Annotated in this window: 50 protein-coding genes and 5 tRNA genes (2 of these 55 only partly in view); 15 read left to right on the top strand and 40 right to left on the bottom strand. The window is 68.2% G+C overall.

What is annotated here, in order from left to right; genetic code table 11:
* Positions 1 to 305, top strand: partial view of a PP2C family protein-serine/threonine phosphatase gene (locus EOE66_RS15150; RefSeq protein WP_128229547.1) — the final stretch only. It extends 463 nt beyond the left edge of the window; the window shows 305 of its 768 coding nt (coding positions 464–768); its start codon lies off the left edge, out of view; the stop codon is at positions 303 to 305.
* 63 nt (positions 306 to 368) lie between these two features.
* On the opposite strand, the gene EOE66_RS15145 is transcribed toward EOE66_RS15150, so the two are convergent.
* The 6 genes from EOE66_RS15145 to EOE66_RS15120 are packed head-to-tail and all read right to left on the bottom strand — an operon-like array spanning position 369 to position 9,358.
* Complete coding sequence (locus EOE66_RS15145; protein ID WP_128229546.1) at positions 369 to 986, bottom strand: hypothetical protein; 618 nt, start codon at positions 984 to 986, stop codon at positions 369 to 371.
* Positions 983 to 2,083: a cell division protein ZapE gene (zapE, locus tag EOE66_RS15140; RefSeq protein WP_128229545.1), complete on the bottom strand. Its 1,101-nt coding sequence runs from the start codon at positions 2,081 to 2,083 to the stop codon at positions 983 to 985. The genes EOE66_RS15145 and zapE overlap by 4 nt, the downstream gene beginning before the upstream one ends.
* Entirely contained in the window at positions 2,080 to 3,738 is a 1,659-nt protein-coding gene (locus tag EOE66_RS15135) for a GGDEF domain-containing protein (RefSeq protein ID WP_128229544.1), read from the bottom strand. Before EOE66_RS15135 ends, zapE begins: the two co-directional genes overlap by 4 nt.
* Positions 3,739 to 3,741: 3 nt before the next feature.
* Positions 3,742 to 5,175 (bottom strand): dihydrolipoyl dehydrogenase, encoded by a 1,434-nt coding sequence (gene lpdA, locus EOE66_RS15130; RefSeq protein ID WP_128229543.1) that lies wholly within the window; start codon positions 5,173 to 5,175, stop codon positions 3,742 to 3,744.
* A 10-nt stretch (positions 5,176 to 5,185) separates the two neighbouring features.
* Positions 5,186 to 6,448 (bottom strand): 2-oxoglutarate dehydrogenase complex dihydrolipoyllysine-residue succinyltransferase, encoded by a 1,263-nt coding sequence (odhB, locus tag EOE66_RS15125; protein ID WP_128229542.1) that lies wholly within the window; start codon positions 6,446 to 6,448, stop codon positions 5,186 to 5,188.
* 42 nt (positions 6,449 to 6,490) lie between these two features.
* On the bottom strand, positions 6,491 to 9,358 hold the full coding sequence (locus EOE66_RS15120; RefSeq protein ID WP_128229541.1) for a 2-oxoglutarate dehydrogenase E1 component: 2,868 nt from the start codon (positions 9,356 to 9,358) through the stop codon (positions 6,491 to 6,493).
* Between the two features lie 258 nt (positions 9,359 to 9,616).
* Here EOE66_RS15120 and EOE66_RS15115 point away from each other — a divergent pair, with 258 nt between their 5' ends.
* From EOE66_RS15115 to EOE66_RS15105, 3 genes are all read left to right on the top strand, one after another.
* The gene (locus EOE66_RS15115) at positions 9,617 to 9,922 is read left to right on the top strand and encodes a hypothetical protein (protein WP_128229540.1); all 306 of its coding nucleotides are present in this window, start codon (positions 9,617 to 9,619) and stop codon (positions 9,920 to 9,922) included.
* Positions 9,923 to 9,950: 28 nt separating this feature from the next.
* Positions 9,951 to 10,664, top strand: coding sequence for a PA4824 family protein (locus tag EOE66_RS15110; RefSeq protein ID WP_128229539.1), 714 nt, complete (start codon positions 9,951 to 9,953; stop codon positions 10,662 to 10,664).
* Positions 10,665 to 10,741: 77 nt separating this feature from the next.
* Positions 10,742 to 12,313 (top strand): ABC transporter substrate-binding protein, encoded by a 1,572-nt coding sequence (locus EOE66_RS15105; RefSeq protein WP_128229538.1) that lies wholly within the window; start codon positions 10,742 to 10,744, stop codon positions 12,311 to 12,313.
* An 89-nt stretch (positions 12,314 to 12,402) separates the two neighbouring features.
* Here the strand turns inward: EOE66_RS15105 and EOE66_RS15100 are convergent, their stop codons facing one another.
* The 15 genes from EOE66_RS15100 to EOE66_RS15030 form a co-directional block, all read right to left on the bottom strand.
* Positions 12,403 to 13,644 carry a metal-dependent hydrolase family protein gene (locus EOE66_RS15100; protein WP_128229537.1) on the bottom strand — a complete coding sequence of 414 codons (1,242 nt, stop codon included), beginning with the start codon at positions 13,642 to 13,644 and terminating at the stop codon, positions 12,403 to 12,405.
* A gap of 8 nt (positions 13,645 to 13,652) precedes the next feature.
* Entirely contained in the window at positions 13,653 to 14,630 is a 978-nt protein-coding gene (locus tag EOE66_RS15095) for an NAD(P)H-dependent flavin oxidoreductase (protein ID WP_128229536.1), read from the bottom strand.
* Positions 14,630 to 16,429 carry an acyl-CoA dehydrogenase gene (locus EOE66_RS15090; RefSeq protein WP_128229535.1) on the bottom strand — a complete coding sequence of 600 codons (1,800 nt, stop codon included), beginning with the start codon at positions 16,427 to 16,429 and terminating at the stop codon, positions 14,630 to 14,632. The genes EOE66_RS15095 and EOE66_RS15090 overlap by 1 nt, the downstream gene beginning before the upstream one ends.
* A 72-nt stretch (positions 16,430 to 16,501) precedes the next feature.
* Entirely contained in the window at positions 16,502 to 17,434 is a 933-nt protein-coding gene (locus EOE66_RS15085) for an electron transfer flavoprotein subunit alpha/FixB family protein (protein WP_128229534.1), read from the bottom strand.
* A gap of 2 nt (positions 17,435 to 17,436) precedes the next feature.
* The gene (locus EOE66_RS15080) at positions 17,437 to 18,186 is read right to left on the bottom strand and encodes an electron transfer flavoprotein subunit beta/FixA family protein (RefSeq protein WP_128229533.1); all 750 of its coding nucleotides are present in this window, start codon (positions 18,184 to 18,186) and stop codon (positions 17,437 to 17,439) included.
* Positions 18,187 to 18,398: 212 nt separating this feature from the next.
* Positions 18,399 to 18,487, bottom strand: a tRNA-Leu gene (locus EOE66_RS15075).
* A gap of 73 nt (positions 18,488 to 18,560) precedes the next feature.
* Positions 18,561 to 18,634 (bottom strand) — tRNA-Cys (locus EOE66_RS15070).
* Between the two features lie 87 nt (positions 18,635 to 18,721).
* Positions 18,722 to 18,797 (bottom strand) — tRNA-Gly (locus EOE66_RS15065).
* Positions 18,798 to 18,908: 111 nt separating this feature from the next.
* Positions 18,909 to 21,335 (bottom strand): endopeptidase La, encoded by a 2,427-nt coding sequence (gene lon / locus EOE66_RS15060; protein ID WP_128229532.1) that lies wholly within the window; start codon positions 21,333 to 21,335, stop codon positions 18,909 to 18,911.
* A 95-nt stretch (positions 21,336 to 21,430) separates the two neighbouring features.
* Positions 21,431 to 22,702, bottom strand: coding sequence for an ATP-dependent Clp protease ATP-binding subunit ClpX (gene clpX / locus EOE66_RS15055; RefSeq protein WP_128229531.1), 1,272 nt, complete (start codon positions 22,700 to 22,702; stop codon positions 21,431 to 21,433).
* A gap of 178 nt (positions 22,703 to 22,880) precedes the next feature.
* Complete coding sequence (clpP, locus tag EOE66_RS15050; RefSeq protein ID WP_054137422.1) at positions 22,881 to 23,489, bottom strand: ATP-dependent Clp endopeptidase proteolytic subunit ClpP; 609 nt, start codon at positions 23,487 to 23,489, stop codon at positions 22,881 to 22,883.
* A gap of 31 nt (positions 23,490 to 23,520) precedes the next feature.
* Positions 23,521 to 24,834 carry a trigger factor gene (gene tig / locus EOE66_RS15045; protein WP_128229530.1) on the bottom strand — a complete coding sequence of 438 codons (1,314 nt, stop codon included), beginning with the start codon at positions 24,832 to 24,834 and terminating at the stop codon, positions 23,521 to 23,523.
* 35 nt (positions 24,835 to 24,869) lie between these two features.
* Positions 24,870 to 24,956, bottom strand: a tRNA-Leu gene (locus tag EOE66_RS15040).
* A gap of 32 nt (positions 24,957 to 24,988) precedes the next feature.
* A complete protein-coding gene (locus EOE66_RS15035; protein ID WP_128229529.1) occupies positions 24,989 to 28,156 on the bottom strand; it encodes an efflux RND transporter permease subunit in 3,168 nt (1,055 codons plus the stop codon).
* Between the two features lie 18 nt (positions 28,157 to 28,174).
* On the bottom strand, positions 28,175 to 29,296 hold the full coding sequence (locus EOE66_RS15030) for an efflux RND transporter periplasmic adaptor subunit (RefSeq protein ID WP_128229528.1): 1,122 nt from the start codon (positions 29,294 to 29,296) through the stop codon (positions 28,175 to 28,177).
* 182 nt (positions 29,297 to 29,478) lie between these two features.
* Between EOE66_RS15030 and hpnC the strand changes: the two genes are divergently transcribed.
* From hpnC to hpnE, 3 genes are read left to right on the top strand one after another with little or no spacing between them, the layout of a single operon-like run.
* Entirely contained in the window at positions 29,479 to 30,312 is an 834-nt protein-coding gene (gene hpnC, locus EOE66_RS15025; protein ID WP_128229527.1) for a squalene synthase HpnC, read from the top strand.
* Between the two features lie 10 nt (positions 30,313 to 30,322).
* The gene (gene hpnD, locus EOE66_RS15020; RefSeq protein WP_128229526.1) at positions 30,323 to 31,171 is read left to right on the top strand and encodes a presqualene diphosphate synthase HpnD; all 849 of its coding nucleotides are present in this window, start codon (positions 30,323 to 30,325) and stop codon (positions 31,169 to 31,171) included.
* A gap of 16 nt (positions 31,172 to 31,187) precedes the next feature.
* Positions 31,188 to 32,483, top strand: a complete 1,296-nt coding sequence (gene hpnE, locus EOE66_RS15015) for a hydroxysqualene dehydroxylase HpnE (protein ID WP_128229525.1) — start codon at positions 31,188 to 31,190, stop codon at positions 32,481 to 32,483.
* Here the strand turns inward: hpnE and EOE66_RS15010 are convergent.
* Positions 32,393 to 33,523 (bottom strand): TIGR03790 family protein, encoded by a 1,131-nt coding sequence (locus tag EOE66_RS15010; RefSeq protein ID WP_245479051.1) that lies wholly within the window; start codon positions 33,521 to 33,523, stop codon positions 32,393 to 32,395. The genes hpnE and EOE66_RS15010 overlap by 91 nt on opposite strands.
* A gap of 189 nt (positions 33,524 to 33,712) precedes the next feature.
* On the opposite strand from EOE66_RS15010, the gene EOE66_RS15005 reads away from it, so the two are divergent.
* Positions 33,713 to 34,480, top strand: coding sequence for an IclR family transcriptional regulator (locus EOE66_RS15005; protein ID WP_054137429.1), 768 nt, complete (start codon positions 33,713 to 33,715; stop codon positions 34,478 to 34,480).
* Here the strand turns inward: EOE66_RS15005 and pbpG are convergent.
* From pbpG to EOE66_RS14975, 6 genes are all read right to left on the bottom strand, one after another.
* Positions 34,468 to 35,619 carry a D-alanyl-D-alanine endopeptidase gene (pbpG, locus tag EOE66_RS15000; protein ID WP_128229523.1) on the bottom strand — a complete coding sequence of 384 codons (1,152 nt, stop codon included), beginning with the start codon at positions 35,617 to 35,619 and terminating at the stop codon, positions 34,468 to 34,470. The genes EOE66_RS15005 and pbpG overlap by 13 nt on opposite strands.
* A 153-nt stretch (positions 35,620 to 35,772) precedes the next feature.
* On the bottom strand, positions 35,773 to 37,314 hold the full coding sequence (locus tag EOE66_RS14995) for a 2-isopropylmalate synthase (protein WP_128229522.1): 1,542 nt from the start codon (positions 37,312 to 37,314) through the stop codon (positions 35,773 to 35,775).
* 216 nt (positions 37,315 to 37,530) lie between these two features.
* A complete protein-coding gene (locus tag EOE66_RS14990) occupies positions 37,531 to 38,352 on the bottom strand; it encodes a CDP-alcohol phosphatidyltransferase family protein (protein WP_128229521.1) in 822 nt (273 codons plus the stop codon).
* A 76-nt stretch (positions 38,353 to 38,428) separates the two neighbouring features.
* The gene (gene ilvC, locus EOE66_RS14985) at positions 38,429 to 39,445 is read right to left on the bottom strand and encodes a ketol-acid reductoisomerase (RefSeq protein WP_128229520.1); all 1,017 of its coding nucleotides are present in this window, start codon (positions 39,443 to 39,445) and stop codon (positions 38,429 to 38,431) included.
* Between the two features lie 41 nt (positions 39,446 to 39,486).
* On the bottom strand, positions 39,487 to 39,978 hold the full coding sequence (gene ilvN, locus EOE66_RS14980; protein WP_054137433.1) for an acetolactate synthase small subunit: 492 nt from the start codon (positions 39,976 to 39,978) through the stop codon (positions 39,487 to 39,489).
* A gap of 168 nt (positions 39,979 to 40,146) precedes the next feature.
* Entirely contained in the window at positions 40,147 to 41,940 is a 1,794-nt protein-coding gene (locus tag EOE66_RS14975; RefSeq protein WP_128229519.1) for an acetolactate synthase 3 catalytic subunit, read from the bottom strand.
* A 263-nt stretch (positions 41,941 to 42,203) separates the two neighbouring features.
* Here EOE66_RS14975 and EOE66_RS14970 point away from each other — a divergent pair, with 263 nt between their 5' ends.
* The 5 genes from EOE66_RS14970 to EOE66_RS14950 are packed head-to-tail and all read left to right on the top strand — an operon-like array spanning position 42,204 to position 45,115.
* Positions 42,204 to 42,773: an RNA polymerase sigma factor gene (locus EOE66_RS14970; protein WP_128229518.1), complete on the top strand. Its 570-nt coding sequence runs from the start codon at positions 42,204 to 42,206 to the stop codon at positions 42,771 to 42,773.
* The gene (locus tag EOE66_RS14965; protein ID WP_128229517.1) at positions 42,770 to 43,204 is read left to right on the top strand and encodes a DUF3619 family protein; all 435 of its coding nucleotides are present in this window, start codon (positions 42,770 to 42,772) and stop codon (positions 43,202 to 43,204) included. The genes EOE66_RS14970 and EOE66_RS14965 overlap by 4 nt, the downstream gene beginning before the upstream one ends.
* 2 nt (positions 43,205 to 43,206) lie before the next feature.
* Complete coding sequence (locus EOE66_RS14960) at positions 43,207 to 43,932, top strand: DUF3106 domain-containing protein (protein WP_164885120.1); 726 nt, start codon at positions 43,207 to 43,209, stop codon at positions 43,930 to 43,932.
* On the top strand, positions 43,929 to 44,480 hold the full coding sequence (locus tag EOE66_RS14955) for an RDD family protein (RefSeq protein ID WP_128229515.1): 552 nt from the start codon (positions 43,929 to 43,931) through the stop codon (positions 44,478 to 44,480). The genes EOE66_RS14960 and EOE66_RS14955 overlap by 4 nt, the downstream gene beginning before the upstream one ends.
* A 29-nt stretch (positions 44,481 to 44,509) precedes the next feature.
* Positions 44,510 to 45,115, top strand: coding sequence for an LOG family protein (locus EOE66_RS14950; RefSeq protein WP_375137480.1), 606 nt, complete (start codon positions 44,510 to 44,512; stop codon positions 45,113 to 45,115).
* Between the two features lie 22 nt (positions 45,116 to 45,137).
* Here the strand turns inward: EOE66_RS14950 and EOE66_RS14945 are convergent, their stop codons facing one another.
* Complete coding sequence (locus EOE66_RS14945; RefSeq protein WP_054137440.1) at positions 45,138 to 45,476, bottom strand: P-II family nitrogen regulator; 339 nt, start codon at positions 45,474 to 45,476, stop codon at positions 45,138 to 45,140.
* 36 nt (positions 45,477 to 45,512) lie between these two features.
* A complete protein-coding gene (locus EOE66_RS14940; protein ID WP_128229513.1) occupies positions 45,513 to 47,198 on the bottom strand; it encodes an NAD+ synthase in 1,686 nt (561 codons plus the stop codon).
* A 51-nt stretch (positions 47,199 to 47,249) separates the two neighbouring features.
* Here EOE66_RS14940 and EOE66_RS14935 point away from each other — a divergent pair, with 51 nt between their 5' ends.
* Positions 47,250 to 48,440 carry a GNAT family N-acetyltransferase gene (locus tag EOE66_RS14935; RefSeq protein WP_128229512.1) on the top strand — a complete coding sequence of 397 codons (1,191 nt, stop codon included), beginning with the start codon at positions 47,250 to 47,252 and terminating at the stop codon, positions 48,438 to 48,440.
* Between the two features lie 40 nt (positions 48,441 to 48,480).
* Here EOE66_RS14935 and ppa read toward each other — a convergent pair whose 3' ends face one another.
* The 6 genes from ppa to EOE66_RS14905 form a co-directional block, all read right to left on the bottom strand.
* Positions 48,481 to 49,020 (bottom strand): inorganic diphosphatase, encoded by a 540-nt coding sequence (gene ppa / locus EOE66_RS14930; RefSeq protein ID WP_128229511.1) that lies wholly within the window; start codon positions 49,018 to 49,020, stop codon positions 48,481 to 48,483.
* A gap of 104 nt (positions 49,021 to 49,124) precedes the next feature.
* Positions 49,125 to 49,424, bottom strand: coding sequence for a flagellar basal body rod C-terminal domain-containing protein (locus EOE66_RS14925; RefSeq protein WP_128229510.1), 300 nt, complete (start codon positions 49,422 to 49,424; stop codon positions 49,125 to 49,127).
* A 76-nt stretch (positions 49,425 to 49,500) separates the two neighbouring features.
* Positions 49,501 to 51,252 carry a SulP family inorganic anion transporter gene (locus EOE66_RS14920; RefSeq protein ID WP_128229509.1) on the bottom strand — a complete coding sequence of 584 codons (1,752 nt, stop codon included), beginning with the start codon at positions 51,250 to 51,252 and terminating at the stop codon, positions 49,501 to 49,503.
* A gap of 7 nt (positions 51,253 to 51,259) precedes the next feature.
* The gene (locus tag EOE66_RS14915) at positions 51,260 to 51,694 is read right to left on the bottom strand and encodes a DUF6691 family protein (RefSeq protein ID WP_128229508.1); all 435 of its coding nucleotides are present in this window, start codon (positions 51,692 to 51,694) and stop codon (positions 51,260 to 51,262) included.
* An 11-nt stretch (positions 51,695 to 51,705) separates the two neighbouring features.
* Complete coding sequence (locus EOE66_RS14910; protein ID WP_128229507.1) at positions 51,706 to 52,143, bottom strand: YeeE/YedE family protein; 438 nt, start codon at positions 52,141 to 52,143, stop codon at positions 51,706 to 51,708.
* Positions 52,144 to 52,156: 13 nt separating this feature from the next.
* Positions 52,157 to 52,495 carry an ArsR/SmtB family transcription factor gene (locus EOE66_RS14905; RefSeq protein WP_128229506.1) on the bottom strand — a complete coding sequence of 113 codons (339 nt, stop codon included), beginning with the start codon at positions 52,493 to 52,495 and terminating at the stop codon, positions 52,157 to 52,159.
* 133 nt (positions 52,496 to 52,628) lie between these two features.
* On the opposite strand from EOE66_RS14905, the gene EOE66_RS14900 reads away from it, so the two are divergent.
* Positions 52,629 to 53,507: an MBL fold metallo-hydrolase gene (locus EOE66_RS14900; RefSeq protein WP_128229505.1), complete on the top strand. Its 879-nt coding sequence runs from the start codon at positions 52,629 to 52,631 to the stop codon at positions 53,505 to 53,507.
* Positions 53,508 to 53,576: 69 nt separating this feature from the next.
* Here the strand turns inward: EOE66_RS14900 and EOE66_RS14895 are convergent.
* From EOE66_RS14895 to pheT, 4 genes are all read right to left on the bottom strand, one after another.
* Positions 53,577 to 53,653 (bottom strand) — tRNA-Pro (locus tag EOE66_RS14895).
* Positions 53,654 to 53,688: 35 nt separating this feature from the next.
* Entirely contained in the window at positions 53,689 to 54,117 is a 429-nt protein-coding gene (locus tag EOE66_RS14890) for a MerR family transcriptional regulator (protein ID WP_128229504.1), read from the bottom strand.
* Positions 54,118 to 54,151: 34 nt separating this feature from the next.
* The gene (locus EOE66_RS14885) at positions 54,152 to 54,517 is read right to left on the bottom strand and encodes an integration host factor subunit alpha (RefSeq protein WP_054137450.1); all 366 of its coding nucleotides are present in this window, start codon (positions 54,515 to 54,517) and stop codon (positions 54,152 to 54,154) included.
* A 23-nt stretch (positions 54,518 to 54,540) separates the two neighbouring features.
* On the bottom strand, positions 54,541 to 55,944 hold the 3' portion of the coding sequence (gene pheT, locus EOE66_RS14880; protein WP_128229503.1) for a phenylalanine--tRNA ligase subunit beta. Its footprint extends 1,041 nt past the window's final position; the window shows 1,404 of its 2,445 coding nt (coding positions 1,042–2,445); the start codon falls outside the window, past its right edge — the gene reads right to left on this strand; it ends in the stop codon at positions 54,541 to 54,543.

Raw genomic sequence — 55,944 nt, 5'->3', positions numbered from 1 at the left:
GCAAGATCAGCGAAGAGGCCGCCAACACGCACCCGCAGAGCAACCTGCTCACGGGCTGCCTGGGCACGCACTCCGATCCGCCCGTGGCGCTGTGGCATATCGAGCGCCTGGAATTCGGCGACACCATGCTGGCCTGCAGTGACGGCCTGTGGCACTACTTCACCCCGAAGGAGATCGGTGCCATCCTGCACGCCCTGCCTCCGCGCGAGGCCAGCGAGATGCTGATCAGCAAGGCACGCCAGCGCGCCCGGGGCGGCGGCGACAACCTTTCTCTGGCGCTGGCGCGCGTCGACCCGCTGCGCTGACGCGCAAAGGCCGGCGGACGCGTGCCCGCCGGGCCTGCCGGAGCGGCGCCAACCCACCCGATCTCAACGCGAGGCTGCCGGCACCGGCAGCGGGGCCGCCACGCGGCCCCTGCGTTCACGTTCGGCCTGGCGCTGCTGGATGCGGGCCTGCGTGGCCTCGGCCTGCGCCCGGCGCTCACGCGCGGCCTCGGCGCGCTGCTGCGCGGTGGCGGCAGCCGCAGAGGCGGCCCGGGCCTTGTCGGCCTGGCGTTCTGCCGCGGTGGGCCCGGGCGGCCGGGGTGGCGGCGGCGGCTGGCGCGGCGCAGAAGCCGGCGCGGCCGCGGCCAGCGCGGCCGACGCGGCTGGGGCGACGCGCTGCGCCGCCTCGCGCTGCTTGGCCTGCACCGCGGCACGGCGTGCAGCCGCGCGTTCACGCCGCTCCAGGTCGTCCAAGGCCAGGCCTTCGGCGCGCGGCGCGCTCAAGGCCTGCCGGCGCCGCTCACGCGCTTCGTCGGCACAGGCGGTGACGGCAAAACGCTCGGCGCAGGCGGCCATGTCGGCCGCAAACCGGGCCTCGATGCGTTCACGCTCGGCCTGCAGGCGCGCACGCACCTGTTCACGCGGGGCCGAAGCGGCCTCCGCCGGGGCGGCCGTTGCGGCGCCTTGCAACACACAGAGCAGGCACAGCGTCAGGCGCCTCATGTCAGCGAAGTGTCCACTTCGCGGCGCGCCAGCGCCAGGAACTCGGCACTCTGCATCTCGTGCAGCCGCGAGACGGTGCGCGGAAACTCGTGCGCCAGCGGGCCCTCGGTGTACAGCTGCTCGGGCGGCACGGCACAACTCATCACCAGCTTGACGCGGCGGTCGTAGAGCACATCCACCAGCCAGGTGAAGCGGCGCGCCTCGCTGGCCAGGCGCGGCGGCATCAGCGGCACGTTGCTCAGCAGCACGGTGTGGAAGCGCGAGGCGATTTCCAGGTAATCGTTCTGCGAGCGGGGCCCGCCGCACAGTGTGCGGAAATCGAACCACACCACGCCGCCAGCACGGCGCACGGCGCGGATCTCGCGGTGCTCGATGCTCATCACCGGCGCTTCGTCGCGTGCCTCTGCGAGCTGTTCGAAGGCACGCTCCATCGCGGCTTCGGCCTCGGGCCCCAGCGGGCAGTGCAGCATGTCGATGCGCGCCAGCGTCTGCTGCCTGTAATCGGTGCCGGCATCGACGTTCACCACTTCCAGCTGCTGCTTCAGCAGTTCGATGGCGGGCAGGATGCGGTCGCGGTGCAGGCCGTTGGGGTAGAGACCGTCGGGGTGGAAGTTCGAGGTCGCGATGATGCTCACGCGGTTGGCGAACAGGGCCGCGAGCAGGCGATGCAGGATCATCGCGTCGGTGACGTCGGCCACGAAGAACTCGTCGAAGCAGATGAGCCTGAATCGCCGCGCGATGCGCGCTCCCAACTCGTCCAGCGGGTCGGCCATTCCCTTGAGCTCCTGCAGTTCGCGGTGCACCTCGCGCATGAACTCGTGGAAGTGCAGCCGCGTCTTGCGCTGCAGGGGCACGGCCTGGAAGAAGCAGTCCATCAGGAAGCTCTTGCCGCGGCCGACACCACCATACATGTAGACGCCGCGCGGGATGGGCGGGCGACGCAGCAGCTTGGTCAGCGCGTTGCCGCGGCGGGCCTTGTAGTCGGCCCATTCGGCTTCACAGCGCGCCAGGGCCTCGATGGCGCGCAATTGCGCTGCATCGGCCTGGTAGCCGCGTTCAGCCAGGGCCTGCCGGTACAGGCGTTCAACGTCACTCATGGGGTTTCCTGGCCTGGCGGCAACCCGCCGGGCCTGCCGTCCAACGCGTCCATCACGCGGTTGCGACCTGCCGCTTTGGCCGCGTAGAGCAGCAGGTCCGCGCGTGCCACCGCTTCCTCGAACGGCTCGCCTTCGCGCACGGCCACCACGCCAGCACTCAAGGTGACAGCCAGCCCCGGCGCGATGCGTGTCCAGTCATGACGCTCCACCGCACGCCGCACCCGATCGAAGACCGCGCGGGCTGCCGCGGCATCGGGGCCTGTCAGCAGCACGGCAAACTCCTCGCCGCCGTAGCGGGCGATCTGATCGCCGCCGCGCAGTTCCTGCCCCATCAGCCTGGCCACCACGCGCAGCACGGTGTCGCCGGCGATGTGCGAATGCTGGTCGTTGACGCGCTTGAAGTGGTCGATGTCGAGCAGGCCCAGCACGCAGCGCCCATCCGCCTGCCCGATCAGATCGGCCCAGATCGGCTCCAGGCCGCGCCGGTTCAGCAGACCCGTGAGGGGGTCGGTGGCGGCCAGTTGCGAGACGTGGGCCATGCTGGCGCGCAGCGTCGCGTTGGATCGACGCAGGTCTTCGTTCTCCACGCGCAGCATCTGCTGGTCCAGGCGCACGCTGAGCGCAGCGGCGCGCGACTCCAGCGCCGACATCACCAGGAAGTGCCTGCGGTCCTGGCTGCGGCGCAGCAGCGCCAGCGCTTCCTGCGGCTGGCCGAGGAGGTCCTTGATCAGCGAGAGGCGGCGCAGGTCCATCCAGCGCCGGGGTGCGTCGGGCACCGGGTTGCGCGCCTCGGCGCGCCGGCCACAGTCCCGCGCCCCGGCCTCGTCACCCAGGCGCCGCCTGAGCAGGCCGAGTTCGATCCAGGCCGAACATGCCAGGGGTGCCGGCAGTTCATCGGCGCGCTGGCTCAAGGCCTCGAAGGCCGCCAGCGCATCGGCCAATCGCTGCTCGCACAGGGCCAGCGGCGCCACCACGCGCAGCAGACGAGCTTCTGCCAGCGGGGAAGCGACCTGCGGCACTTCGGTCCGCAAGGTGTCGAGATGCGGCAGAAGTTCGGCCAACAGGCGCTGCGTGCCCTCGGGGTCAGGCTCCAGCCCCTGCTCGCAGGCCACGGCACCGATGATCAGGAAGTTGGTGCGCGCCATGCAGCGGCGCGCCACGTCGTCGCTGCCTTCGGCGTAGGCGAGCGCGTGCCGCGCGCAGGACACCGCCAGCACGGTGAGCCCGAGGTCGCTGTAGACGGCGGTGAGGCCGCTGTAGACCTGCTCCAGCACATCGGCATCGGCCAGATTCGGCACCAGGGCCAGGGCCTCCTCCACCGCTTGCTGCGCCAGCGCACCACGGTCCTCGCGCGCCTGTTCGCGGGCGATCTCCACCCAGCTCGCACAAGCCAGGTCGGGGCGCTGTGCGCGCGTGGAGGCCTGCAGGGCTTCGTGCGCCCAGCGCAGCGCCTCCACACTTTCGCGCTGGTTGCCGCAAGCGCGGCCCAGGAGCAGCGCCGCGTCGGCCGCCACGGGCCAGTCGCCCCGGTCGCGAGCAGCGTGGAAAACAGGCGCGGCCAGGGCCCTGGCAGGCCCGAACCGCGCCGCGGCCACCTCGTGCCTCGCCTGCCGCAAGGCAGGCGGCAGCGGGCTGTCGGCAGCGCCGTCGGGCATGGTTCAGAAGTTCAGCGTGCGCTTGTCGACGGCCAGCGCCGCTTCCTTCGTGGCTTCGCTCAAGCTCGGGTGCGCGTGGCAGATGCGCGCGATGTCCTCGGCACTGGCCTTGAACTCCATCGCGACCACGGCCTCGCTGATCAGCTCGCTGGCCATGGGGCCGACGATGTGCACGCCCAGGATCTCGTCGGTGGCGGCATCGGCCAGGAACTTGACCATGCCGGTGGTGTCACCCAGCGCGCGAGCTCGGCCGTTCGCCAGGAAGGGGAATGTGCCGGCCTTGTAGGCGCGGCCCGCGGCCTTGAGCTGCTGCTCGGTCTGGCCCACCCAGGCGATTTCCGGGCTGGTGTAGATCACCCACGGGATGGTGTTGAAGTTCACGTGGCCATGCTGGCCGGCGATGCGCTCGGCCACCGCCACGCCTTCTTCCTCGGCCTTGTGCGCGAGCATGGGGCCGCGCACCACGTCACCCACGGCCCACACGCCGGGCAGGTTGGTGCGGCATTCGTCGTCCACCACGATGGCGCCGCGCTCGTCGAGCTTCAGGCCCACGGCTTCGGCGTTCAGGCCGATGGTGTTGGGCACGCGACCGATGCTGACGATGAGCTTGTCCACCGCCAGCGTCTGCGCCTCGCCCTTGGCGTTGGTGTAGGCCACGCTCACGCCCTTCTTGGCACCCTTGCCGGTGACGGCGATCTCGCCGACCTTCACACCCAGCTCGATCTTCAGGCCCTGCTTGGTGAACGCCTTGTGCGCTTCTTTCGCGATCTGCTCGTCCACCGCGCCCAGGAAGGTGGGCAGGCCTTCGAGCACCGTCACTTCGGCGCCCAGGCGGCGCCAGACGCTGCCCATCTCCAGGCCGATGACGCCCGAGCCGATGACACCCAGCTTGGCCGGCACCTCGCCGATGCGCAGCGCGCCGTCGTTGCTGAGCACGAACTCTTCGTCGAAAGGCGTGCCGGGCAGCGCGCGGGCGTTGGAGCCCGTGGCCAGCACCACCTGCTTGCCGAGCAGCACCTCGTCGTTGACGGCGATCTCGTAGCCGCCTTCGGTGGCCTTCACGAAGCTGCCGCGGCCGTGGAAGAACGCGATCTTGTTCTTCTTGAAGAGGTAGAGGATGCCGTCGTTGTTCTGCTTCACGACGCCGTCCTTGCGGGCCAGCATCTTCTTGACGTCGATGCTCAGGTCCTTCAGGCCGATGCCGTGGTCGGCGAAGGCGTGGCCGGCGTGCTCATAGTGCTCGCTGCTCTGCAGCAGCGCCTTGCTGGGGATGCAGCCGACGTTGGTGCAGGTGCCGCCCGGAGCCGGGCCGCCCTTGCCGTTTTTCCACTCGTCGATGCAGGCCACGTTGAAGCCCAGCTGCGCGGCACGGATGGCGGCGATGTAGCCGCCAGGACCGCCACCGATGACGATGACGTCGAAGTTCTTGGTGCTCATCGTCGTGGCTTCAGATGTCGAACAGCAGGCGGGCCGGGTCTTCCAGCGCGTCCTTCATGGCCACCAGCGCCAGCACGGCTTCGCGGCCGTCGATGATGCGGTGGTCGTAGCTCATCGCCAGGTAGTTCATCGGGCGCACCACGACCTGGCCGTTCTCGACGACTGCGCGGTCTTTCGTGGCGTGCACGCCCAGGATGGCGCTCTGCGGCGGGTTGATGATCGGCGTGCTCAGCATGCTGCCGAAGGTGCCGCCGTTGCTGATGCTGAAGGTGCCGCCAGTCAGCTCTTCGATGCCGAGCTTGCCGTCCTTGGCCTTCTGCCCGAACTCGGCGATCTTCTTCTCGATGTCGGCAAAGCTCATCTGGTCGGCGTTGCGCAGCACCGGCACCACCAGGCCGCGCGGGCTGCCCACGGCGATGCCGATGTCGAAGTAGCCGTGGTAGACGATGTCGTTGCCGTCGACGCTGGCGTTGACGATGGGGTACTTCTTCAGCGCCGCCACGGCCGCCTTCACGAAGAAGCTCATGAAGCCCAGCTTGCAGCCGTGCTCCTTCTCGAACTTCTCCTGGAACTTCTTGCGCATCTCCATCACCGGCGCCATGTTCACTTCGTTGAACGTGGTCAGGATGGCGTTGGTGCTCTGGCTCTGCACCAGGCGCTCGGCGATGCGGGCGCGCAGGCGGCTCATCGGCACGCGCTGCTCAGGGCGCTCGCCCAGGCTGTTGCCGATGGGCGCGGCCACCTGCTGCAGCGGCGCGGCGGTGGGGGCAGCAGCCTTCGGCGCGGCCACCGGGGCTGCCGCGGGCGCCGGTGCGGCCAGCGCACCGAGCACATCGCCCTTGGTCACGCGGCCGTCCTTGCCGGTGCCGGCCACGGAGCCAGCGGCCAGGCTGTTGTCGGCCATCAGCTTGGCGGCGGCGGGCATGGCCACGCCGGCCTTGCTGGCGGAAGCCGGCGCAGCAGCGGCAGCAGCCACGGGCGCGGCCGCCGGTGCTGCAGGCGCAGCAGCCGGGGCGGCCGCGCCGGCCTTGGCGGCGGTGTCGATGCGGGCGATCAGCTGCTCGGCCGTGACGGTGGCGCCATCGGCCTGCACGATCTCGGCCAGCACGCCGGCGGCGGGCGCCGGCACTTCCAGCACCACCTTGTCGGTTTCCACCTCGATGAGGATCTCGTCCATGGCGACGGCGTCGCCCGGCTTCTTCTTCCACTGCAGCAGCGTGGCCTCGGCCACCGATTCAGAGAGCTGCGGAACCTTCACTTCAACAATTGACATGGTCTATCTCGGATGTTTGTTCTGGGCGGGCGACAGCACGGCTCACTTGGTGAGCACGAAGCCCTTGAGCTTGCCGAAGGCCTGATCGAGCAGCGCCTTCTGCTGCTCTTGGTGGAGGTGGCTGTAACCCACGGCCGGCGAGGCGCTGGCCGGGCGGCCGGCGTAACCCAGCTTCTGCCCGTCGAGCATGTTCTCGTGCACGTAGTGCTGCACGAAGAACCAGGCGCCCTGGTTCTGCGGCTCGTCCTGGCACCAGACGATCTCGGTGGCGTTCGGGAAGCGCTTCATCTCGGCCGCGAAGGCCTTGTGCGGGAACGGGTAGAGCTGCTCCACGCGCACGATGGCCACGTCCCAGGCCTTCTTCTCGTCACGCTTCTTGATCAGGTCGTAGGCGACCTTGCCCGAGCAGCAGATCACGCGCTTGACCTTGTCGCCTTCCACCTCGGCGCGGGCCGGGCCGATGACGGTCTTGAACTCACCCTTGGTGAACTCGGTCAGCGGGCTGGTGGCGTCCTTGTTGCGCAGCAGGCTCTTGGGCGTGAAGATGATCAGCGGCTTGCGGAACTGCCGCACCATCTGCCGGCGCAGCAGGTGGAAGATCTGGCTGGCCGAGGTGGGCTGCACGATCTGCATGTTGTTGTCAGCCGCCAGCTGCATGAAGCGCTCCAGCCGGGCGCTGCTGTGCTCTGGGCCCTGGCCCTCGTAGCCGTGCGGCAGCATCAGCGTCAGGCCGTTGACGCGGCCCCACTTCACCTCGCCGCTGGCGATGAACTGGTCGATCACCACCTGCGCGCCGTTGGCGAAGTCGCCGAACTGCGCTTCCCAGATCGTCAGCGTGTTGGGCTCGGCGGCGGCGTAGCCGTACTCGAAGCCCAGCACGGCTTCTTCCGAGAGCAGCGAGTCGATGACGACGAAGGGCGCCTGGCCTTCGGCCACGTTCTGCAGCGGCACGTAGGTGCCGGTGTCCCACTTCTCGCGGTTCTGGTCGTGCAGCACCGCGTGGCGGTGCACGAAGGTACCCCGCCCGCAGTCTTCACCGCTCAGGCGCACGGCGTAGCCGCTGGCCACCAGCGAGGCATAGGCCAGCGTCTCGCCCATGCCCCAGTCGACGTTGATCTCGCCGCGGCCCATCGCTGCGCGGTCGGCGATGACCTTCTCCACCAGCGGGTGCACCTTGAAAGTGCTGGGGATGGTGGTCAGGCGCTCGCTCAGGCGCTTGATCTCGGCCAGCGGCAGCGCGGTGTCAGCCGCGTCTGTCCACTTCTTGCCGAGGAAGGGCGCCCAGTCGACCGCGTACTTGCTCTTGAAGTTGGTCAGCACCGGGTCCACGGTGTGGCGGCCTTCGTCCATGGCGGCGCGGTAGGCCTTGACCATACCGTCGGGGCTGTTGGCGCCTTCGGCCTGCAGCACGCCCTGGGCCACGAGCTTGTCGCCGTAGAGCTTGCGCGTGCCCGGGTGCTGGGCGATCTTCTTGTACATCAGCGGCTGGGTGAGCGAGGGCGTGTCCTGCTCGTTGTGGCCCAGCTTGCGGAAGCAGATGATGTCGACCACCACGTCCTTCTTGAACTGCTGGCGGTAGTCCATGGCCAGCTGCGTGCACCACACCACGGCCTCGGGGTCGTCGGCGTTCACGTGCAGCACGGGGGCTTCGATCATCTTCACCACGTCGCTGCAGTACAGCGTGCTGCGGCTGTCTCGCGGGTCGCTGGTGGTGAAGCCGATCTGGTTGTTGATCACCAGGTGAACCGTGCCGCCGGTGTAGTAGCCACGCGTCTGTGCCAGCGCCAGCGTCTCCATCACCACGCCCTGGCCTGCGAAGGCGGCGTCGCCGTGCACCAGCACGGGCAGCACCTGGTTGCCTTCCTTGTCGCCGCGGCGTTCCATGCGCGCCTTCACGCTGCCCTCGACCACCGGGTTCACGATCTCCAGGTGGCTGGGGTTGAAGGCCAGGCTCAGGTGCACCGGGCCCCCGGGGGTGGTGACATCGCTGCTGAAGCCCTGGTGGTACTTCACGTCGCCGGCGGGCAGGTCTTCCTTGGCCGTGTGGTCGAACTCGGCGAAGAGGTCGGCCGGCATCTTGCCCAAGGTGTTGACGAGCACGTTCAGGCGGCCGCGGTGGGCCATGCCGATGACGATCTCCTGCACGCCGTTGGTGCCGGCGCGCTGCACCACCTCGTCCATGCTGGCGATGAAGCTCTCGCCACCTTCCAGGCTGAAGCGCTTCTGGCCGACGTACTTGGTGTGCAGGTAGCGCTCCAGGCCTTCGGCGGCGGTCAGGCGGTCGAGGATGTGCTTCTTCTCATCGGCGCTGAAGTTGGGCGTGCTGCGGCGCGACTCCAGGCGCTCCTGCCACCAGCGCTTCTCGGCCGGGTCGGTGCAGTGCATGAACTCGGCGCCGATGGTGCGGCAGTAGGTCTCACGCAGGGCCTGCACGATCTCGCGCAGGCTCATGTTCTCGGCCTTGGTGAAGTAGGTGTTGGCAGCCGAGAAGGTGATGTCCATGTCCGACTCGGTGAGGTCGTAGAACGACGGCTCGAGTTCGGGGATCTTGGGGCGCTCGGTGCGCTTCAAGGGGTCGAGATCGGCCCAGCGGCTGCCCAGGAAGCGGTAGGCGGCAATCAGCGACTGCACGTGCACCTGCTTGCGGGCGACGGCCAGGTCGGCTTCGCTGGCCTTCAGCGCGAAGGCGTTGGCCTTGGCGCGCTGCGCGAACGACTCGACGACGGGGGCGTGGGCGACATCGCGCGCGGTGCTGCCATCGGTGGCCGGCACGTGCTGCAGGTTGTCGAAGTACGTGCGCCAGTTCTCGGGCACGCTGCCGGGGTTGTCGAGGTAGGCCTCGTACAACTCTTCCACGTAAGGGGCGTTGCCCCCGAACAGGTACGAGTTGGACCTGTATTGCTGCATCATCTTTCGCTCACCTTTCGCCCTGGTTTCCAAGGCTCCGATGGGTTGATCAACCTTCCGCGACGCCGGCTGCACCGGGCAAGCGGACTAGCGACCCGCCTTGTCCGCACATGACATGCCGACAAGGGGACGGGAAGGACCGTTTGTTCAGACCGTCACTCTAACACCCCGACTTGCGCACCTTCCGCGTGCAATTGGACGCCTGCGACCCCTTTGTTTTGCTGACAGCCGCGGTGGCGCCTGCCCGACACTGCCCTGGCCATGCGCCCCCGCACCATCCTGCTGCGCGCCGATGCGCCCGCCAAGCCCTCCACCGGCCAGCCCTGCAACGGCTGTGGCCTGTGCTGTGCTGCCGAACCCTGCCCGCTGGGCATGTGGGTCAGCCGGCGGACCCGCGGCCGCTGCGCGGCACTGCGCTGGCAGTCTGAGGCCGGTCAGTACCGGTGCGGTGTCCTGACCGATCCCGCGCGCCACCTGCCCTGGCTGCCGGCGCGATGGGCGCAGGCCCTGGTGCGCCGCTGGATCGCCGCACAGCAGGGCTGCGATGCCGAACTGCAAACCACCTGAACCCACCGCCATCTGACAGGAGCCCGCGATGCGCCATGCCTCCAAAGCCAAGAGCCCGGGTTGGGCTGCCATCGCCGGCCTGTGCGGCGCCCTGGCCAGCCTGCCCGGCCATGCCGCACGCCCCCTGGTGACCGACGACCCGGGCGTGCTGGAGCGCGGCGATTGCGAAGCGGAGGCCGTGCTCGGCCGCGACCGCGCCCCAGGCACCGAAGCCGTGCGGGCGCAATCGCTGCAGATCGGTTGCGGCCTGGGGCTGCAAAGCCAGATCGCGCTGGCCACCTCGCAAGAGCGCGCCGGACCCGAGCGCACACGCGGCCTGGCCCTTGTGGGCAAGACGGCGCTCACCGCCGCCGACGCCCCGGTGCCGCTCGCCCTGGGCTGGGGCCTGGCCTGGCAACGCAGCCCGGGCACCGGCTGGCGTCATGCCGAGACCAGCGTGGCTCTGCTCGCCGGCATGGAACTCGCACCCGGCCGCCAACTGGTGGTGAACCTCGCCCACGTGCGTGATGCCGCCGCGCGGCAAGGCAGCACCGGCTGGGGCGTGGGGCTGGAACAGGCTGCAGGCGCAGACTGGGCCGTGGCCGGAGAGCTTTACGGGGATGACCGCGAGGCGCCCTGGTGGAACCTGGGGCTGCGCTGGAGCGCGGTGCCGGAGCGCGTGACGCTCGACATCGCCTTTGGGCGCCAGATCGCCGGCGGGCGGCCCCAACGCCTCAGCGTGGGTGCGAAGCTCAGCTTCTGAAACCGTTCCGCGCGCAGGCAGGGCGCGCGTTTCCGTAGCATAGGCGGTTCAGTTCCCATCCTTCGAGGACACCGCCGATGAAACTCCACGCCCTGGTGGCCGCCGCCGCAGTCACGCTGGCCCTGGCCCTGCCCGCCCATGCGCAGACCGTGCGCTGGGCCGCGCAGAACGACATCCTGACCATGGACCCGCACTCGCAGAACCATGCCACCACCAACACGGTGCTTGCGCATGCCTACGAGGGGCTCACGCGCTACAGCGCCACCTACGAGATCGAGCCCTCGCTGGCCACCAAGTGGACCTTCATCAGCCCGACGCAGGTGCGCTTCGAACTGCGCAAGGGCGTGAAGTTCCACGACGGCTCGCCCTTCACCGCCGACGACGTGGTCTTCAGCTTCGGCCGCATCAAGCAGCCGCAGGGCACGATGGGCATCTACGTCACCGGCATCAACGAGGTGAAGAAGATCGACAGCCACACCGTCGATCTGATCTTGGCCGCGCCCTCGCCCATCCTGCTGCGCAACCTGGCCTACTTCTTCATCATGAGCAAGGGCTGGGCCGAGAAGAACAAGAGCGCCAACGTCCAGGACTACAAGGCCAAGGAAGAGAACTTCGCCTCGCGCAACGTCAACGGCACCGGCGCCTTCCGCGTGACGGGCTGGCAGCCCGAGCAGCGTGTGACCATGACGGCCAACCCGGCTTGGTGGGACAAGACCGGTGGCAACGTCAAGGAAGTGATCTACACGCCCATCAAGAGCGACCCCACGCGTGTGGCGGCCCTGCTCTCGGGCGATGTCGACCTGCTCACCGACATCCCCACGCAGGACGTGGCCCGCCTGCGCAGCGAGAAGAAGCTCAAGGTCATGGAAGGCCCGGAAGTCCGCACCATCTTTCTGGTGATGGACGTGGGCAGCCCCGAGTTGAAGTACAGCAGCGTCAAGGGCAAGAACCCCTTCGCCGACAAGCGTGTGCGCCAGGCGCTGAACATGAGCATCGACCGGACGGCCATCCAGCGCAACATCATGCGCGGCCTGTCGGTGCCGGCGGGCATCCTCGTGGCACCGGGCGTCAACGGCCACACGGCCGATCTCGACACGCCGCCCAAGGTCGACACCGAGGCCGCAAAGAAGCTGCTCGCCGAGGCCGGCTACCCGAATGGCTTCGAGGTGCGCTTCAGTTGCCCGAACAACCGCTACGTCAACGACGAAGAGGTCTGCCAGGCCATCGTGGCGATGTGGGCCCGCATCGGCGTGAAGGCGCAGCTGGCGGCGGAGAACTTCGCCACCTACAGCCAGAAGTTCCAGAACTTCGACACCTCGCTGTACATGCTGGGCTGGGGCGTGGCCACGTACGACGCGCAGTACGCCATCCAGTCGCTCATCCGCACGCGCACCAGCGGCGCCGACGGCAACTTCAACTTCGGCCGCATCAGCGACCCCGTGGTCGACAAGCTGAACGACGAGATGAAGGCCGAGCCCGACGTCACCAAGCGCAACGTGATGATTCGCCAGGCACTGCTGCGCATCAAGGACGAAGCGCTGGTGATCCCGCTGCACCACCAGGTGCGGCCGTGGGCGATGAAGACCAACGTGACCACGCTGCACCGTTCCAACGACAACCCGCACATGCGCTTCACCACGGTGAAGTGAGCCGGCGGCGGGCAGCGGCCCGCCAGCGGCCCTCAAGACAAAGGCGGCCCGCAGGCCGCCTTTTTTTCATGCACGGGCTGAGTGGCGGGTCAGGCCGCCATGCGGTCAAGCACCACGCGGCCACTCTGCATCAAGAGCCGGATGCCCTGCTCCGGCGCGCCCAGCGGCGCAAGGTCTTGCGTGGGGTCGCCCTCCACAACCAGCAGGTCGGCCCAGGCGCCGGGCACCAACTGGCCGATCTGGCCTTCCTGGCGCATCAACCGCGCGGCGGTGATGGTGGCGCTCTGCAGCACCTCCACCGGGCTCATCGCGGCGGCACGCAGCGCGAACTCGCCGTTCTGGCGGCCGTGCATGTGGCCCAGCAGGTCGGTGCCGAAGACCACGGGCACGCCCTCGGCGCGGGCCAGCTGCACGGCCAAGGCGCCCTGGGACTGCACCACGACCAGCTTCTCCAGCATCGCGCTCGACCAGCCCAGGCGCTGCCCTTCTTCGGCCAGCGCCGCGTAGGTGGACAGCGTCGGCACGAGGTAGGTGCCGTGCGTCTTCATCAGGCGCAGCGTGGCCTCGTCCACGAGATTGCCGTGTTCGATGCTGCGCACACCCGCCTGCACCGCGCGCTGCACGGCACGCGGCGAGTAGGCGTGGGCCAGCGCGTACAGGTTCGCGGCCTCGGCTTCTTCCACCGCCGCGCGCAGCTCTTCCATCGAGAACTGCGTGCCGTCGATGGGGTCGCTGGGGCTGCTGATGCCGCCGCCGGCCATGATCTTGATGTGGTTGGCGCCCTGGCGCACCTGCTCGCGCACGGCGCGCCGCACCTCGCCCACGCCGTCGGCGATGGCACCCATCAGGCCCATGCCGGCGCAACTGCAGAAGTAGCCCTCACCACGCACACCGCGCGGGCGCATGTCGGCATGGCCGCCGGTCTGGCTGATGGGCTGGCCGGCGATGAAGAGACGCGGGCCTTCGTAGAGGCCGCGGCGCACGGCCTCCTGCAGGCCGTGGTCGGCACCGGCCGCGTCACGTACGGTGGTGAATCCGCGGTGCAGCATCTCCCGCAGGATGTGCGCCGACATCGCGCCCACCAGCGAAGGCGGCTGCAGCGACAGGCCCGCCAGGTCGTGCGAGGCCGCCACCACGTGCACGTGCGCGTCGATCAGGCCCGGCAGCACCACGCGGCCCTGCACGTCGATGACCTCGGCGTCGTCGACGGCGATGGGCTCCTGCGTGGCTGCGACCACCCGTTCACCCTCGATGACCAGCGTGCTGTGCGGCCGCAGCACGCCGGCGGCGCTGTCGAAGAGGCGCGCGTTGCGCAGCGCGGTGCGGCGCATCAGGACACTCAGCCCGCCACGCCCAAGCGCTGACCCAAGCGTTCGCGTGCCGCCTGCAGCTCGCGCTTCAGGCGCGCCACCAGCTCGCCGGCCGGCAGCACTTCCTTGACCGCGCCGATGCCCTGGCCACAGCCCCAGATGTCCTTCCAGGCCTTCTTGGCGCTGTCGCCACCGCCGAAGTTCATCGCGCTCGGGTCGCTCTCGGGCAGGTTGTCGGGGTCCATGCCCGCGGCGCGGATGCTGGGCTTGAGGTAGTTGCCGTGCACGCCGGTGAAGAGGTTGCTGTAGACGATGTCGTCGCTGTTGCTCTCGACGATGCACTGCTTGTAGGCCTCGGCCGCACGCGCCTCGTGCGTGGCGATGAAGGCGCTGCCGATGTAGGCGAAGTCGGCGCCCATCGCCAGCGAGGCCAGCACGGCATCACCGGTGGCGATGCTGCCGCTGAGCGCCAGCGGGCCGTCGAACCATTCGCGGATTTCCTGCACCAGCGCAAACGGACTTTTCACGCCCGCATGGCCGCCAGCGCCTGCGGCCACGGCGATCAGGCCGTCGGCGCCCTTCTCGATGGCCTTCTTGGCGAAGAAGTTGTTGATGATGTCGTGCAGCACGATGCCGCCCCAGCTGTGCACGGCGTCGTTCACATCGGTGCGCGCGCCCAGGCTGGTGATGATGATGGGCACCTTGTACTTCGCGCAGACCTGCATGTCGTGCTCGAGCCGGTCGTTGCTCTTGTGCACGATCTGGTTGATGGCGAAGGGCGCGCTCTTCTGCTCGGGGTGGTCACGGTCCCAGGCGGCCAGGGTTTCGGTGATCTCGGCCAGCCACTCGTCCAGCTGCGAGGCCGGGCGCGCGTTCAGCGCGGGCATGCTGCCCACGATGCCGGCCTTGCACTGCTCGATCACGAGCTTGGGGTTGCTGATGATGAACAGCGGCGAGCCGATGATGGGCAGCGGCACGCGCTGCAGGGCGGGGGGAAGCTTGCTCATCAGAAGGACTCCAGGGCCAGGGCGGTGACGGCGTCGGCGCCTTCGACAATGCTGTCGCGCTCGGCCGGCACCTTGTTGAGGATGTGGTCGCCATAGAAGCGCGCGGTGGCGATCTTGGCTTGCAGGAAGGCGGTGTCGGTGTCGGCCTGTGGGCTGGCCAGCTCGTCTTCGGCGGCCATCAGCGCACGCGCCATCTGCCAGCCGGCGATGGTGGTGCCGGCCATCATCAGGTAGGGCACGCTGCCGGCGAAAACGGCATTGGGCGAGGCCTTGGTCTGGCCGGCGACGAAGGCCACGACGTCTTCGAAAGCGCGGCGCGCCGCGCCCAGGCGCTTGGCCATGGCCTGGCAGGCGGCACTCGGGCGGGCCTTCAACGCGCCTTCCGTGGCCTCGATCTGGCCGGCGATGGCGCGTGCCACCGCGCCGCCGTCGCGCGCCGTCTTGCGGCCCACCAGGTCGTTGGCCTGGATGGCCGTGGTGCCCTCGTAGATGGCCAGGATCTTGGCGTCGCGCAGGTACTGCGCCGCGCCGGTTTCCTCGATGAAACCCATGCCGCCGTGCACCTGCACGCCCAGGCTGGCCACCTGCAATGACATCTCGGTGGACAGGCCCTTGATCAGCGGCACCAGGAATTCGTAGAAGGCCTGGTTCTGCTGGCGCGCCTCGGCGTCGGGGTGCGCATGCGCGGCGTCGAAAGCTGCAGCGCCCACGAGTGCCATGGCGCGGCAGCCCTCCGTGTGGGCACGCATCGTCATCAGCATGCGGCGCACGTCGGGGTGGTGGAGGATGGCGCCGGCCTTGGGCAGGCTGCCATCCACGGGGCGGCTTTGCACGCGGTCGCGCGCGTAGCCCACGGCCTTCTGGTAGGCGCGTTCGGCCAGCGCGATGCCCTGCACGCCCACGCCGTAACGCGCCGCGTTCATCATGATGAACATGTACTCGAGGCCGCGGTTTTCCTGGCCGACGAGGAAGCCGGTCGCACCGCCGTGGTCGCCGTACTGCAGGACGGCCGTGGGGCTGGCCTTGATGCCGAGCTTGTGCTCGATGCTCACGCAGTGCACGTCGTTGCGCGCGCCCAGGCTGCCGTCGGCATTCACGAGGAACTTCGGGCAGATGAAGAGGCTGATGCCCTTCACGCCCTCGGGCGCGCCCACCACGCGCGCCAGCACGAGATGGACGATGTTCTCGGCCATGTCGTGCTCACCGTAGGTGATGTAGATCTTGGTGCCGAAGATCTTGTAGCTGCCGTCGGGCTGCGGCTCGGCGCGCGTGCGCACGGCCGAGAGGTCCGAGCCGGCCTGCGGCTCGGTGAGGTTCATCGACCCCGTCCAGCTGCCGTCGATCATCTTCGGGATGTAGGTGGCCTGCTGCTCGGGCGTGCCGGCGGTCAGCAGCGCCTCGATGGCGCCGTCGGTCAGCAGCGGGCACAGCGCGAAGCTCATGTTGGCGCTGTTGACCATCTCGCTGCACGCGGCGTGGATCAACTTGGGCAGGCCCTGGCCGCCGAAATCGGCCGGGTGCTGCAAGCCCTGCCAGCCGCCCTCGGCGAACTGGCGGAAGGCTTCCTTGAAGCCGGGCGTGGTGGTGACCTGGCCGTCCTTGAAGAACGACGGGTTGCGGTCGCCCTCCCAGTTCAGCGGCGCGACCACGCCTTCGTTGAACTTGGCGCACTCTTCCAGCACCGCGGCAGCGGTGTCCAGGCCGGCGTCTTCATAGCCGGGCAGGCTGGCCACGTGGTCGATGCCGGCGAGCGCCTTCATGACGAACAGCATGTCCTTGACGGGGGCTCGGTAGCTCATGGTGTGTCTCCGGATGCAAAAAAGGGCGCCGAAAAAAAGGCGCCACGAAGGCGCCCTGTTTCAGCCCTGGGTTCAGAGCTTCTCGATCAGCTCGGGCACGGCCGAGAAGAGATCGGCCTCGAGGCCGTAGTCGGCCACGCTGAAGATCGGGGCCTCGGCGTCCTTGTTGATGGCGACGATGACCTTGCTGTCCTTCATGCCGGCCAGGTGCTGGATGGCCCCGCTGATGCCCACCGCCACGTAGAGCTGCGGCGCGACGATCTTGCCGGTCTGGCCCACCTGCCAGTCGTTGGGCGCGTAACCGGCATCCACCGCAGCGCGGCTGGCGCCGAGGGCTGCGCCCAGCTTGTCCGCCAGCGGCGTGAGCACCTCGTTGAACTTCTCGCTGCTGCCCAGGGCGCGGCCACCGCTGACGATGATCTTCGCGGCGGTGAGTTCGGGGCGGTCGCTCTTGGCGATTTCGCTGCCGATGTAGGTGGAGGTGCCGCCTTCAGCCACGGCAGCCAGGCTTTCCACAGCGGCGCTGCCCCCAGTGGCGGCTGCGGGGTCGAAAGCCGTGGTGCGCACGGTGATCACCTTGATGGCGTCAGCGCTCTGCACGGTGGCGATGGCGTTACCGGCGTAGATCGGGCGCTCGAAGGTGTCGGCGCTGACGACCTTGGTGGCGTCGCTGATCTGGCCCACGTCCAGCAGCGCGGCCACGCGCGGCGCCACGTTCTTGCCGGCGGCGGTGGCCGGGAAGAGGATGTGGCTGTAACCCTTCGCGATGGCCAGCACCTGCGCAGCATTGCTCTCGGCCAGCGCGTGGTCCAGGCCGGCGGCGTCGGCGTGCAGCACCTTGGCCACGCCGGCCACCTGCGCGGCGGCGGCGGCAGCAGCGCCGGCGTTGTGGCCGGCGACGAGCACATGCACGTCGCCACCGCAGGCCAGCGCCGCGGTGATGGTGTTCAGGGTCGCGCCCTTCAGAGACGCGTTGTCGTGTTCAGCAAAGACGAGGACGCTCATGCTCAGACCACCTTGGCTTCGTTCTTCAGCTTGGCCACCAGCGTGGCCACATCGGGCACCTTGATGCCGGCGCCGCGCTTGGGCGGCTCGGACACCTTCAGCGTCTGGATGCGCGGCGCCACGTCCACGCCCAGGTCGGCCGGCTTCACCACGTCCAGCGGCTTCTTCTTGGCCTTCATGATGTTGGGCAGCGTGACGTAGCGCGGCTCGTTCAGGCGCAGGTCGGTCGTCACGATGGCGGGCAGCTTCAGCTTCAGCGTCTCGAGGCCGCCATCGACCTCGCGCGTGACCGTCGCCACGCCGTCGACCACTTCCACCTTCGAGGCGTAGGTGCCCTGCGGCAGGCCGGCCAGCGCGGCGAGCATCTGCCCGGTCTGGTTGCAGTCGTCGTCGATGGCCTGCTTGCCCAGGATCACCAGGCCCGGCTGCTCCTTGTCGACCAGCGCCTTCAGCAGCTTGGCCACAGCCAGCGGCTGCAGTTCGGCATCGGTTTCCACCAGGATGGCGCGGTCGGCGCCGATCGCCATCGCCGTGCGCAGCGTTTCCTGGCACTGCGTGACGCCGCAGGAGACGGCCACGATCTCGGTGACCACGCCCTTCTCCTTCAGGCGCACAGCCTCTTCGACGGCGATCTCGTCGAAGGGGTTCATGCTCATCTTGACGTTGGCGATGTCCACGCCTGTGCCGTCGCTCTTGACGCGCACCTTGACGTTGTAGTCGACCACCCGCTTCACGGGCACCAGCACCTTCATGAATGACGCTCCTGCGCTCAGTTGACGTTTACGTTAATCAGTCCATTCTAGGCGGCGCACCTCGCCTGTGCGCCCTTCGGAACGAAAAAATAGTACGGTCGTTCTATTTTGTGGCGTAGCTGCCCCGACGCGGGCTGCGGGCGCGACAAACCGCTGGAAGCAGAGGGGCTGGGAGAGGGGGAAGGAGCCGGGGCGAAGGCCACGCGGAACCGTGGTGCCCGGGACGGGACTCGAACCCGTACACCCTGTGAGGAGTGGCGGATTTTAAGTCCGCTGCGTCTACCGATTTCGCCACCCGGGCTGGCGCGCGATTATGTGGGCGCCCTGGAAAGGCGAAGGGCTCCGCGTCAGGAGCCCAGTTGCCGAAGAAGATCTGGAGGCGCGATCCGGAGTCGAACCGGACTAGACGGATTTGCAATCCGTTGCATAACCGCTTTGCTATCGCGCCAGGGTCTTGCGGCTGGCTTTGCGCCAGCATGTGCTGGCATTCTCGGCCAAAAAGAAGGGAAGCCGAAGCTTCCCTGTCTTTGAAATTTGGAGCGGGATAAGAGGCTCGAACTCTCGACCTATACCTTGGCAAGGTATCGCTCTACCAACTGAGCTAATCCCGCATGTCTTTCAAACCACTCGCTGCTTCATGACCAGTGCCACCTGATCGCTGCGAGTCTCGTATTCTATGCCGAGAAGTGGCCCCAGCGCAAGCGCCGGAGCCACCGGTCGCATCAGTGCGGCAGAGCCTCGGTGGGGCCCACGGGCGGCACCACCTCGGCCTTGGGTGCGGCCTCCTTGGCGACGATTTCCTCGTCGGGCAAGGCTTCGGGCACCCGCTCCAGCGCGATCTGCAGCACCTGGTCGATCCAGCGCACCGGCACGATCTCCAGGTTGTTCTTCGCGTTCTCGGGGATGTCCTGCAGATCCTTGACGTTCTCTTCGGGGATCAGCACGGTCTTCACACCGCCGCGGTGGGCCGCGAGCAGCTTTTCCTTCAGGCCACCGATGGCCGTGACTTCGCCGCGCAGCGTGATCTCGCCCGTCATCGCCACATCCGCGCGCACCGGGATGCCGCTGAGCGCCGAGACCAGCGCCGTGGTCATCGCCGCGCCAGCGCTGGGGCCGTCTTTCGGCGTGGCGCCGTCGGGCACGTGGATGTGGATGTCGCGCTTCTCGAAGACCTCGTCCTTCAGGCCCAGGCGGCGGGCGCGTGAGCGCACCACGGTGCGCGCGGCTTCCACGCTTTCCTTCATCACGTCGCCCAGCGAACCGGTGCGGATGATGTTGCCCTTGCCCGGCATCACCGTGGCCTCGATGGTGAGCAGGTCGCCGCCCACTTCCGTCCACGCCAGGCCGACCACCTGGCCCACCTGGTTGGACTTCTCGGCACGGCCGAAGTCGTACTTGCGCACGCCCAGGAAGTCGTTGAGGTTGTCTTCGGTGACGACGACCTTGCCCTCGTACTTCTTCAGCGTGATGCCCTTGACGACCTTGCGGCAGATCTTGCCCACCTCGCGTTCCAGCGAGCGCACGCCGGCTTCACGCGTGTAGTAGCGCAGCACCGCGCGCAACGCGCTTTCGGTGATCTCCATCTCGCCGTCCTTCAGGCCATTGTTCTTGGCCTGCTTGGGCAGCAGATAACGCTGGGCGATGTTGAGCTTCTCGTCCTCGGTGTAGCCGGCCAGGCGAATCACTTCCATCCGGTCCAGCAGCGCCGGCGGGATGTTCATGCTGTTGCTGGTGGCCACGAACATCACGTCGCTCAGGTCGAAGTCGACCTCGACGTAATGGTCGCTGAAGGTGTGGTTCTGCTCCGGGTCCAGCACTTCCAGCAGCGCGCTGCTGGGGTCGCCACGGAAGTCCATGCCGAGCTTGTCGATCTCGTCCAGCAAGAAGAGCGGGTTGCGCACGCCCACCTTGCTCAAGCTCTGCAGCACCTTGCCCGGCATGCTGCCGATGTAGGTGCGGCGGTGGCCGCGGATCTCGGCCTCGTCACGCATGCCGCCCAGGGCCATGCGCACGAACTTGCGGCCGGTGGCGCGTGCCACGCTCTGACCGAGCGAGGTCTTGCCCACGCCCGGGGGGCCCACCAGGCACAGGATGGGCGCCTTGACCTTGTCCACACGCTGCTGCACCGCGAGGTACTCGAGGATGCGGTCCTTGACCTTTTCAAGGCCGAAGTGGTCTTCGTTCAGCACGTCCTCGGCGTTGGCCAGGTCGTGCTTGATCTTGGTCTTCTTCTGCCAGGGCAGGTTGACCAGGGTGTCGATGAAGTTGCGCACCACGGTGGCTTCCGCCGACATGGGCGACATCAGCTTGAGCTTCTTCAGCTCGCTCTCGGCCTTCTTGAGCGCTTCCTTGCTCATGCGCGCGGCCTTGATCTTCTTCTCGAGTTCCTCGAGATCGGCACCTTCCTCGCCGTCGCCCAGTTCCTTCTGGATGGCCTTGACCTGCTCGTTCAGGTAGTACTCGCGCTGGCTCTTCTCCATCTGGCGCTTGACGCGGCCGCGGATGCGCTTTTCCACCTGCAGGATGTCGACCTCGTGCTCCAGCAGTTCGAGCAGCTTTTCCAGGCGCTTGGCGGTGCTGAAGAGGTCGAGCACGGCCTGCTTGGCTTCCAGCTTCAGCGGCAGGTGCGCGGCGATGGTGTCGGCCAGGCGACCCGGGTCGTCGATCCCGGCGATGCTGGTCAGGATCTCGGGCGGGATCTTCTTGTTGAGCTTGACGTACTGGTCGAACTGCTGCGTCACTGCGCGGCGCAGGGCTTCGATCTCGGGCGTGGCATCGCCCTCGGGCTGGATGGGGACGACCTCGCCGACGAAGTAGTCGTTGTCATCGGTAATGCGGCGCGTATTGGCACGCTGCACGCCTTCGACCAGCACCTTCACGGTGCCGTCGGGCAGCTTCAGCATCTGCAGGATGCTGCTGACGCAACCGACATCGAACATGTCGTCGGCCTTGGGCTCGTCTTTGCCTGCGGCCTTCTGGGCCACGAGCATGATCTGACGGCCCTGCTCCATCGCGGCTTCCAGCGCCTTGATGCTCTTGGGGCGGCCCACGAACAGCGGGATGACCATGTGCGGGAACACCACCACGTCGCGCAGCGGCAGCAGCGGCAGCGTGATCGGATCAGGCGGGAGGATGGGATGTCCGGACATAAGGAGAACCTCTCTTTCTCAAGGCCACGTGGGGCCCGAGAGCAGGAATGCAAGACAGGCGCTCACGGCCGGCGGCAGGCCGGCCCGGTGCTGCCTCAGGCGCTGGCCTTCTGCTCGCGGTACACGAGCAGGGGCTTGGCGCCCTCTTCGACGATGTGGTCGTCGATCACCACCTTGGCCACGCCGTCAAGTGTGGGCAGGTCGAACATGGTGTCGATCAGCGAATGCTCCAGGATGGAGCGCAGGCCACGGGCGCCGGTCTTGCGCGCCAGGGCCTTCTTGGCGATGGCTGTCAGTGCCGAGGGGCGCACCTCCAGTTCCACGCCGTCCATGGCGAACAGCTTCTGGTACTGCTTGACCAGCGCGTTCTTGGGTTCGGTGAGGATCTGCACCATCGCCTCGATGGTCAGTTCTCCCAAGGTGGCCACCACGGGAAGCCGCCCCACCAGTTCAGGAATCAGTCCGAACTTGATCAGGTCTTCCGGCTCGGCATTGCGGAACAGATCGGCCGCACGCTTCTCGGTCTTGCTGTGCACGCTGGCAGCGAAGCCGATGCCGCTCTTCTCGGTGCGGTTCTGGATGACCTTTTCCAGGCCATCGAAAGCGCCACCGCAGATGAACAGGATGTTCGTCGTGTCGATCTGCAGGAAGTCTTGGTTGGGGTGCTTGCGCCCGCCCTGGGGCGGCACGCTGGCCATGGTGCCTTCCACCAGCTTCAGCAGCGCCTGCTGCACGCCCTCGCCCGAGACGTCGCGCGTGATGCTGGGGTTGTCGGCCTTGCGGCTGATCTTGTCGATCTCGTCGATGTAGACGATGCCGCGCTGCGCACGCTCGACGTCGTAATTGCAGTTCTGCAGCAGCTTCTGGATGATGTTCTCGACGTCTTCACCCACATAACCAGCTTCGGTGAGCGTGGTGGCATCGGCGATCACGAAGGGCACGTTCAGCAGCCGCGCCAGCGTCTGCGCCAGCAGCGTCTTGCCGCTGCCGGTGGGGCCGATCAGCAGGATGTTGCTCTTGGTGAGTTCGACCTCATCCTTGGAGGCGTTGGCCCCCATGTGCTTCAGGCGCTTGTAGTGGTTATAGACGGCGACGCTGAGCGTGCGCTTGGCCACGTCTTGCCCGATGACGTATTGATCGAGGCTGGCCTTGATCTCGCTGGGCACCGGCAGATCGCTCTTGGCAGCCTTGGCGCCGGGCGCTTCGGCAGGCACCTCGTCACGGATGATGTCGTTGCAGAGCTCGATGCACTCGTCGCAGATGAACACCGAAGGTCCGGCGATGAGCTTCTTGACCTCGTGCTGGCTCTTACCGCAGAAACTGCAGTAGAGAACCTTTTCGCCAGAGGCGCCCTTCTTGTCGGCCATGGGTGATCTTGGGTACGGGTTGAGCGCGGGATGCACTGCATCATAGACGAAGTGCCATCCCGCGAAGGGGGTGGAAAAGGGGGCTGGAAACCGGGCTGCACCCGCCCGCACCGACCGACAGAAATGATCAGGCCCGCCAGTGGCGGGCCTGGAAACGGTGCTGGCTTCTGGCTCGGCCTCAGCCGCGCTTGTCGAGCACCTGGTCGATGAGGCCGTACTCCTTGGCCTCGTCGGGCGACAGCCACTTGTCGCGCTCCATGTCGGCGGCGATGCGCTCGATGGGCTGGCCGGTGCGGTCGGCGTAGATGCGGTTGAGCTGCTCGCGCGTCTTGATGATCTCGCGCGCCTGGATCTCGATGTCGGTGGCCTGGCCCTGCGCACCGCCCGAGGGCTGGTGGATCATCACGCGCGAATTCGGCAGCGCCGAACGCTTGCCCTTGGCGCCGGCCATCAGCAGGAAGCTGCCCATGCTGGCGGCCATGCCCATGCACAGCGTGCTCACATCGGGCTTGATGAAGTTCATCGTGTCGTAGATCGACAGGCCGGCGCTCACGCTGCCGCCGGGACTGTTGATGTAGAGAAAGATGTCCTTGTCGGGGTTCTCGCTCTCCAGGAACAGCATCTGCGCCACCACGAGGTTGGCCGTGGCGTCGTTCACCGGGCCCACCAGGAACACGATGCGCTCGCGCAGCAGGCGGCTGTAGATGTCGTAGGCGCGCTCGCCCCGGCCCGATTGCTCGATGACGATGGGCACCATGCCCAGGCCGACGGTGTCTTGAACGCTCATCAGGGCTTCCTCGATGTCTGGGATGTCAGGCTCAGTTCTGCTGAGTCATGAGTTCGTCGAACGGTAGCACCTTGTCGTTGACCTTGACCTGACCGAGCACGAACTCCGTCACGTTGTTCTCGATCACCACGGCTTCCACCTCGGCCATGCGCTGGCGGTCGCCCAGGTACCAGCGCATCACTTCGGCCGGCTTCTCGTAGCTCTGGCTCAGCTCTTCGATGTGCGCCTGCAGCTGCTCGGGCCTGGCCTGCAGCTTGTGCTGGCGCACGAGCTCAGAAACCACCAGGCCCAGACGCACGCGCCGCTCGGCCTGCGGCTTGAAGATGTCGGCGGGGATGTCCACGCTCTCGGCATCCTTCACGCCACGCTGCTTCAGGTCGGCGCGTGCGCCTTCGATCAGGCGCTGCGACTCGGCTTCGACCAGCGCCTTGGGCAGGTCGAGTTCGGCCGAGGCGGCCAGGGCGTCCATCACGGCCGCCTTGTTGCGGGCCAGCACGCGGAACTTGACCTCGCGCTCGAGGTTCTTCTTCACGTCGGCGCGCAGGCCTTCGACGGTGCCTTCCTTGATGCCCAGGCTCTTTGCGAGCGCTTCATCGACGGCCGGCAGATTCTGCGCTTCGATCTTGCCCACGGTGACCAGGAAGTCGGCTTCCTTGCCGGCGACATCGGCACCGTGGTAGTCGGCCGGGAACTGCAGCGGGAAGGTCTTGCTCTCGCCGACCTTCATGCCGCGCACGGCCTGGTCGAACTGCTCGAGCATCTGGCCTTCGCCGATGATGAACTGGAAGGCCTCGGCCTTGCCGCCCGAGAAGGGCTCGCCGTCGATCTTGCCTTCGAAATCGATGGTGACGCGGTCGCCTTCGATGGCGCCTTCGTCCTTGGCACGCAGGCCGAAGGTGCGGCGCTGCTTGCGCAGGATTTCCACCGTGCGGTCGATGGCGGCCTCGGTCACTTCGGTGCTGATGCGCTCGACTTCGGCCGTGCTCAGGTCGCCCAGCTTCACCTCCGGGTACACCTCGAAGGTGGCGTCGAAGGCCAGCGCGCCTTCGGGCGCCTGGTCCTTCTGGGTGATCTTGGGCATACCGGCCACACGCAGCTGGGCTTCGTTGACGGCGTCGTTGAAGCTCTGGCCCACGCGGTCGTTGACCACCTCGTACTGCACCTGGTAGCCATAGCGCTGGGCCACCACGCTCATCGGCACCTTGCCGGGGCGGAAGCCGTCGGCCTTGACGGTGCGCGAAAGCTTCTTCAGGCGCGACTCGACCTCGCCGTTGATGACCTCTGCCGGCAGCGTGAGGGTGATGCGGCGTTCGAGCTTCTCGAGGGTTTCGACTTGGACGGCCATGATGTCTCTGGGATGAAGGGCTGTGGATGCAGGGCTGGTGCGCGGGGCGGGACTCGAACCCGCACGCCCGTGAAGGCGTCAGGACCTAAACCTGGTGCGTCTACCAATTTCGCCACCCGCGCAGGTGGTGCCGGAAGGCGGCAAACCGGTGATTTTAGCCTGCCGCAGCCGCCTCCGTTTTGGGGGTGGTGCCGGGCGTCTCACGGCGCACGCGGAACCAGGCCGCGTACATGGCCGGCAGCGCCAGCAGCGTGAGCGCCGTGGCCACGATCAGCCCGCCCATGATGGCCACGGCCATCGGGCCCCAGAACACGCTGCGCGACAGCGGGATCATCGCCAGCACCGCTGCGGCCGCCGTCAGCACGATGGGGCGGAAGCGGCGCACCGCGGCCTCCACCACTGCCGTCCAGGCGGCCACGCCGCGCCGGCGGTCTTGCTCGATCTGGTCGATCAGGATCACCGAGTTGCGCATGATCATGCCCATCAGCGCGATCACGCCCAGCAGCGCCACGAAGCCGAAAGGCCGGTTCAGCAGCAGCAGCGCTGCGGCCACGCCGATGATGCCCAGCGGCCCGGTCAGGAACACCAGCATCGAGCGGCTGAAGCTCTGCAGTTGCAGCATCAGCAGCGTGAAGATGATGAACAGCATCACCGGCACGCCGGCGGCAATGGCGCCCTGCCCCTTGCTGCTTTCTTCCACCGCGCCGGCCACCTCGATGCCGTAGCCCGGCGGCATGGTGGAGGCAAGCTTCTGCAGTTCGGGCCACACCTGCGCGGTGACGGTCGGGCCCTGCACGCCTTCGACCACGTCACCCTGGATGGTGACGGCGAAATTGCGCCCCTCGCGCCACACCACGCCGGGCTCCCAGGTGAAATCGACCTTGGCCACCTGCATCAGCGGCACGGGGCGGCCGTTGCTGGTGGGCAGGTAGCCGTTGGACAGGTCGGTGATGGCATTGCGCTCATCGGCAGGCTGGCGCAGCACGATGTCGACCAGCTTGTCGCCTTCGCGGTACTGGCCCACGGTGCTGCCGCTCAGGGTGGTGCGCGAGGCCTGCGCGATGGCCTGGCTGGTGACGCCGAGCGCCCGCGCCTTGTCCTGGTCGATGTTGAGGCGCAGCACCTTGATCGACTCGTTCCAGTTGTCGTTGACGCCGCGCATGCTGGGGTTGGCGCGCAGCACTTCCTTGGCCTGGTCGGCCCAGAGCCGCACTTCCTTGGCATCGACACCCACCACGCGGAACTGCACCGGGTAGGGCACCGGCGGGCCGTTGGGCAGCAGCTTCACGCGCCCGCGCACTTCCGGAAACTCGGTCGCCAGCAGTTCGGGCAGGCGCAGGCGCAGCGCTTCACGCTCCTTCAGGTCTTTCGGCAACACGATGAACTGGCTGACGTTGCTCTGCGGGAACACCTGGTCCAGCGGCAGGTAGAAGCGCGGCACGCCGCTGCCCACCCAGGCCGTGACGCTGCTGACGCCCTTCTCCTGCAGCATGCGGGCCTCGAAACGCCGGGCCACGGCCTCGCTCGCCTGGATGGTGGAGCCCTCGGGCAACCACAGGTCGACCACGAGTTCGGGCCGGCTCGAATCGGGGAAGAACTGCTGCTGCACCTTGCCCATGCCGACGATGCCCAGCGCGAAGCTGGCCACCGTCAGGCCGATGGTAATCCAGCGGTGCTGCACGCACCAGTCGACCACACCGCGGAAGCGCGCATAGAACGGCGTGTCGTAGAGCTCGTCCTCGTGCGGCTGGCCTTCGGCATGCTTGCGCGTGCGCAGCAGCTTCCAGCCGAGGTAAGGCACGAAATACACCGACACCACCCACGAGATGATCAGCGCGGCAGAGGTAACGGCAAAGATCGCGAAGGTGTACTCGCCCGTCACGCTCTTGGCCATGCCGATGGGCAGGAAGCCCGCGGCCGTGATGAGCGTGCCGGTCAGCATGGGCATGGCCACCAGTTCATAGGTGAACGTTGCGGCGCGGGCGCGGTCGTAGCCCTCCTCCAGCTTCCGCACCATCATCTCCACGGCGATGATGGCGTCGTCCACCAGCAGGCCCAGGGCGATGATCAGGCTGCCCAGGCTGATCTTGTGCAGGCCCACGCCCCAATAGAACATGGTCACGAAGGTGATGGCCAGCACCAGCGGGATGGTGATGCCGACCACCAGACCCGGCCAGATGTCGATGCGCAGCGGCTTGGTGTGCAGGCCCAGGCTGATGAAGCTGACCGCCAGCACGATGACGACGGCCTCGATGAGCACGTTGACGAACTCACCCACCGAGCGTGTCACTGCCGCCGGCTGGTCTTGCACCTGGGCCACGGTGATGCCCACCGGCAGTTCCAGCTGCACACGGGCCACCGCTTTCTGCAGCGCCTCGCCCAGCGCAATGATGTCGCCACCCTTGGCCATCGAGACGCCCAGCGCGATGACCTCCTGCCCCTGGTGGCGCACCTTGGTGCTGGGCGGATCGACGTAGTCGCGCCGGATGTCGGCGATGTCGCCCAGGCGCAGCGTGCTGGCCGCGCCCGTGGCTGGGTTCACGCCGCGGATGGGAAAGCGGCGCAGTTCGTCGACGGTGTTGAACTGCCCACCCACGCGCACCTGCAGGTTCTCGCCGCCGGCGTTGAGCACGCCCGCACCTTCCACGGCGTTCTGCGCGCCGATCTGCGCGATGACCTGGCTGAAATCCAGGCCCAGCTGCGCGAGACGCTTCTGCGAGATCTCGATGAACACCTTCTCGGCCTGGGCGCCGAAGATCTCCACCTTGGCCACGTCGGGCACACGCAGCAGTTGCTGGCGCACGCGGTCGGCATAGACCCGCAGTTCCTCGCGGCTGAAGCCGTCGGCGCTGAGCGCGAAGATGGAGCCGTAGACATCGCCGAAGTCGTCGTTGAACACCGGCCCGATGACACCGGCCGGCAAGGTGTTGCGCATGTCGCCAACGCGCTTGCGGGCCTGGTACCAGCTGTCGGTTACCTCACCCGGCGGCGCCGAATCGCGCAACTGCAGGATGGTCAGCGACTCGCCCGGCTTGGTGTAGCTGCGCAGCTTGTCGGCATGTGGCACTTCCTGCAGGGTCTTCTCGATCTTGTCGGTGACCTGCTCGGCCATCTGCAGCGCGCTGGCGCCGGGCCAGAAGGCTTGCACCACCATCGCACGGAAGGTGAAGGGCGGGTCTTCGTCCTGCCCCAGCTGGAAATAGGCGGCAGTGCCCAGCGCGAGCAGCACCACCATCAGGTAGCGCGTCAGCGCCGGATGCTCCAGCGCCCAGCGAGAGATGTTGAAGCGGTGGCCGGAGGCCTGGCTGTCCGTGGCATTCATGAGCGGGCCTTGTCAGGGTCAGCGGCTGGCGGCGGCCGATGCCGGCACGGCGGCGGCATAGCGCTTGACCTTCTGGCCCGGCGTGAGCACGTGCACGCCGGCCGTCACCACCTGCTGGCCCGGTTGCAGGCCTGCGCCCACGATGACGGTGTTGCCATCGGCGCCCGCCACCACCACGGGCTGCAACTTGACCGTCATGCTCGCGGCATCCAGAAGCCACACGGCGGTCTGGCCCTGCTGTTGGAAGATGGCAGACAGCGGCAGCCGGGCGATGCCCTCGATGCGAGGCAGATCGGCCAGCACCGTGACGGTCTGGCCGAGCTGCAACTCGGCCTTGCCGACATCGGCCTTCACGAGGAAGGTGCGCGTGACGGTGTCGGCCGCAGCCGCCACCTCGCGCACGGTGGCTGGCAGCATGGTGCTGCTACCCCAGGGGCGCACCTTCAGCGCCCCGGCGCGGCCCGTCTTGGCACGCATGGCGGCCGCGCCGTCTTCGGGCACGGCGAACACCACGTCGCGAGGGCCGTCGTGGGCCAGGCGCAGCACCGGCGTGCCGGCCGCCAACACCGCGCCGGCCTCGGCTTCGGTGGCGGTGATCACGCCCGCCGCAGTGGCCACCAGCGCTGCGTAGCCGGCCTGGTTGCCTTGCACGCGCGCCTGCGCCTGCGCCTGCTCGAGCTGCGCCTTCTGGGCCTTGAACGTGGCCTCGCGGCGGTCCAGTTCCAGGCTGCTGATGAAGCCTTGCGCGCGCAGGTCCTGGTATCGCTTGAATTCGGCGGCGGCCAGGTCGAACTGCGTCTGCGCGGCTCGCACGGCCGCCGCGGCGGCCTCCTGCCCCAGCTTCAGGTCGGCCGCATCCAGTTGCGCCAGCACCTGACCGGCGCGAACGCGCTGGCCAACCTCGGCGCTGCGCGACACCATCTTGCCGCCCACCCGGAAGCCCAGACGCGACTCGGTACGCGCCCTCACCTCGGCGGCGTACTCGTGCACGCCGCCTGCGCTCTCGGCACTGATGGTCAAGGTGCGCACGGCGCGCACCGGCTCCGGCGCAGGCGCCGGGCGCGAGCAAGCGGCCAGGGCGACGGCGGCGAGGAACACGGCCACCGCAGCGCAGCTGCGTGAGAAGAAAACGGCTTGCATGCGATCGCCCCCGCCCCAGGCCGGGCCTGCTCAGGCACGCGACCAGATAGTTAATGACTGACTAGTCAGTACTGTAGTGGCGGCGCCGGGGCCCTGTCAATTGCAGCCGCCGTCCGCTTCGCGTCCCTTGAGGTTCCGGCAGCGCCGCCAGCCACGAACCACTGGCAGGCGAGAATCCGCTGGTGAGCGTCGATCATTACGAGAACTTCCCGGTGGCCTCGCTGCTGTGCCCGCCCGCCTTGCGGCCGGCGGTGGTGGCCATCTATCACTTTGCGCGCACGGCCGACGACATTGCTGACGAAGGCGATGCCCGCACGGCCGACCGCCTGGCTGATCTGGCCGCCTACCGGCAGGACCTGCAAGCCGCTCTGGCCGGACGGCCCCTGGCGGCGCGCTGGCGCCGCGTGTTCGAACCCCTGGCCGCGGCCGCGCAACAGTTCCGCTTGCCGGCCCAACCGCTGCACGACTTGCTCGACGCCTTCGAGCAGGACGTGCGCAACCCCGTCTACACGCACCGCGATGGCGTGCTCGACTACTGCCGCCGCTCGGCCAACCCCATCGGCCGGCTGCTGATGCACCTGTACGCGCTGCACGACGCGCGTTCGCTGCAGCAATCCGACGCCATCTGCACCGCGCTGCAGCTGATCAACTTCTGGCAGGACCTCAGCATCGACGGCCCGCGCGGCCGCTGCTATGTGCCCGAGGCCGAGATGCAGCACCACCGCGTGGCACGCGAAGAGCTGCTCACCGCCACCGACAGTGCCCGCGCCCGCGTGCTGGTCGCCGCGCTGTGCAGCTGGTCGCGCACGCTGATGCTGCAGGGCGCACCGCTGGCCTTGCGCGTGCCCGGCCGTGCCGGCTGGGAGCTGCGCCTGGTGGTGCAAGGCGGGCTGCGCATCCTGGAGAAAATCGAGACGATGAGATACGCCGCTCTCGCGCACCGCCCGACGCTGGGCGCGCTCGACCTGCCCGTGCTGCTGTGGCGCGCCTGGCGCATGCCGGCCCAGCTGCGCTGAGCGCCCTGCCATGACCCCGCAACAGTACGTGCAGGACAAGGCCGCGAAGAGCGGTTCGTCGTTCTACTACGCCTTTCTCTTCCTGCCGCCGCCACGCCGCGCGGCCATCACGGCCTTCTACGCCTTCTGCCGCGAAGTGGACGACGTCGTCGACGAGGTCAGCGACCCCGGCGTCGCGGCCACCAAGCTGGCCTGGTGGCGCAAGGAGGTGGCCGCTGCCTACGGCGGCACGCCCACGCACCCGGTGATGCAGGCGCTGATGCCGCTGGCAGCCGAGTTCGGCATCACGGCCGAGCACCTGCAGGCCGTGATCGAAGGCTGCCAGACCGACCTCGAGCAGACCCGCTTTCTCGACTACCCCGGCCTGCAACGCTATTGCCACCTGGTGGCCGGCGTCGTGGGCGAGGTGGCGGCCAACATCTTTGGTCGGCGCGAAGCGGCCACGGTGCAGTATGCGCACCGCCTGGGCCTGGCGATGCAGCTCACGAACATCATCCGCGACGTCGGCGACGACGCGCGCCGCGGCCGCATCTACCTGCCCGTGAACGAGCTGCAGCAGTTCGGCGTGAAGGCCAGCGAACTGCTGCAACGTGAAGCCCCCTGGGGCTACAGCGATCGCTTCACGGCCTTGATGCAGTTCCAGGCCGCGCGCGCACACGCCACCTACGACGAAGCGCTGGCCCTGCTGCCCGAGGCCGACCGCCAGGCGCAGAAGCCTGGGTTGATGATGGCCAACATCTACCGCACGCTGCTGCGCGAGATCGAGGCCCAGGGCTTCCAGGTGCTGCACCAGCGCACCTCGCTGACGCCGCTGCGCAAGCTGTGGATCGCCGCGCGCACGCACCTGCGCGGGCGCTAGGCACAGGCCGCGCGCGATGAAGATCGCCGTCATCGGCGCCGGCTGGGCCGGCCTGGCCGCGGCCCAGCGGGCCACCGAGACCGGACACGCCGTCACCGTCTTCGAGATGGCCTCGCAAGCCGGCGGACGCGCGCGTGAACTGCAGATCGAAGGCCTGGCGCTGGACAACGGCCAGCACATCCTGATCGGCGCCTACCGCGAGACGCTGGCGCTCATGCGCAGGCTGGGCGTGGATGTCGACGCCGCCTTCGACCGCCGCCCGTTGGAACTGCGCTACCCGGATGGCCGCGGCCTGCGCCTGCCACCCGGACCCGCTGCCCTGGTCTTCGGCCTCGGGGTGCTGAGAGCACGCGGCTGGAACCTGCGCGACAAGCTGGCCCTGCTGCGTGCTGCAGCAGGCTGGGCGCTGGCGGGCTTTCGCTGCGCGCCGGGCACGAGCGTCGACACCCTTTGCCGCGGCCTGCCACCCGCGGTGCGCGAACTGATGATCGACCCGCTGTGCGTGGCGGCGCTGAACACGCCCGCCGAGCAGGCCGACGCCGGGGTGCTGCTGCGCGTGTTGAAAGACGCGCTCTTCGGGGGCGCCGGCGGTGCCGACCTGCTGCTGCCGCGTCGCTCGCTCGGGGCGCTGCTGCCCGCACCTGCAACGGCCTGGCTGCAGGCCCGTGGCGCGGACCTGCGTCTGGGCACGCGGGTGCAGCAGCTGCAGCCCGCAGGCGGCAGCGGCTGGCTCGTCGACGGTGTGGCTTTCGATGCCGTGGTGCTGGCCTGCAGCGCGGCCGAGGCGGCGCGGCTGGCCCTGCCCTTCGCGCAAGCCTGGGCGACCCAGGCCCAAGCGCTGCGCTACGAGCCCATCGTCACGGTCTACCTGCAGGCACCCGGTGCGCGCCTGGCCGCGCCCATGATGGCGCTGGTGGAAGGGCCGGCGGCGCCGGCGCAGTTCGCTTTCGACCACGGCGCGATGGGCGCGACACCGGGTGTCTTCGCTTTTGTGGTCAGCGGCGCCCAGGCCTGGGTGGAAAGGGGCCTGGAAGCCACGTCCGCGGCGGTGATGGCGCAGGCCACGCAGGCCTTTCCCGCCGGCACCTGGCCCCAGGCGCCCACGCTGCTGCGCTGCGTGGCCGAGAAGCGTGCCACCTTCCGCTGCGTGCCAGGGCTGGAACGGCCGCCATCGGCCATCGCGCCCGGGCTCTCGGCCGCCGGTGACTACGTGGCCGGCCCCTACCCGGCCACGCTGGAAGGCGCGGTGCGCGCAGGGCTAGCGGCAGCCGACGAGGCGGCGCTGGCCGGCGGCGCCGGACGCAACGGCTGAAGGGCCGGCGCCGGCGACGGCGCTGACGGCCCACGGGGCGCTTGCGGCACCGGCCCTGGGGACCGGGGCGAGAACGGTGCCGCCAGCGGCTCGCCGATGAACAGGCTCTGTTGCGGCCAGGCCACGCTCTTCCAGTAGGCCTCGATCGCGGTGGCGCCCTGGGCGTAGTGACCCAGCAGCACCTGCGGGTGCGGGAACTTCTGCAGGTGGTTGCAGGGTTCGCTGACGCTGCCGTGGCTGGCCGTGGCACCGGAAGCGATCCAGTCCAGCGCCGTGCCCTGCCCATGCGTACCCAGCAGGTCGCCGCCGTAGGAGGTCAGGTGGTCGCCCAGGCCGCCCGGCACCCAGTCGGGCGACGGCACCACCGGGGCCTGCACGCTGCCGGTGATGGCCACCAGCACACGCCGGGCCTGGGGCAGTTCAGACGCAGGCCGCCACTGCACGTCCACCCCCACGCTGCGACGCAGGCCAGGCGGCGGGTAGAGCACGGTGCGCACGCGCCGGGGCGCGTCGTCGGTGAGCAGCATCTGCGCCGTCACCGGGGGCCGGCCGCGCAAGGCCAGTTGCCCGTCACTCGCCACGCCGCGGTCGATCATCGCGATCGCCGCCGGCACGCTGGGTGCTGCCAGCAGCATCGCCGGCCGCAGGCCGAGCGCGGCCTGCGGCCGGTGCGTGGCGTGGTTGAAGTAGCGCGACACGCGCGACACGCCGCAACTGTTGCGGCACAGCGCGCCGTCGTAGCCCAGGGTCAGGGCGCCAGTGAGCGCGTTGCAGCCCACCGCATAGGGTGCGTTCCAGGCCAGCGCCAAGGCCTGCGTTTCAGGACCGAAGTGCCGTTGAATGGCCTGCACCAGCCCATTGAACTCGCCTTCGTCCAGCACCGGTCGCACCGGCAAGCGCAGGCGCAGCACCTGCTTCGGGCTGAGCCCCCGGGCCGCGATGTAGTGCGCCCCCACCGCCACCGAAGCCGGGTCGTCGAGGTTGATCACCAGCCCGAGGTCAGCAGCTTGCAGGCGCCCGGCCAGCCGCGGCACCTGCACGGCCGGCGGCAGGGGCGCCGCCGCTGACGCTGGTCTCGCCGCACCCGCTGACGCCGAAGCTACCTGCGCCCCTGCAGGCGCCGCCGCCCCAAGCGCAAGCAGCGCCAGCATGCCGGCGGCAAGCTTCCGGTATGCAATCCATCGTTCCGCGATGCAAAATCTCACCGTGTTCCCGGAGGCCTTCACCCCATGACCAGCAAAGAACCGCTCAAGCCGACCATCCAGGTGCTCGAACGCAGCTTCGCGCTGCTGGAAATGCTGGCCGCGCAACCCGAGCCGGTGTCGCTGAAGGAGGTGAGCGAACGCACGGGCCTGCACCCCAGCACGGCCCACCGCATCCTCAACGACTTGGCCATCGGCCGCTTCGTCGACCGCCCGGCTGCCGGCACCTACCGCCTGGGCATGCGGCTGCTGGAGCTGGGCAACCTCGTGAAGGCGCGCCTGGACGTGCGCGAGGCCGCCATGGGCCCGATGCGCGAACTTCACAAGGTGACGCACCAGCCGGTGAACCTCTCGATGCGCCAGGGCGACGAGATCGTCTACATCGAGCGCACCTACAGCGAACGTTCGGGCATGCAGGTGGTGCGCGCGATCGGCGGCCACGCGCCGCTGCACCTCACGTCCGTGGGCAAGCTGTTCCTGGCGCATGAAGACCCGGCGCGTGTGCGCGCCTACGCCACGCGCACGGGGCTGACAGGCCACACGCGCAACAGCATCACCGACCTGGCCCGGCTGGAGCGTGAACTGGCGGCCGTGCGCAGCACTGGCGTGGCGCGCGACGACGAAGAACTGGAACTGGGAGTTCGTTGCATGGCCGCGGGCGTGTTCGACGACCAGGGCAAGCTGCTGGCCGGGCTGTCGATCTCAGCCCCGGCCGACCGGCTGGAAGAGAGCTGGCTCGAGCGCGTGAAGGGCACCGCGGCGCAGATCTCGCTGGCGCTCGGTTACCGCGGCTGATCTGCCGGCACGGCAGGTGCCCCCGGCAGCGACACCGGCGACACCGAAGGCCCCAGCAGCGTCTTCTCGGTGGGCGCCGGTGCCAAAGCCGGCCGCGCGGGCAGCGGAGCGGCCACGGCCGACGGCACGAAGGGCGCGCTGGCCAACCACTTGCGGATGCGCTCGGCGTCGCCCATGCGCGAGTACTTCCCGGCCGAATCGAGCAGCACCATGATGAGCTTGCGCCCGGCCAGCTGCGTCTGCATCACCAGGCAACGCCCGGCGGCGGCGATGTAGCCGGTCTTCTGCAGACCGATCTCCCATTCGGGGTTGCGCACCAGGCCGTTGGTGTTGCGGAACTGGACCTGCCGCGAACCCACGGGCACCGAAGCCTCGAGCGAGGTGGACAGGTCGGCGATCACCGGGTGGGCCGAGGCAGCGCGCACCAGGCGCGTGAGATCGGCAGCGCTGCTCTGGTTGTCGGACGACAGGCCGGTGGGCTCAACGAAACGGGTACCGCTCATGCCCAGCAGCTGGGCCTTGGCGTTCATGGCGGCGACAAAAGTGCGGATGCCGCCCGGGTAGGTGCGGCCGAGCACGTGCGCGGCACGGTTTTCAGAAGCCATCAACGCCAGGTGCAGCATTTCGCCGCGGTTGAGCTGCGTGGCCACGCGCAGGCGCGAGGTGCTGCCTGCAGTGGCGTCCACGTCGTCTTGCGTGACGACGAGCATCTCGTCCAGCGGCAGAGCGGCTTCGGTCACCACCAGCGCGGTCATGAGCTTGGTGATGGAGGCGATCGGCAACACCGCCTCGGGGTTCTTGCTGAACAGCACCTCGTCGGTGTCCTGGTCGACCACCAGCGCCACGCTGCTCTTCAGGTCGAGTGCGTCTTCCGCCTTCTGCAGACCGAACTGGTGCCCGAAAGAGGCGCTGACCGGCTCAGCGCGCACCACGCGCTTGCGGCTGGCACTGGCGACCTTGGCCTTGCGAACCGGCGCTTTGGCCACGCGAGCCGGGCCCTGTTTGCCAGCCTGGGCCTTGGCGGCAGGCTTGGCCGCCGGTGCGCTCTTGGAGGACGTGGCTTTGCCGTTCTTCGCGCCGGTGTTGCTTTGCGCCTGGGCTCCCGAACCGGCACCCAGCACGAAAGCCAGGACCGACATCGCGAGCCACGACCGCCCCCCAACAAGTTTCTTTTGCACCGCGCACCCCGCCGACTGAACTGTTGCAAGTGTAGGCCGAGGGAAAAACACAGGCAAGATCAATCGCTTGCGAGTTTTTCCTCAAGTGCCCTCTCGGTGCAGAAGACCGCGCCTTCAGCCTTGCGCAGCCACCCGGTCCGCCGCGCTGTGCAACTTGTTCAGCGCCGACAGGTAGGCCTTGGCCGAAGCCACCACGATGTCCGGGTCTGCACCCACCCCGTTCACCACGCGGCCGCCGTGCTGCAGGCGCACGGTGACCTCGCCCTGCGATTCTGTGCTGCCCGAGGTGATCGCGTTCACCGAGTAGAGCATCATTTCCGCGCCACTCTTCACCTTGGACTCGATGGCCTTCAGGCTGGCGTCCACCGGCCCGTTGCCATCGCTGTCGGCATGGTGCTCCACGCCGCCGGCCGAGAAGCTCACCTTTGCGTGCGGCCTCTCGCCCATCTCCGAGTGCTGTGCCAGGGATAGAAGGCGGTAGTGCTCCTGCTCGGCGGTGACGCTCTCGTCGCTGACCAAGGCGATGATGTCCTCGTCGAAGATCTCGCTCTTGCGGTCGGCCAGGTCCTTGAAGCGCGCGAAGGCGGCGTTGATCTCGCTTTCGCTGTCCATCTGCACACCCAGTTCCTGCAGGCGCTGCTTGAAGGCGTTGCGGCCGCTGAGCTTGCCCAGCACGATCTTGTTGGCGGCCCAGCCCACGTCTTCGGCGCGCATGATCTCGTAGGTGTCGCGCGCCTTGAGCACGCCGTCCTGGTGGATGCCGCTGGCGTGCGCAAAGGCGTTTGCGCCCACCACCGCCTTGTTCGGCTGCACGACGAAGCCCGTGGTCTGGCTCACCATGCGGCTGGCCGGCACGATCTGCGTGGTGTCGATGCCCAGATCCAGCCCGAAGTAGTCGCGCCGCGTGCGCACGGCCATCACGATCTCTTCCAGGCTGCAGTTGCCGGCGCGCTCGCCCAGGCCGTTGATGGTGCACTCCACCTGGCGCGCGCCGCCGATCTTCACGCCGGCCAGCGAGTTGGCCACCGCCATGCCCAGGTCGTTGTGGCAGTGCACGCTCCAGATCGCCTTGTCGCTGTTGGGCACACGCTCGCGCAGGCGGCGGATGAAGTCGCCGTACAGCTCGGGCACGGCGTAGCCCACGGTGTCGGGAATGTTCAGCGTGGTCGCGCCTTCGTCGATCACGGCCTCGAGCACGCGGCAGAGGAAATCGAAGTCGCTGCGGTAGCCGTCTTCGGGGCTGAACTCGATGTCGCCGCAGAGGTTGCGCGCGAAGCGCACCGACAGGCGCGCCTGCTCCAGCACCTGCTCGCGCGTCATGCGCAGCTTCTTCTCCATGTGCAGCTCGCTGGTGGCGATGAAGGTGTGGATGCGCGAACGCGCCGCGCCCTTCAGCGCCTCGGCGGCACGGCCGATGTCGCGGTCGTTGGCGCGCGCCAGGCTGCAAACCGTGCTCTCCTTGATGGCGTCGGCGATGCTCTTCACGGCCTCGAAATCGCCGTTGCTGGAAGCGGCGAAGCCCGCCTCGATCACGTCCACCCGCAGTCGCTCGAGCTGGCGCGCGATGCGCAGCTTCTCGTCACGCGTCATCGAGGCGCCGGGGGACTGTTCGCCGTCGCGCAAGGTGGTGTCGAAGATGATGAGCTTGTCGGTCATGGTGGTGCCTGTGCGGTTGGGGTTCGCAAGCAGCTGAGATAAGAAAAACGGCCCGCTGCTTGCGCTGGCGGGCCGTTGATCGGAAATGTTCAGACGTGAACGATCAGCGCACCCGCGGGGCTCCTAGCAGGACTAGCAGGGCGAAGGCGTTGAACGATGGCATGACTGGAATGTAGCACGCAGCCCCGGCCGCGGCGGCGCGGGAAATGCGGGGGTTCACTGGTGCAGACCTTTTTCGTCCGGGTCGTCGGTGGAGGTGGCGATCACGCTCACCGGCCGGCCCTTCATGCGACGCCAGACATAGACGCCGTAACCCGAGACGCCGTAGATGCAGAACAGCGCGAACAGCGCCAGCGGCGGGTTCTGGCTGATCAGCGCAATGGCCAGCGCGATGGCCATGATGCTGGCGAAGGGCACCGTCTGCTTCGCGCCCATCACCTTGAAGCTGTAGAAGGGCACGTTCGTGACCATCGTCAGGCCGGCGTAGAGCGTCACGGCGAAGGCCGTCCAGGCCAGCCATTCGATCTGCGCCACGTTCTTGAAGCCGGCGTCGTCCATCACCCAGATCAGACCCATCACCAAGGCCGCCGCCGCGGGGCTGGGCAGTCCCTGGAAGAAGCGCTTGTCGACGATGCCGATGTTGGTGTTGAAGCGCGCCAGCCTCAGCGCTGCGCCAGCGATGTAGACGAAGGCTGGCAGCCAACCCCAGCGCCCCAGGCCCTGCAGGGCCCATTCGTAGACGATGAGCGCCGGTGCGGCACCGAAGCCCACCATGTCGCACAGGCTGTCCATCTGCTCGCCGAAGGCACTCTGCGAATTGGTCATGCGTGCGACGCGGCCGTCCAGCGCGTCGAGCACGGCGGCGCAGAAGATGCCGATAGCCGCCAGCTCGAAGCGGCCGTTCATCGCCATCACGATGCCGTAGAAGCTGGCGAACAAGGCCGCCAGCGTGACGGCGTTGGGCAGCATGTAGATGCCCTTGCGCCGCGGGCGCGGCACTTCGGCCGGGGTCTCGGGCGGGCGGCTTTCTTCACTCATAGGCGGCGGAGGATAACGCAGCCCTCCAAAGCAAAAGGCCGCCTTGCGGCGGCCTTCAAGCCCAGGGTGCAGGGCCTCAGTTGCGGCTCTTGTCGACCAGCTTGTTGGCCTTGATCCACGGCATCATCGCGCGCAGCTTCTCGCCCACCACTTCGATGCTGTGCTCGCTGGTCAGGCGGCGGCGGCTGATCAGCGTCGGCGCACCGGCCTTGTTCTCGAGGATGAAGCTCTTGGCGTACTCGCCCGTCTGGATGTCCTTCAGGCACTGGCGCATCGCGTTCTTGGTGGCTTCGGTGACGATGCGCGGCCCCGTCACGTACTCACCGTACTCGGCGTTGTTGCTGATGCTGTAGTTCATGTTGGCGATGCCGCCCTCGTAGATGAGGTCGACGATGAGCTTCAGCTCGTGCAGGCACTCGAAGTAGGCCATCTCCGGCGCGTAGCCGGCTTCCACCAGGGTCTCGTAGCCGGCCTTGATCAGTTCCACCGTGCCGCCGCACAGCACGGCCTGCTCGCCGAAGAGGTCGGTCTCGGTCTCTTCGCGGAAGTTGGTCTCGATGATGCCGGCCTTGCCGCCGCCGTTGGCCGCGGCGTAGCTCAGCGCCAGGTCGCGCGCCTTGCCGCTCTTGTCGGCGTGCACGGCGATCAGGTGCGGCACACCGCCGCCTTGCGTGTAGGTGCCGCGCACGGTGTGGCCCGGGGCCTTGGGCGCCACCATCCACACGTCGAGGTCGTCACGCGGCACGACCTGACCGTAGTGCACGTTGAAGCCGTGCGCGAAGGCCAGGCTGGCGCCCTGCTTGATGTTGGGCTCGATGTCGTTCTTGTAGACGGCGGCAATCTGCTCGTCGGGCAGCAGGATCATCACGACGTCGGCGGCCTTCACGGCCTCGGCCACCTCGGCCACCTTCAGGCCGGCCTTCTCCACCTTGGCCCAGCTGGCGCCGCCCTTGCGCAGGCCCACGGTGACCTTGCAGCCGCTGTCATTGAGGTTCTGCGCGTGGGCATGACCCTGCGAACCGTAGCCGATGATGGTGACGTTCTTGCCCTTGATGAGGCTGAGGTCGGCGTCCTTGTCGTAATAGACCTTCATGGGTTCTCTCCGTAAAAACTGGTGATGAATGGGGGCGCCGTTCAGACGCGAAGGATGCGTTCGCCGCGGCCGATGCCGCTGGCACCGGTGCGCACGGTCTCGAGGATGGCGGCACGGTCGATGGCCACCAGGAAGGCGTCGAGCTTGCTGCTGTCGCCGGTGAGCTCGATGGTGTAGCTCTTCTCGGTGACGTCGATGATGCGGCCGCGGAAGATCTCGGCCATGCGCTTCATCTCCTCGCGCTCCTTGCCGACCGCGCGCACCTTGATCAGCATGAGCTCGCGCTCGGTGAAGCTGCCCTCGGTGAGGTCGACCACCTTCACCACCTCGATGAGGCGGTTCAGGTGCTTGGTGATCTGCTCGATGACCTCGTCGCTGCCGGTGGTGACGATGGTCATGCGCGAGAGGCTGGCGTCTTCGGTGGGGGCCACCGTCAGGCTCTCGATGTTGTAGCCGCGCGCCGAGAACAAGGCGACGACACGCGACAAGGCGCCGGGCTCGTTCTCGAGCAGCACCGCGATGATGTGTTTCATGGTCTTTCGTCCTGCGCGCTCTTCACGCGCCGGGGCGGTAACCCCGGCGGCTTGGCCACGCGTTGCGAGTTGAGGAAAAGGTGTCTGGCTTCCGAAGCTCTGGGGCCGCTGCGGCGGTGCTGCGGCCTCGGCGCGGTAACGCCGGGGCCCTGCACCGCCTTCACGGCTTCAGAGGTCTTCGGAGCCCAGCAGCATTTCGCTGATGCCCTTGCCGGCCTGCACCATCGGCCAGACGTTTTCGGTGGGATCGGTGCGGATGTCCAGGAACACCGTGCGGTCCTTCAGCGCGATGGCCTCGCGCAGCGCGCCTTCCACGTCCGACGGCTTCTCCACCAGCAGGCCCACGTGGCCGTAAGCCTCGGCGAGCTTCACGAAGTCGGGCAACGCGTCCATGTAGCTGTGCGAGTAGCGACCGCCGTAGTCCAGCTGCTGCCACTGACGCACCATGCCCAGGTAGCGGTTGTTCAGCGACACCACCTTCACCGGCGTGTTGTACTGCTTGCAGGTGGACAGCTCCTGGATGCACATCTGGATGCTGCCTTCGCCCGTGATGCAGAACACATCGCTCTCGGGCTTGGCCAGCTTGATGCCCATGGCGTAGGGCAGGCCCACGCCCATGGTGCCCAGGCCGCCGCTGTTGATCCAGCGGCGCGGCTCTTCGAATCGGTAGAACTGCGCGGCCCACATCTGGTGCTGGCCCACGTCGCTGGTGATGTAGGCGTCGCGGTCCTTGGTCAGTTCCCAGAGCTTTTCCACCACCATCTGCGGCTTGATGACCTCGGTGCTGTGCTTGTAGGCCAGGCACTCGCGGCGGCGCCACTCGTTGATCTGCTTCCACCAGCTGGCCAAGGCGCCGGCGTCGGGCCGGGTCTGCGCCTCGCGGATCTGCGAGATCAGCTCGATCAGCACTTCCTTCACGTCGCCGACGATGGGAATGTCGACCTTCACGCGCTTGCTGATGCTGCTGGGGTCGATGTCGACGTGGATGATCTTGCGCTCCACCGAAGCGAAATGCTTGGGGTTGCCGATCACGCGGTCGTCGAAGCGTGCGCCCACGGCCAGCAGGACGTCGCAGTTCTGCATCGTCATGTTGGCCTCGTAAGTGCCGTGCATGCCGAGCATGCCGAGGAACTTGGGGTCGCTGTGCGCGATGGCGCCCAGGCCCATCAGCGTGTTGGTGCAGGGGAAGCCCAGCATGTCGGCCAGCTGGCGCAACTCGGCCGTGGCGTTGCCCAGGATCACGCCGCCGCCGGTGTAGATGTAGGGCCGCTTGGCCTGCAGCAGCAGCTGCACGGCCTTGCGGATCTGCCCGCCGTGGCCCTTCTTCACCGGGTTGTAGCTGCGCATCTCCACCGTCTCGGGGTAGTGGAAGGCGCAGGTCTTGAGCGACACGTCTTTCGGGATGTCCACCACCACCGGGCCGGGGCGGCCGGTGCGGGCGATGTGGAAAGCCTTCTTCAGCGTCAGCGCCAGGTCGCGCACGTCCTTCACGAGGAAGTTGTGCTTGACGATGGGGCGCGTGATGCCGACGGTGTCGCACTCCTGGAAGGCGTCCAGGCCGATGGCCGGCGTGGGCACCTGACCGGTGATGATCACCATCGGGATGCTGTCCATGTAGGCCGTGGCGATGCCGGTGATGGCGTTCGTCACGCCCGGACCGGACGTCACCAGCGCGACGCCCACCTCGCCCGTGGCACGGGCGTAGCCGTCGGCCGCGTGGATGGCGGCCTGTTCGTGGCGCACCAGCACGTGCTCGATGGTTTCTTGCTTGTAGAGCGCGTCGTAGATGTAGAGCACCGCACCGCCGGGGTAGCCCCAGAGGTACTTCACCTGTTCGGCCTGCAGGCAGCGAACCAGGATCTCGGAGCCGTTGGGCTCGGTGGTGGCGACAGGGGAAGATGCAGAAGAGGTGCGACCGTCGACGGTCGCAGCACGCTTGACATCCGCGGCAGACATTTCCATTTAGAACCTCTGAGGTTTTCTCTGACGAAAATCCATCGGTGCGCCTCCTGCGAGCCCTTGTGAGGCCGATTCGGCACCTGCGCGGTCGAAAACCGCCGTCGGGGTTTGACGGCCGGGCTTAGGACCCAAAAGAACGTTGTGCGAAGCCCCTCATTATGCACCGCCGACACTGGCGCTTGCCTGACGGCGCCGTGCGCAGCGCGCCTGGGCAGGGCACGGCCATAATCCGGCCGCCCTGCACTGGGGCGCTCTGCTGCAACGCGTTGGCCACCGACAAAGAACTGTCAGACTTCCTCAAGAGCATCGAGAAGCGGGCCTTCAAGCGGGCCGCCTATGCGGTGCGCAATGACGAAGCGGCCCTGGACATCGTGCAGGACGCGATGATCCGCCTGGCCGAGAAATACGCCGACCGACCGGCCGCTGAACTGCCGCTGGTGTTCCAACGCATCCTGTCCAACGCCACGATGGACTGGTTCCGCCGCGAAAAGGTGCGCGGCGCGGTGATGCAGAACCTGTCCGAGTTCGAGGGAACGGGCGACGATGCAGGCGACTTCGACCTGCTCGAGACCCTCTACGCACTGGAGGACACCCTGGGCACTGAAAGCGCTGCCGACGCCGTTTCTCGCAGCCAAGTGCTGAAACTGATCGACGAACAGGTGGCCGAGCTCCCGGCGCGTCAACGCGAAGCCTTCCTGCTTCGTTACTGGGAGGAGTTTGATGTCAGCGAAACGGCCGCCGTGATGGGTTGCTCGGAGGGCAGTGTCAAGACACACTGCTCCCGGGCCGTTCATGCATTGGCTAAGGCCCTCAAAAGCAAGGGAGTGTCCTCATGATCCGCAGCCGCTACGGCACCCACACGCCCGCCATCGAGGCGCGCCTGGGCGCGCGGCTGGCCACCGGCCTCAGCATGGGCGCTGACGGCACGTCGCACGAGGTCAGCGAGCGACTGCGGGTGGCGCGCGAACAGGCCCTGGCGCGTGCCCGCCTGTCGCGCCAGCCCCTTGCATCGCCTGGGCACGTGGTGCTGGGCACCGGCCGTTCTGCCGCGCTGGCCGGCTTCGCGCCGTGGCGAGAGCGGCTGGCGCTGGCACTGCCGCTGCTGCTGATGGTGGCCGGCCTCGTGGCCATCGAGCAGTGGACGGCTCGCGAGCGCATGCTGGCAGCGGCTGACATCGACGCCCAGCTGCTCACCGACAGCCTCCCGCCAACGGCTTACTCCGACCCCGGCTTTGCCGAATACCTGCGCACGGCGCCATCGCAATGACCGTGAGCGCCGGACTGCGGTGCCTGTTGCTGTTGGCAGCCCTGCTGCTGGGCGGGGGCGGGGCGTCCGCCGAGTCGGGCCCGGCCTGGGCCGCATTGACGCCCCAACAGCAGCAGGTGCTGTCGCCGCTGAAGAAAGATTGGGCGCAGATAGAGGCCCACCGGCGCCTCAAGTGGCTGGAAGTCGCAGCCCGCTACCCGAAACTGCCGGCGGGCGAGCAGCAACGCCTGCAGGCGCGCATGACCGAATGGGCGCGCATGACGCCTGCGCAGCGCAGCACGGCACGCCAGCAGTTCCAGGAAGTGCGCAACCTGCCCGATGAAGAGCGGCAGGCGCGCTGGGCCGCCTACCAGGCGCTGGCGCCAGAAGAACGCGCCCGCCTGGCGCAGAACGCCAAACCGGCGGTGCGCGGTGCTGCAGCCGCGGAAACCGCGGCCAGCGCCACGCCGAGCGCGGCCGGAACCGCCAAGCGCAACATCGTGCGCGCGCCCGCACCGGCCCCCACCAAGACCGTGACACCGGGCGTGCAGCAGGCGCGGCCGGGCGCGACCACGACGCCCATCACCACGCGCGCGGCACCGCCGCCGCACCACCAACCCGGGCTGCCGAAGATCGCCGCCACGCCGGGCTTTGTCGACCGCGCCACGCTGCTGCCGCAACGCGGGCCGCAGGGCGCCGCAGTCAGGGCAGCCGCGGCTTCGTCCCCGGACAAGAACGAGACCCCATGAATTTCCCTGAGGTGCCACCGGCGGACACGCCGGCGCCGCGCCTGCGCCAGCGCATGGCATGTTTTCTGTACGAAGGCGTGCTGCTGTTCGGCGTCGTGATGATCGCCGGCCTGTTCTACGGCATCGTCACGCGGCAGACGCATGCGCTGGTCGGCACCGCCGGCCTGCGTGCCTTCCTCTTCGCAGTGCTGGGCGTCTACTTCGTGTACTTCTGGTGGCGCAGCGGCCAGACCCTGGCCATGCAAACCTGGCACATCCGCCTCGTCACGCGCGACGGTCAGCCCGTGCGCCCCTTGCGGGCCCTGTGCCGCTACCTGCTGGCCTGGCTGTGGTTCCTGCCGGCACTGGCCGCCGTGTGGCTCAGCGGTCTGACGGGCAGCGGCGTGACTTTCGGTGCGCTGAGCGCCGGCGTCATCGCCTACGCCGGCCTGGTGTGGCTGCATCCGCAGCGCCAGTTCTTCCACGATGCGGTCTGCGGCACGCGGCTGATAAGCTGGAAGCTGCCGCCCCGCAAGGCCCGCGGCAAGACCACCGCTCCCAATTCCTGAAACGGCCGCCCCTGCGCGGCATGCCACCGATGCCCGCCACGCCGCCCAACTCCGCCCCCTTCAGCGTCACCGTCTATTGCGGTGCCCGCCATGGCGCGCAGCCGGCCTACACCGCCGCAGCGCGGGCCCTCGGGCGGGCCATCGGAGAACGCGGCTGGCAGCTCGTCTACGGCGGCGGCAAGGTCGGCCTGATGGGCGAGGTGGCCGATGCCACGCTGGCCGCTGGCGGCCGCGTGGTGGGCATCATCCCCGCGACCCTGAAGCAGATGGAGGTGGGCCACGAAGGCCTGCACGAACTGCACGTGGTGCCCACCATGCACGTGCGCAAGCAGATGATGGCCGAGCGCGCCGATGTGTTCATCGCGCTGCCTGGCGGCATCGGCACGCTGGAGGAACTGTACGAGGTGTGGACCTGGAGGCAGCTGAAGTACCACGACCAGCCCATCGGGCTGCTGAACGTGGCGGGCTACTACGACGACCTGCTGCGCTTCATGGCACACAGCGTCTCGGAAGGTTTCCTGTCGGCGCCGCAGAACGCCGTGCTGGAGGTGGGCACCGACCCGGTGGCCCTGATGCTGCGCCTGGCTGAGCAGGCGCGCGCCGCGACCGGCCCCGACGACTACACGCGCATCTGAGCGCGGACGGGGCCTGCGGGCTTCAGATGGCCGCCTCGTCGGCCTCGCCGGTGCGGATGCGCACCACCTGCTCCACCGGCGTGACGAAGATCTTCCCGTCGCCAATCTTGCCCGTCTTCGCGGCCTTCACGATGGCCTCGATGCAGCGCTCGACGTCGGCATCCTTCACCACCACCTCCACCTTCACCTTGGGCAGGAAGTCGACCACGTACTCGGCACCGCGGTAGAGCTCGGTGTGGCCCTTCTGGCGACCGAAGCCCTTGACCTCGGTGACGGTCAGGCCCGAGACGCCCACATCGCCCAGCGCCTCACGCACCTCTTCGAGCTTGAAGGGCTTGATGACGGCGGTGATCTGCTTCATGGGTTGGCTCCGAAAGTGCGGTGAGGTTGCGTTGATTTAAGCACGGAACTTCGAGGTGATGGGGTAGCGCCAATCCCGCCCGAAGGCCCGATGGGTGATGCGGATACCCACGGGCGCCTGCCGCCTTTTGTACTCGTTGAACTTGATCAGGCGTGTGACACGTTCGACGTCGGCCCTTGCGTAGCCGGCAGCCACGATCTCCTCGATGCCCTGGTCTTCCTCCATGTAGCGCGCGAGGATGGCGTCGAGCACCTCGTAAGGCGGCAGGCTGTCCTGGTCGGTCTGGTTGGGCCGCAGTTCGGCCGAGGGCGCGCGGGTCAGGATGCGCTCGGGAATCACGGGCCCCACACTGCCATCGGCGCGGCGGGTGGGCTGGCGGTTCTTCCACTCGCACAGCCGGTAGACCAGGGTCTTGGCCACATCCTTGATCACCGCGAAACCGCCGGCCATGTCGCCATACAGCGTGCAGTACCCCGTGGCCATCTCGCTCTTGTTGCCGGTGGTCAGCACGATGTGGCCGAGCTTGTTCGACAGCGCCATCAACAGCGTGCCGCGAATGCGCGCCTGCAGGTTCTCTTCGGTCGTGTCTTCGGCGCGACCCTCGAACTGCGGCGCCAGCGCACTGCGGAAGGCCTCGAACATCGGCTCGATGGCAATCTCGTCATAGCGCACGCCCAGGCGCTCGGCCATGTCGCGCGCGTCGATCCAGGAGATGTCGGCCGTGTAGGGCGAGGGCATCATCACCGTGCGCACCTTGTCGGCACCGATGGCGTCCACCGCCAGGGCCAGCACCAGGGCCGAATCGACGCCGCCCGACAAGCCGATGATGGCGCCCGGGAAGCCGTTCTTGCCCAGGTAATCGCGCACGCCCGTCACCAACGCGGCCCAGGCCTGGGCTTCGATTTCGGGCACAGGGGCGATGTCACCGCGCGGCGTGCCATCGGCGGCGATGTCCAGCATCAGCAGCGCGGGCTCGAAAGCCGGCGCGCGTGCGGTCACCCCGCCGGTGGCGCTCAGCGCGAACGAGGCGCCGTCGAAGACCACCTCGTCCTGCCCGCCTACCAGGTGGGCGTAGAGCAAAGGCAGGCCGACGGCCCGCGCACGTTCGGCCATGCGGGCCTCGCGCTCGCCGGCTTTGTCGAGGTGGAAGGGCGAGGCGTTCAGCACACACAGCAGCTGCGCCCCAGCGGCGGCGGCGGCCGCTGCGGGTTCCTCGAACCACGCGTCTTCGCAGATCAGCAGGCCGATGCGCAAACCGCCAATGTCCAGCACCAGCGGGTCCTGGCCGTGGTCGCGGCCCGAGGCGAAGTAGCGGCGCTCGTCGAAGACCTGGTAATTCGGCAGTTCGCGCTTGCAGTAGGTGCCGAGCACGCGGCCCCCTGCCAGCACCGAGGCTGCATTGAAGCGCTGCTGCACCGCGTGGGACTTCGACCTAACATCGCCGCGCAGGCCGAACTGGTGCGGGTGGCCCACCACGAGGTGCAGGCCCTCGCAATCGGCCAACTCAGCGGCCAGCGCGGCCAGCGTGTCGGCGCAGGCCTGCATGAAGGCCGGGCGCAACAGCAGGTCTTCGGGCGGGTAGCCGGTCAGGGCCAGTTCGGGGGCCAGCACCAGTTGTGCGCCCTGGGCATAGGCCTGGCGGGCGGAGGCGGCCAGCAGGCGGGCGTTGCCGGCGAGGTCGCCCACGGTGGCGTTGATCTGTGCCAGGGCCGCTTTCAGCATGTCTTTTTCACGTCCTTGAGCCCTGCGTCTTGAACACCTGATCGGCCCTGAATGTCGCAGCACACCAGCATCGAAAAAGATTATGTCATCCGGGTTCACAGCGATCCCTCGGCGCTGGATGCCCCTGCCTGGAACTCGCTGCTGGCCGCGCAGGCCGCGCCCACACCCTTCATGCGGCACGAGTACCTGGCTGCAATGCACAACTCGGCCAGTGCCGTGCCCGACACCGGCTGGGCCCCGCAGTTCATCACGCTGGAGCTGGATGGCGAACTGCAGGCTGCCACGGCGCTGTACCTGAAGAGCCATTCCTACGGCGAGTACGTCTTCGACTGGGCCTGGGCCGACGCCTACCGCCGCCACGGCCTGCGCTACTACCCCAAGCTGCTGGGCGCGGTGCCCTTCACGCCCGTGCCCGGCACGCGGCTGCTGGCGCGCGACGCGGCCGCCCGCACGGCACTGGTGGCGGCCATCGGGCAGTTCGCACGCGAAGCGCGGCTGTCATCGGCCCACATGCTCTTCGGCGACGAGGCCGACCGGCAAGCCTTCGCCGAAGCCGGCTGGATGCTGCGCGCCGGCGTGCAGTTCCACTGGACGCAGGACGAAGCCGCACCGGCGGCCGACTTCACCGAACTGCTGGCGCGTTTGCAGCGCGACAAGCGCAAGAAGATCCAGCAGGAGCGCCGGCGCGTGGCCGAGCAGGGCATCACCTTCACCACGCACGAAGGCGCAGCCATCACCGAGGCGCTGTGGGACTTCTTCTACCGCTGCTACACCCTCACCTACCAGGCGCACCACAGCACGCCCTACCTGACGCGCGAGTTCTTCGCGCTGATGTCGGCGCAGATGCCGCAGCACTGGGTGATGTTCGTGGCGCGCCGTGAGGGCGAACCCATCGCGGCCTCGCTCATCGCGGTGGACGCAGAGCGCCGTGCGGCCTGGGGCCGCTACTGGGGCTGCACCGAGCCGGTGAACTGCCTGCACTTCGAGGCCTGCTACTACCAGCCGCTGGCCTGGTGCCTGGCCCACGGCTACCGGCGTTTCGAGGGTGGCGCCCAAGGCGAGCACAAGATGGCGCGCGGGCTGCTGCCGGTGGCAACAGGCTCGGCGCACTGGCTGCGTGACGAACGCTTCGCCGCCGCCGTGCAAGATTTCCTGGCCCAGGAGGGCCAGGGCATAGCGCAGTACGTGGATGAACTGCGTGAGCACACGCCGTTCAAGACGCCGCCGGTGCCTGAGGCCTGAACAACAGGCCCGCGCGCCCCGGCGGGCGCCGACTCGGGATTCAGCCCGGGTGCTTCTCGCTGTAGTTCTTGATGCCTTGCGTGATTTCGGTGCGCGCGGCGTCGGCATCGGCCCAGCCCACCACCTTCACCCACTTGCCGGGCTCCAGATCCTTGTAGTGCTCGAAGAAGTGCTGGATGCTCTTCAGCAGCAGTTCCGGCAGGTCTTCGCTCTTCTTGATGTGGGCGTAGGAGGGCAGCAGCTTCTCGGTGGGCACCGCGATCAGCTTGTTGTCGCCACCGGCTTCGTCGTCCATGCGCAGCATGCCCAGCGCACGGCACTTCACCACCGAGCCCGGCAACAGCGGCAGCGGCGTGACCACCAGCACGTCCACCGGGTCGCCGTCGTCGGCCAGCGTGCGCGGCACGTAGCCGTAGTTGCACGGGTAGTGCATGGCGGTGCTCATGAAGCGGTCGACAAACAGTGCGCCGGTGTCATGGTCGACCTCGTACTTCACGGGGTCGGCGTTCATCGCGATCTCGATGATGACGTTGAACTCTTGGGGCGCCTTCGCGCCGGGGGGAACGTTGAGCAGGCTCATGGCGTGTTTTCTCGTGGCAAGGCTTCAGGACAACCGCAGATTCTAGGTCCGCGACTTGCCGGCCCCTGACGCCGAAGGCCTGCGGTGCCGTGACGGAAACCGCCTCAGGCCTGCAGGTCGAGCAAGGTTTGCGACATCTGCCGCGCCGTCTTGAACACCGCCAGGTTGGCGGCGAAGGCGTGGCTGGCCTGCATCTGGCCAACGAGGTCCTCAGCCATCGCCGCGCCGGCCACGGGCAAGCGCACGACAGACGTGCCGGTTCCTCCGCCAGGCAGGGTGGCCTGCTGCACGCGTTCGCGCCGGAACCCCTCGGTACCCAGGTTGGCCAGGTTGTGCGCGTGGCTGCGCAGCGTGTGCTGGGCGGCGTTCATGCCGGTCAGGGCGATGGGGGCGACGGCGTTCATGGCAGTGGTTCGCAAAGCTGTGGCGTTGCAGTGGCGGCATCTTCGCGCGCAGCCGCCGCAGCCGCCGGTGCAAATGTCACGCTGCGTCGGGCGCCAGCGCCAACCAGGCTTGGTATTGGCTCATGAACACACGGCCGCTCAGGCCGGGCAGGAAGCGGCTGCGCTGGAGGCGGTCCATCACCGGGCCCTTCACTTCCGACAGGTGCAGCTGGATGCCCGAGGCCTGCAGGCGCTGGTCGATGGCCTGCAGGCTTTCCAGCGCGCTGGCGTCGATGTCGTTGATGGCCGAGCACTGCAGCAGCACGTGCGCCAGCGCCGGCCGCGAGGCCACTTCGTCATTGATGCGGTCTTCCAGCGCGCGGGCATTGGCGAAGTACAGGCTCTCGTCCACGCGCAGGCTCAGCACGCGCGGGCTCGTCTGCACCGTGTGGCGCTGCACGTTGCGGAAGTGTTCGGTGCCCGGCACGCGCCCCACCTCGGCGATGTGCGGCCGGCTCGTGCGGAAGAGAAACAGCGCCAGCGACAAGGCCACGCCCAGCACCAGGCCCGCTTCCACGCCCAGCAGCAGCGTGCCCGCCAGCGTGGCCGCCAGCGCGGCGAAGTCGGGCTTGGACCAGGCCCAGGTGTCGCGCAGCATGCCGAAATCGACCAGCGACAGCACCGCCACCACGATGGTGGCCGCCAGCGTGGCCTGCGGCAGGTGCGCCAGCGCAGGCGTCAGGAACAGCGAGGCCAGCAAGAGGCCGCCTGCGGTGTAGATGCCGGCCGCCGGCGTCTGCGCCCCGGCATCGAAGTTCACGACAGAGCGCGCAAAGCCCCCCGTCACTGGCAGCCCGCCCGTGAAGGCCGCACCCAGGTTGCTGGCGCCCAGGGCGACGAGTTCCTGGTCGGGCTCGATGCGCTGCCGGCGCTTGGCCGCCAGCGTCTGGCCCACCGACACCGACTCGACAAAGCCCACCACACTGATCAGGACGGCAGGCAGCAGCAGCGGTTGCCACGAGGCCAGATCGAAGGCCGGCAGCGTCAGCGGCGGCAACCCTTGCGGCACCGGACCGACAACCTTCAGGCCCTGGGCCTGCCAGCCCAACGCCCAGCTCAGCAGGGTGGTCAGCGCGATGGCCAGCACCGGCCCGGTCTTGGCCAGCAGATCGGCGCTGCGCGGCGCCAGCCCCAGCCGCACGAGCCACGGCTTCAGGCCCGAGCGGCACCAGAACAGGAAGGCCAGCGTGATCAGGCCCACCCCGGCCGTGAGGCCGTGAAGCTGTCCGGCGTGGGCCAGCAGCGATCTCAGCAGAGCGAGAAAGTCGCCACCCTGCGCGGGAATGCCGAGCAGCGTCTTGAGCTGGCTGGCGGCGATCAACAAGCCCGAGGCCGTGATGAAGCCCGAGATCACAGGATGGCTCAGGAAGTGCGCCAGGAAACCCAAGCGCAGCAAGCCCATGGCCAGCAGGATCAGGCCCGACAGCAGCGCCAGCGTCAGTGCCATGCCCGCGTAGGCCGGCGTGCCGGCCGCGGCCAAGTCGCCCAGCGCCGTGGCCGTCATCAGCGACACCACCGCCACCGGGCCCACCGCCAGCACACGGCTGCTGCCGAATAGCGCGTACAGCAGCAGCGGTGCCACGCTGGCGTAGAGGCCCACCTCGGGGGGCAGCCCGGCGAGCATGGCGTAGGCCAGGCTCTGCGGGATCAGCATGACGGTGACGATGAGCGCGGCCACGCTGTCGCTGGCCAGGGTGTCGCGGTTGTACTGGCGCCCCCACTGCAGCACCGGCAGCGTGGGCAACCAGCGCCGCCACGCCGCGACGGTGGAGCCGCTGGAAACCTTCATACGGCCTTCACGCCGCCACCGCGCGGCGTTGCCGCTGCTGCTCGGCGAGTTCGAACACCAGCATGCCGGCGACCATGGCCGCCACGAACACCGCGGCCTTGGGTTGGCCGGCTGCCAGCGAGACCAGGCCCGGGCCCGGGCAGAAGCCGGCCAGGCCCCAACCCACGCCGAAGGTCACGCCGCCCAGCACGAGCCGGCGGTCGATGTCCTTCGAAGTCGGCAGCTGCATGGCGCCGCCCAGGAAGGCGGTGCTGCGCTTCTTGGCCAGCGCGAAGGCGAACAGGCCCACGGCGATGGCACCGCCCATCACGAAGGCGAGCGAGGGGTCCCAGGCGCCGAAGAGATCGAGGAAGCTCAGCACCTTGCCGGGGTCGGTCATGCCCGACAGCAACAGGCCCAGGCCGAAGAGCAAACCGACGAGGAATTCAGAGACGCGGTTCATGGGCTGGCCTTTCAGAACAGGTGACGAGCGACAAACACGATCGCGAAGCCCGCGGCCATGAAGCTCAGCGTGGCGACGAGAGAACGCGGCGACAGCCGCGAGAGCCCGCAGACCCCGTGGCCGCTGGTGCAACCAGCGCCATACCGCGTGCCCACGCCCACCAGCAGGCCGGCGATGGCGACGAGGCCGTAGCCTGCATCGATGCGCGGGGCCTGCACGAACCCCGCTGGCGCGAGCAGCCCGTAGACCAGCGGCGCGGCCATCAGGCCGGCCAGGAAAGCCAGGCGCCAGGTGGTGTCGCCGGCCCGCGGGCGCAGCAGGCCACCCACGATGCCGCTGATGCCCAGCACGCGGCCGTTGAGCAGGATGAAGAGCGCCGAGGCGACGCCCAGGAGGACCCCGCCGGCCAAGGAGGCCCAGGGGGTGAAATGCAGCCAGTCGATGGTCATGCTGAGAGCCTTTTCAAGCGGAGGGGGCTGCGGAAGCCGGGGCGCAGAACTGCGCGTAGAGCACCTGCATCACGGCACGGGCACGGTCGCTGCTTAGGTGGTAGTGGATGCGCTTGCCGTCGCGGCGCGTGGCCACCAGGCCTTCGTCGCGCAGCACGCCCAGCTGCTGCGAGAGCGTGGGCTGCACGATGCCGAGTTCGGCTTCCAGGTCGCTGGGGCAACGTTCGCCTTGCGCCAGCTGGCACAAGAGCAGCAAGCGGTCGGGGTTGGACAGGACCTTCATCAGGCGGCAGGCCTCGGCGGCAGAGGCGCGCATGGTGTCGAGGTCGATGGTGGCTTCAGGGGGGCTCATGAAGTGCGGTGCTCGGTGGCGGCCAGCGGCCAACGCGGCCTCACCGGTGACGCCGCATGAACATCACTATATTGACAAATATATTGTTTGTCAATATAGTGATGTTCACTGATGCACAAATGGAGCTGCCGCCATGACCCCAGCCGCCCACCCCGCCCCGCAGGTGCAGGGCTTCTTCGATCCCGCCACCTGGACCGTCACCTACGTCGTGCACGCGGGGCCGGGCACGGCCTGCACCATCATCGATTCGGTGCTCGACTACGACCCGAAGTCAGGCCGCACCAGCCATGCCTCTGCCAACCGCGTGATCGAGTTCGTGCGCCGCCTCGACCTGAAGGTGGCCTGGATCCTGGAGACCCACGCCCATGCCGACCACCTGAGCGCCGCGCCCTACCTGCGGGCGCAACTGGGCGGCCGCATCGGCATCGGCCACCGCATTCAGGCGGTGCAGAAGGTGTTCAAGGGCCTCTTCAACCTGGAGCCAGGCTTCAGGCCCGACGGCTCGCAGTTCGACCACCTCTTCGAAGAAGGCGAATCCTTCTCGTTCGGCGCCCTCACCGGCCAGGTGATGGCCGTGCCGGGCCACACCCCGGCCTGCGTGGCCTACCAGGTGGGCGACGCTGTGTTCGCAGGGGACACGATCTTCATGCCCGATGTGGGCACGGCGCGATGCGACTTCCCGGGCGGCGATGCGCGCACGCTCTATCGATCGGTGCGCAAGTTGCTATCGCTACCGCCCGAGACGCGGCTCTTCATGTGCCACGACTACCCGCCGGCCGGCCGGCCCGTGAACTTCGAGACCACGGTGGCCGAGCAGCGCGAGCGCAACATCCACGTGCGCGACGGCATCAGCGAAGACGACTTCGTGGCCATGCGCACGCAGCGTGACGCCACACTGGAGATGCCCATGCTGATCCTGCCGGCGGTGCAGCTGAACATCCGTGCTGGCGAGATGCCGCCGCCAGAAGCCAATGGCGTGAGCTACGTGAAGATCCCGCTCAACGCACTCTGACCAACGCGACCGCAGGCCAGAAAGCAAGAAGCCCGGTATCTTTTGGACACCGGGCTTTGCCGTTTTCTATGGTCGGGGCGGCGGGATTCGAACTCGCGACCCCTTGCACCCCATGCAAGTGCGCTACCAGGCTGCGCTACGCCCCGACTGAGCCTCGCAGTATAGCCCGAAAACGCGCGCTTCAGACGGACAACAAGGCGCGTATCGACAAGAGCTCGTCGCGCAGTTGCTGCGACCGCAGCGCGGCCGGCGGCGAGGCTGCCTGCACGGCCCGTTCAGGCGCAGCATCGATCGGCGCAAGGGTGCCCTCGTCGTCTTCCAGCGCGTCATCCGGGAAGGCAGGGAGAGGCGCCGGCATGGCATCGGAGAGCCGATTGCGGGCGCCACTGATCGTGAAGCCCTGGTCGTAGAGCAGATCGCGGATGCGCCGGATGAGCAGCACCTCGTGGTGCTGGTAGTAGCGCCGGTTGCCCCGGCGCTTCATGGGCTTGAGCTGCGTGAACTCTTGTTCCCAATAACGCAGCACGTACGGCTTCACCCCGCACAGCTCGCTCACCTCACCGATGGTGAAGTAGCGTTTGGCCGGTATGGTGGGGAGAGCTTTCTCCATTGAAATCAATGGGATCGATGGGGAAAGCTAGACTCTACTCGAAGTCCCCTTCAACAGGGGTGTCGCCCTGCACCACCGATTTCAGCTTGTGACTGGCGTGGAAGGTGACGACGTTGCGGGCCTTGATGGGGATGCTTTCGCCCGTGCGCGGGTTGCGCCCAGGGCGTGGCGCCTTGCGGCGGATGTTGAAGTTGCCGAAGCTGGAGAGCTTCACGTCCTGCCCCTCGACGAGCGTGCCGTGCACGATCTCGAAGAAGGCCTCCACCATGTCCTTGCTCTCGCGCTTGTTCAGGCCGAGACGGTCGAACAGCAGTTCAGCGAGTTCGGCTTTGGTGAGCGTGGGCGTTTCCAGCGACGAGAGGATCACAGGCGAGCGCGGGCTGTCTTCAGGTGCGTTCATGGTTCGGTGTCCGATCTCGGTTTTCAGGCGCGCAGGCGTGCGCCAACAGCCGCGGCCGCACGGGCCACGGCAGCCGCCACGGTGGCCTCGATGCGCTCGTCGGTGAGCGTGCTCTCGTCGTCACGCAGTTCCAGGCGCACGGCCAGGCTGCGTTCACCCGCTTGCAGGCCCGCCACAGGCGCGGCCGGCTTGTAGATGTCGAACAGCCGCGCCTTGCGCACCAGGCCTTGCGGGTCTTGCTGCAGCGCGGCCATCAGTGCGTCGTGGCTCACGTCTTCGCGCACCACCAGCGCCAGATCACGCTGCACGGCCTGCTGGCGCGACAGCGCTGTGAACACCGGCAGGGGCTGGCCCAGCACGGCGGCCAGTTCCAGTTCGAACAGCACCGGCGCCTGGCCCTGGAAGGCCGGGATCTCGTAGGCCTGGCGCCACTTCGGGTGCAACTCTCCCACGAAGCCCACCACGCGCCCGTCCAGCAAGATGCTGGCGCAGCGGCCCGGGTGCAGCGCCGGGTGCTCGGCGGCCGTGAAGACCGGCTGCTGCGGCGCCAGCAGCGCCTGCAGGTCGCCCTTCACGTCGAAGAAATCGGCGCCCTGCTCTTTCGCGCCCCACTGCAGCGGCAGCGCGCCGCCCCAGGCCAGGCCGCCCACGCGCATGGGCTGGTTCACGCCGGCCACACTCAGCGGGCCGTCAGTGGCCGCCGCGTCGCGCATGAACACGCGGCCAATCTCGAACACGCGCACACGCGGCGCCTTGCGCGACAGGTTGTTGCGCAGCGCCTGCACCAGGCTGCCCATCAGGCTGGATCGCATCACCGCCAAAGGCGCGGCGATGGGGTTGAGCACACGGATGGGGTCGGCGTTGCCGGCCAGCTCACGTTCCCAGCGCTCTTCGACGAAGCTGAAGTTGATGGTTTCCTGGTAGTCCAGCGCGGCCAGCGCGCGGCGCACGGCGTGCGCGCCACGCTGCGCTTCACGCCGCACACGCGGCGTCACGGGCGCGATGGGCGCGGTCATCGGCAGGCTGTTGAAGCCCACCACGCGCGCAACCTCCTCGATCAGGTCTTCTTCGATCTGCAGGTCGAAGCGCCAGCTCGGCGGCGTGACGGTGAACACACCGCCGGCCTCGCTGTGCGCCAGGCCGAGCCTCGTGAAGACATCGGCGCACTGCGCCGTGCTCACGGGCATGCCGATGACCTGGGCCGCACGGGCCACGCGCATCGTGACGGGCTTGCACTCGGGCAGGCCCAGCACCTGGTCGGTGACCGGGCCGCAGGCCGTGGCCGGCGTGCCACAGATGTCGAGGATCAGCTGCGTGATGCGCTCGATGTGTTCCACCGTGCCCTGCGGATCGACACCACGCTCGAAGCGGTGGCCCGCATCGGTGCTGAAGTTGTAGCGGCGCGAGCGCCCGGCCACGGCTTCGGG

Origin of the sequence: Rubrivivax rivuli (assembly GCF_004016505.1) — a bacterium.
Taxonomy (GTDB): domain Bacteria; phylum Pseudomonadota; class Gammaproteobacteria; order Burkholderiales; family Burkholderiaceae_C; genus Rubrivivax; species Rubrivivax rivuli.
Note: the sequence above shows the minus strand (reverse complement) of the source record. Positions and strands in the feature narration are given on the sequence as shown.

Coding starts and splice junctions, on each gene's coding strand:
- hpnD (WP_128229526.1), top strand. CDS start 30,323: ATGACCCCGCAACAGTACGTGCAGGACAAGGCCGCGAAGAGCGGTTCG.
- EOE66_RS15120 (WP_128229541.1), bottom strand. CDS start 9,358: ATGATGCAGCAATACAGGTCCAACTCGTACCTGTTCGGGGGCAACGCC.
- EOE66_RS14920 (WP_128229509.1), bottom strand. CDS start 51,252: ATGAAGGTTTCCAGCGGCTCCACCGTCGCGGCGTGGCGGCGCTGGTTG.
- clpP (WP_054137422.1), bottom strand. CDS start 23,489: ATGAGCGTTCAAGACACCGTCGGCCTGGGCATGGTGCCCATCGTCATC.
- EOE66_RS15095 (WP_128229536.1), bottom strand. CDS start 14,630: ATGAGCAAGCTTCCCCCCGCCCTGCAGCGCGTGCCGCTGCCCATCATC.
- clpX (WP_128229531.1), bottom strand. CDS start 22,702: ATGGCCGACAAGAAGGGCGCCTCTGGCGAAAAGGTTCTCTACTGCAGT.
- EOE66_RS14945 (WP_054137440.1), bottom strand. CDS start 45,476: ATGAAGCAGATCACCGCCGTCATCAAGCCCTTCAAGCTCGAAGAGGTG.
- EOE66_RS15100 (WP_128229537.1), bottom strand. CDS start 13,644: ATGCGCCGCACCGCGCTGCGCAACGCGCGCCTCTTCGACAGCGCCGCC.
- EOE66_RS14900 (WP_128229505.1), top strand. CDS start 52,629: ATGACCCCAGCCGCCCACCCCGCCCCGCAGGTGCAGGGCTTCTTCGAT.
- EOE66_RS14905 (WP_128229506.1), bottom strand. CDS start 52,495: ATGAGCCCCCCTGAAGCCACCATCGACCTCGACACCATGCGCGCCTCT.
- tig (WP_128229530.1), bottom strand. CDS start 24,834: ATGGCCGTCCAAGTCGAAACCCTCGAGAAGCTCGAACGCCGCATCACC.
- EOE66_RS14955 (WP_128229515.1), top strand. CDS start 43,929: ATGAATTTCCCTGAGGTGCCACCGGCGGACACGCCGGCGCCGCGCCTG.
- EOE66_RS15035 (WP_128229529.1), bottom strand. CDS start 28,156: ATGAATGCCACGGACAGCCAGGCCTCCGGCCACCGCTTCAACATCTCT.
- lpdA (WP_128229543.1), bottom strand. CDS start 5,175: ATGAGCACCAAGAACTTCGACGTCATCGTCATCGGTGGCGGTCCTGGC.
- lon (WP_128229532.1), bottom strand. CDS start 21,335: ATGTCCGGACATCCCATCCTCCCGCCTGATCCGATCACGCTGCCGCTG.
- EOE66_RS15105 (WP_128229538.1), top strand. CDS start 10,742: ATGAAACTCCACGCCCTGGTGGCCGCCGCCGCAGTCACGCTGGCCCTG.
- EOE66_RS15085 (WP_128229534.1), bottom strand. CDS start 17,434: ATGAGCGTCCTCGTCTTTGCTGAACACGACAACGCGTCTCTGAAGGGC.
- EOE66_RS14975 (WP_128229519.1), bottom strand. CDS start 41,940: ATGGAAATGTCTGCCGCGGATGTCAAGCGTGCTGCGACCGTCGACGGT.
- EOE66_RS14915 (WP_128229508.1), bottom strand. CDS start 51,694: ATGAACCGCGTCTCTGAATTCCTCGTCGGTTTGCTCTTCGGCCTGGGC.
- EOE66_RS14965 (WP_128229517.1), top strand. CDS start 42,770: ATGATCCGCAGCCGCTACGGCACCCACACGCCCGCCATCGAGGCGCGC.
- EOE66_RS15115 (WP_128229540.1), top strand. CDS start 9,617: ATGCGCCCCCGCACCATCCTGCTGCGCGCCGATGCGCCCGCCAAGCCC.
- EOE66_RS15005 (WP_054137429.1), top strand. CDS start 33,713: ATGACCAGCAAAGAACCGCTCAAGCCGACCATCCAGGTGCTCGAACGC.
- EOE66_RS14910 (WP_128229507.1), bottom strand. CDS start 52,143: ATGACCATCGACTGGCTGCATTTCACCCCCTGGGCCTCCTTGGCCGGC.
- EOE66_RS14935 (WP_128229512.1), top strand. CDS start 47,250: ATGTCGCAGCACACCAGCATCGAAAAAGATTATGTCATCCGGGTTCAC.
- EOE66_RS15145 (WP_128229546.1), bottom strand. CDS start 986: ATGAGGCGCCTGACGCTGTGCCTGCTCTGTGTGTTGCAAGGCGCCGCA.
- EOE66_RS14925 (WP_128229510.1), bottom strand. CDS start 49,424: ATGAACGCCGTCGCCCCCATCGCCCTGACCGGCATGAACGCCGCCCAG.
- EOE66_RS14990 (WP_128229521.1), bottom strand. CDS start 38,352: ATGAGTGAAGAAAGCCGCCCGCCCGAGACCCCGGCCGAAGTGCCGCGC.
- EOE66_RS15135 (WP_128229544.1), bottom strand. CDS start 3,738: ATGCCCGACGGCGCTGCCGACAGCCCGCTGCCGCCTGCCTTGCGGCAG.
- EOE66_RS15080 (WP_128229533.1), bottom strand. CDS start 18,186: ATGAAGGTGCTGGTGCCCGTGAAGCGGGTGGTCGACTACAACGTCAAG.
- EOE66_RS14950 (WP_375137480.1), top strand. CDS start 44,510: ATGCCCGCCACGCCGCCCAACTCCGCCCCCTTCAGCGTCACCGTCTAT.
- EOE66_RS15030 (WP_128229528.1), bottom strand. CDS start 29,296: ATGCAAGCCGTTTTCTTCTCACGCAGCTGCGCTGCGGTGGCCGTGTTC.
- ilvC (WP_128229520.1), bottom strand. CDS start 39,445: ATGAAGGTCTATTACGACAAGGACGCCGACCTCAGCCTCATCAAGGGC.
- pbpG (WP_128229523.1), bottom strand. CDS start 35,619: ATGTCGGTCCTGGCTTTCGTGCTGGGTGCCGGTTCGGGAGCCCAGGCG.
- hpnE (WP_128229525.1), top strand. CDS start 31,188: ATGAAGATCGCCGTCATCGGCGCCGGCTGGGCCGGCCTGGCCGCGGCC.
- EOE66_RS14890 (WP_128229504.1), bottom strand. CDS start 54,117: ATGGAGAAAGCTCTCCCCACCATACCGGCCAAACGCTACTTCACCATC.
- EOE66_RS14940 (WP_128229513.1), bottom strand. CDS start 47,198: ATGCTGAAAGCGGCCCTGGCACAGATCAACGCCACCGTGGGCGACCTC.
- EOE66_RS15090 (WP_128229535.1), bottom strand. CDS start 16,429: ATGAGCTACCGAGCCCCCGTCAAGGACATGCTGTTCGTCATGAAGGCG.
- EOE66_RS14995 (WP_128229522.1), bottom strand. CDS start 37,314: ATGACCGACAAGCTCATCATCTTCGACACCACCTTGCGCGACGGCGAA.
- ppa (WP_128229511.1), bottom strand. CDS start 49,020: ATGAGCCTGCTCAACGTTCCCCCCGGCGCGAAGGCGCCCCAAGAGTTC.
- zapE (WP_128229545.1), bottom strand. CDS start 2,083: ATGAGTGACGTTGAACGCCTGTACCGGCAGGCCCTGGCTGAACGCGGC.
- EOE66_RS15110 (WP_128229539.1), top strand. CDS start 9,951: ATGCGCCATGCCTCCAAAGCCAAGAGCCCGGGTTGGGCTGCCATCGCC.
- odhB (WP_128229542.1), bottom strand. CDS start 6,448: ATGTCAATTGTTGAAGTGAAGGTTCCGCAGCTCTCTGAATCGGTGGCC.
- ilvN (WP_054137433.1), bottom strand. CDS start 39,978: ATGAAACACATCATCGCGGTGCTGCTCGAGAACGAGCCCGGCGCCTTG.
- EOE66_RS14885 (WP_054137450.1), bottom strand. CDS start 54,517: ATGAACGCACCTGAAGACAGCCCGCGCTCGCCTGTGATCCTCTCGTCG.